Origin of the sequence: Streptomyces sp. NPDC096046, assembly GCF_040303285.1 — a bacterium.
Lineage (GTDB): Bacteria > Actinomycetota > Actinomycetes > Streptomycetales > Streptomycetaceae > Streptomyces.
The window spans coordinates 5,923-63,593 of record NZ_JBEOSZ010000041.1; the positions used below are offsets into that span (position 1 = coordinate 5,923).

Consider the following 57,671-nt stretch of genomic DNA (forward strand, 5'->3'; position numbering starts at 1 on the left):
CCGACCTCCAGGCGCGACAGCAGCCACATGCCGACGGCGGAGAGGGCGCCGCCGAGGATCGGGTAGGCCTTGTAGCGGCCGGTGTGGCCGATGGCCGGGAGACGCCCCACGGTTCGTGTGACGCCCTCAGTCCTCCGACGACTCGTCGTCGTCCGTACCCGGCTTCGGCGGCTTCGGCGGGCGGGTGCGGCCGCCCGGGTTGTCCCGCAGGTACGACGTGCTGTCGCTGCCGTCCGCCGTGGCGTGACCGCCGGTGGCGGGTGGTCCGCCGCCGTCGCGGCGCCGCAGGTAGCGCTCGAACTCCCGGGCGATCGCCTCGCCCGACGCCTCCGGCAGCTCGGCGGTGTCCCGGGCCTCCTCCAGCGACTGGACGTACTCGGCGACCTCGCTGTCCTCGGCGGCCAGCTGGTCCACGCCGACCTGCCAGGCGCGCGCGTCCTCGGGCAGCTCGCCCAGCGGGATGCGCACGTCGATCAGGTCCTCCAGGCGGTTCAGCAGCGCCAGCGTGGCTTTCGGGTTCGGCGGCTGCGACACGTAGTGCGGCACCGCCGCCCAGAGCGAGACGGCCGGGACGCCCGCGTGCGTGCAGGCCTCTTGGAGGACACCGACGATGCCCGTGGGGCCCTCGTACTTGGTCTCCTCCAGATCCATGCGGCGGGCCAGGTCCGGGTCGGACGTCGTCCCGCTGATCGGAACCGGGCGGGTGTGCGGGGTGTCACCGAGCAGGGCGCCCAGCACGACCACCAGCTCCACCCCCAGTTCGTGCGCGAAGCCGAGCAGTTCGTTGCAGAACGAACGCCACCGCATGGACGGTTCGATGCCCCGGACGAGGACGAGGTCGCGCGGCTTGTCACCGCCGACCCGGACCACCGACAGCCTCGTCGTGGGCCAGGTGATCTTGCGGACGCCCGCTTCCATGAACACCGTGGGGCGGTTCACCTGGAAGTCGTAGTAGTCCTCGGCGTCCAGCGCCGCGAACACCTCGCCCTTCCATTCCCTGTCCAGATGCGCGACCGCGGTGGAGGCGGCGTCGCCGGCATCGTTCCAGCCCTCGAACGCGGCCACCATGACCGGGTCGACCAGCTCGGGAACCCCCTCGAGCTCGATCACCCAGCGCCTCCTTCCGACGTGCCCTCGCTTGACCACCCAACCTTACGGCGTGCCGCGGGGGCGCCCGCAGCCCCCTTGCAGGGGGAGTGCCCCATCACTGCCCCGCGATCCGCCCCCGAACACCCCGCACGCTTCCGGGCGATGCGCGGGCGCCGGTCACAGCGTGGAGCGCAGCCACTGCTCCACGCTCGCGATATGCACGGTCGCCCACGAGCGCGCCGCCTCGCCGTCCCGGTCGCGCAGTGCGGCGAGGATCGCCCGGTGCTCGCGCAGGGTGCGGGCGACGGCGTCCTCCTGGGTGAGGCCGCGCCAGATCCGGGCCCGGGTGGTGGGGCCCGACAGTCCGTCGAGGAGCGAACAGAGCACGGAGTTGCCCGAGCCGTGCACGATGCCCCGGTGGAACTCCAGGTCGCAGGCGACGAGATCCTCCACGGACGGGGCCTCGCCGAGCTTGTCCAGCTGGACCGTCAGCGCGTCCAGTTGCTGCTCGCTGATCCGCACGGCCGCCAGGGCGGTCGCGGCCGGTTCCAGGATGCGGCGTACGGCCAGGAACTCCAGGACCGTGTCGTCGCGGTGGAAGTCGACGACGAAACTCAGCGCCTCGAGCAGGAGTTGCGGGTCGAGACTGGTGACATAGGTGCCGTCGCCCTGCCGTACGTCCAGGATCCGCATCAGCGACAGGGCGCGCACGGCCTCCCGCAGGGAGTTGCGGGACAACCCGAGGTCGGCGGCGAGTTCGCTCTCCTTGGGCAGCCGGTCGCCCGGGCGCAGCGCGCCGGAGACGATCATTCCCTTGATCTTCTCGATCGCCTCGTCGGTCACTGCCATGGTCGACCTCCCTGCCGCTCCAGACCTCCGACGTATCAGGTCATTATGGGGGTCGGGGAACACGGAAGGGGCGGCTCCGTCGGCGTGGAGCCGCCCCTTCCCGCACCGGGTGCCCCCCGGGCCGTGCCTACTTCTTGTCGAGCACGTCCTGCACCTTGGCGCGGACGTCGTCCGTGGCGAGACCCCGGATCGTCAGCGTCGTGCGGCGGCGCAGCACGTCGTCCTGCGTCTCGGCCCACTCGTGGTCCCGGGCCCAGACGACCTGCGCCCAGATCTCCGGGGCGTCGGGGTGGACGCGCTCGGCGAGCTCCGGGCTCTCGTTGGCCAGACGGGCGATGTCGAAGGCCAGCGAACCGTAGTGCGTGGCCAGGTGCCTGGCCGTGTCGGCCGCCATGCGCGGGCCCGGCGCCGGCCCGTCCGTGAGCAGCCGGTGGGCGACCGCGCGCGGGTTGGCGATGCCGGGCAGCGGCAGCTTCTTCGGCAGCGCGCTGATCGGCTCGAAGTCGTCGCCCAGCGGGTGACCCGGCAGCGCCTCCAGCTTCTTCATGATCGTCCGGCCGATGTGGCGGAAGGTGGTCCACTTGCCGCCCGCGACGGACAGCATGCCGCCCCGGCCTTCGGTCACCACCGTCTCGCGCTTGGCCTTGGCGGTGCTGCCGGGGCCGCCCGGCAGCACGCGCAGACCCGCGAAGGCGTAGGTGATGAGGTCGCGGTTCAGCTGCTGGTCGCGCACCGAGAAGGCGGCCTCGTCGAGGATCTGCGATATGTCCTGCTCGGTGACCGACACGTCCGCCGGGTCGCCCTCGAACACCTCGTCGGTGGTGCCGAGCAGCAGCATGTCCTCCCAGGGGAGGGCGAAGGTGATGCGGTACTTGTCGATCGGGGTGGCGAGCGCGGCCTTCCAGGGGGAGGTGCGCTTCAGGACCAGGTGCGCGCCTTTGGACAGGCGGATGGAGGGAGCCGCGTTCGGGTTCTCCATCCTGCGCAGGTGGTCCACCCACGGGCCGGTCGCGTTCAGCACCAGCCGGGCGTTGACGCCGAACTCGTCCCCGGACAGGCGGTCCCTGAGCTCGGCGCCGGTGACGCGGCCCTGGGTGAAGCGCAGGCCCGTCACCTCGGCGTGGTTGAGGACGACCGCGCCCGCCTCGACGGCCCCGCGCACCGTCATCAGCGCCATGCGGGCGTCGTTCATCTGGTCGTCGCCGTAGACGGCCACGGCCTTGAGGTTCTCGGTGCGCAGCTCGGGCACGTCCTGCGCGGCCTTGGCCGGCGAGAGCAGATGCCCGACGCCGTCCCCGAAGGCGGAGAGCGCGGAGTAGGCGAAGACGCCCGCGCCGAGCTTCGCCGCGCCGTGCGGCCCGCCCTTGTACACGGGCAGGTAGAACGTGAGCGGGTTCGCCAGGTGGGGAGCCACCTGGCGGGAGACCGCACGGCGCTCGAAGTGGTTCTCCGCCACCAGCTTCACCGCGCCGGTCTGCAGGTAGCGCAGACCGCCGTGGAGGAGCTTGGAGGAGGCGGAGGACGTGGCGCCGGCGAAGTCGCCGGCGTCCACCAGAGCCACCCTGAGGCCGGACTGCGCGGCGTGCCAGGCGGTGGAGATGCCCAGGATGCCGCCGCCGATCACGAGAAGGTCGTACGACGCCTTGGAGAGCTGCTCCCTGGTCTCGGCTCGGCTCGGGTTCGAGCCGGAGGCCGGGTGCGTCCCCAGGGCAGGCACGGACTGCAGGGTGGACTGACTGGTCATGCTGGTTCTTACTCCTCGTCCTCGAGCCAGCCCATGGTCCGCTCGACGGCCTTGAGCCAGTTCTTGTACTCACGGGCGCGGGTGTCCGCGTCCATGCGGGGGGTCCACTCGGCGGCCCGCCGCCAGTTGGCGCGCAGGTCGTCGGTGCTGTTCCAGAAGCCGACGGCGAGACCGGCGGCGTAGGCGGCGCCGAGGCAGGTGGTCTCGGCGACCATCGGGCGCACCACCGGGGCGTCCACGAAGTCGGCGAGGGTCTGCATCAGCAGGTTGTTGGAGGTCATGCCGCCGTCGACCTTCAGGGCGGCCAGTTCCACGCCGGAGTCCTTCGTCATGGCGTCGGCGATCTCCCGCGTCTGCCAGGCGGTGGCCTCCAGGACGGCACGCGCGAGGTGTGCCTTGGTGACGTACCGGGTCAGGCCGGCGATCACACCACGGGCGTCGGAGCGCCAGTACGGGGCGAACAGGCCGGAGAAGGCCGGCACGAAGTAGGCGCCGCCGTTGTCCTCGACCGACAGGGCGAGGGTCTCGATCTCGGCGGCGGTGGAGATCAGGCCCATCTGGTCGCGCATCCACTGCACCAGCGAACCGGTGACGGCGATCGAGCCCTCCAGGGCGTAGACCGTGTCCTGGTCGCCGATCTTGTAGCCGACGGTGGTCAGCAGGCCGCTGTAGGAGTTGATGATCTTGTCACCGGTGTTCATCACCATGAAGGTGCCGGTGCCGTAGGTCGACTTGGTCTCGCCCTCGGCGAAGCAGGTCTGGCCGAACAGGGCCGCCTGCTGGTCGCCGAGCGCCGAGGCGACGGGGATGCCGCCGAGCAGGTCGCCCAGCTTGCCGCCGGTGATCTCGCCGTAGACCTCCGCGGAGGAGCGGATCTCGGGCAGGATCTGCTGCGGGACGCCGATGGACTCGCAGATCTTGTCGTCCCACTGCATGGTGTGCAGGTTCATGAGCATGGTGCGCGAGGCGTTGGTGACGTCCGTGACGTGCTCGCCACCGTCGGTGCCGCCGGTCAGGTTCCAGATGACCCAGCTGTCCATGGTGCCGAAGAGGATGTCGCCGGCCTCGGCGCGCTCCTTCAGCCCGTCGACGTTGTCGAGCAGCCAGCGGGCCTTCGGGCCGGCGAAGTAGGAGGCCAGCGGCAGGCCCGTCTCGCGGCGGAAGCGGTCCTGGCCGACGTTGCGCCCGAGCTCACGGCACAGGGCGTCGGTGCGGGTGTCCTGCCAGACGATGGCGTTGTGGACGGGCTCACCGGTGTTCTTGTCCCACAGCACGGTCGTCTCGCGCTGGTTGGTGATGCCGATGGCCTTGATGTCGTCACGGGTGATGCCGGCCTTCTCGATGGCCCCGGCGACGACCTCCTGGACGTTGGTCCAGATCTCGGTGGCGTTGTGCTCGACCCAGCCCGGCTTCGGGAAGATCTGCTCGTGCTCCTTCTGGTCGACCGAGACGATCCGGCCGTCCCGGTCGAAGACGATGCAGCGGCTGGAGGTCGTGCCCTGGTCGATGGCGGCGATGAAGGGGCCGGCGGTGTGCGCGTCGGTCACTGTGTCTCCTGGAGAGTTCCGTGTTTATGGGGCTTTACGTACGGCGCGTGCCGAGAGTTTCGCGAAGCGGGGATGAATGCCGCTCCTAGGCGAACGCGACGTTGTAGATGCCTGCGGCGATGGCCCCGCCGATCAGCGGGCCGACCACCGGGACCCAGGCGTAGCCCCAGTCGGAGCCGCCCTTGTTGGGCAGCGGCAGCAGGGCGTGCACGATGCGCGGACCGAGGTCACGGGCCGGGTTGATGGCGTAACCCGTCGGGCCGCCGAGGGACAGGCCGATGGAGACCACCACGAGCGCGACGATCAGGGCGCCCAGGGTGCCCAGGCCGTTGCCGTTGTCGTTCAGGCCCTGGGTGAGCACGGCGAGGACCAGCACGATCGTGCCGATGATCTCCGTGGCGACGTTCTGCCAGGCGACCCGGACCTCGGGGCCGGTGGAGAAGACGCCCAGCACGGGGCCGGCGCCCTTCTCCTGGGCTTCGACGGCCTTGACCGCGGTGTCCTGCGCGCCCGGACCGCCGACGACCTCGCGGTCGGTGAGGTGCGCGTGGAACTGTCCGTAGTAGGCGATCCAGACCAGGGCGGCACCGATCATGGCGCCGAGGATCTGTCCGGCCAGATAGACCGGGACGTTCTTCCAGTCGCCGTCCTTGATCGCGATGCCCACGGTCACGGCCGGGTTCAGATGGGCGCCGGACAGCGGCGCCGCGGTGTAGACGGCCGTGAGCACCGCGAAGCCCCACCCGAAGGTGATGGCGAGCCAGCCGGCGTTGCGGGCCTTGGAAGCCTTGAGCGTCACGGCGGCGCAGACGCCGCCGCCGAGCAGGATGAGTATGGCGGTACCGATGGTCTCGCCGATGAAGATGTCGGAGCTGGACACCCGCGACTCCTTTGTCCTTCGTCCAGGGGTGAAGTGCGATACCGGCCTGGCCTTGTCACACTCTAGCGCGTATTGCCGGTAGCTGTTCGACAATGTCGACCGATGGACGGGAGTCTTGCTTCGGCGTTACGAGCACGTCAAGAGCTGTGTTGTCGAAAACACGATCGTTACTGATCGCGCCGGGCTCGAGGATCTTTGCCGCAGGTGAGCGCGGACATGCCGAGGACCGGAACGCCGTACGACGCCCCGGTCCACTCGTGTGCCGTCAGAACCGCCCGGCGCCCAGATCGCGCGAGACCGCGCGGGCGCAGTCCCGTACCGCCGCGATCAGCTCGGGCCGCAGCGCGCCCTCCTCCTCGGACCGGCACAGCCGCTCCACGGCGCCGGTGATGCCGACCGCGCCGACCGGCATGCGCCGCCGGTCGTGGATGGGGGCGGCGAGGGAGGCCACACCCTCCCAGGTCTCCTCCACGTCGGCCGCGTACCCCCGCGCGCGCGTGACGTCGAGGAGGTGCTCGAAGTCCTCCGGCTCGCACACCGTCCGGTCGGTGAAGGCCTTGCGATCGGCCTCCAGGGCCTCGCTGTGCGCCACCGGGTCGTAGGCCGACAGCACCTTGCCCAGGGCCGTGGAGTGCAGCGGCTGCATGGCCCCGATCTCCAGGACCTGCCGGCTGTCGTCGGGCCGGAACACGTGGTGCACGATCAGCACGCCCTGTTGGTGCAGGACGCCCAGGTAGACGCTCTCGCCACTGGAACGGGCCAGGTCGTCGGTCCACACCAGGGCGCGCGCCCGCAGCTCGTGCACATCGAGGTAGGTGGTGCCCAGGCGCAGCAGCTCCGCGCCCAGCTGATAGCGCCCGGAGGCGTCGTCCTGCTCCACGAAGCCCTCCTGCTGGAGGGTGCGCAGGATGCCGTGGGCGGTGCCTTTGGCCAGGCCCAGCGACGAGGCGATGTCCGACAGGCCGAGCCGACGCTCGCCGCCCGCGAGCAGCCGCAGCATCGCGGCCGCCCGTTCGAGCGACTGGATGTTCCGTGCCATCGCCGTACTGCCTCCGTCCCCTTCGACCGCCGACAAGCGGCACCACAGCCCTCGTTCGGCAATGTCGAACACTACCGGTCGATGCCGACCTCTCGCTAATGGCATGTCGCCATTTGTTGCACGCCGATCACCGCCGGGCCGCCCGGCGGCCGTCTCGGCCCTGCCGGGGCGACGCGTACCGGTCACCGTCGGGGAAACAGGGGCGCTGCCGCTCGTACGGCCGCGTCCGGCTCGTGGACGCGCTGCCCATCCAAGCCCACTCCCGGTTACGCTGGCGCGGTGCGCCCTTCCCCGGGAGCCCTCAGGCTGTCCGGGAAGCCGCGAAGCCGACAGCCGTCGCATTTGAGGGAGCCCTTTACATGGCCTCGTTGCCGCCGACCCCTTCCGCAGACAGCCGGACCCGTGTGTCCGCGCTCCGAGAAGCCCTGGCCACCCGCGTGGTCGTGGCCGACGGAGCCATGGGCACCATGCTCCAGGCGCAGGACCCCACGCTCGAGGACTTCGAGAATCTCGAGGGCTGCAACGAGATCCTCAACCTGACGCGGCCGGACATCGTCCGTTCGGTCCATGACGCCTACTTCGCGGTCGGCGTGGACTGCGTCGAGACCAACACCTTCGGCGCCAACCACACCGCCGCCGCCGAGTACGAGATCGCCGATCGGGTGCACGAGCTGTCCCAGGCGGGTGCCCGGATCGCCCGCGAGGCGGCCGACGAGTACGCCGCCCGGGACGGCCGCCCGCGCTGGGTGCTCGGCTCGGTCGGACCCGGCACCAAGCTGCCCACGCTCGGCCACGTCGGCTACGCCACGATCCGCGACGGCTACCAGGCCAACGCCGAGGGCCTGCTCGCCGGCGGCGCGGACGCGCTGCTCGTGGAGACCACCCAGGACCTGCTCCAGACCAAGGCGTCCGTCCTGGGCGCCCGCCGGGCCATGGAGGCCGTCGGCGTCGAGGTGCCCCTGCTGTGCTCCATGGCCTTCGAGACCACCGGCACCATGCTGCTCGGCTCCGAGATCGGAGCGGCACTGACCGCGCTGGAGCCCCTCGGCATCGACATGATCGGCCTGAACTGCTCCACCGGCCCGGCCGAGATGAGCGAGCACCTGCGCTACCTGACACGTCACTCGCGCATCCCGCTGCTCTGCATGCCGAACGCCGGCCTGCCCATCCTCACCAAGGACGGCGCCCACTTCCCGCTCGACCCCGAGGGCCTGGCCGACGCCCAGCAGAACTTCGTCCGGGACTACGGCCTCTCCCTCGTCGGAGGCTGCTGCGGCACCACCCCCGAGCACCTGCGCCGGCTGGTCGAGCGCGTCCGGGACGTCGCCCCGAGCGAGCGCAGCCCGCAGCCCGAGCCGGGCGCGGCCTCCCTCTACCAGACCGTGCCGTTCCGGCAGGACACCTCCTACCTGGCCATCGGCGAGCGCACCAACGCCAACGGCTCCAAGAAGTTCCGCGAGGCCATGCTGGAGGGTCGCTGGGACGACTGCGTGGAGATGGCCCGCGACCAGATCCGCGAGGGCGCGCACATGCTCGACCTGTGCGTGGACTACGTCGGACGCGACGGCGTCGCCGACATGGAGGAGTTGGCCGGCCGCTTCGCCACCGCCTCCACGCTGCCGATCGTGCTGGACTCCACCGAGGTCGACGTCATCCGGGCCGGCCTGGAGAAGCTCGGCGGCCGCGCGGTGATCAACTCGGTGAACTACGAGGACGGCGACGGCCCCGAGTCCCGCTTCGCCCAGGTCACGGCCCTCGCCAAGGAGCACGGCGCCGCCCTCATCGCGCTCACCATCGACGAGGAGGGCCAGGCCCGCACCGCCGAGAAGAAGGTCGAGATCGCCGAACGGCTCATCGACGACCTGACCGGCAACTGGGGCATCCACGAGGAGGACATCCTCGTCGACTGCCTGACCTTCACCATCTGCACCGGCCAGGAGGAGTCCCGCAAGGACGGCATCGCCACCATCGAGGGCATCCGCGAGCTCAAGCGGCGCCACCCCAGGGTGCAGACCACGCTCGGCCTGTCCAACATCTCCTTCGGCCTCAACCCGGCCGCCCGCATCCTGCTGAACTCCGTCTTCCTCGACGAGTGCGTCAAGGCCGGCCTGGACTCGGCGATCGTGCACGCCTCGAAGATCCTGCCGATCGCCCGCTTCAGCGAGGAGGAGGTCAAGACGGCCCTTGACCTCATCCACGACCGCCGCGCCGAGGGCTACGACCCGCTGCAAAGGCTCATGCAGCTGTTCGAGGGCGCCACCGCCAAGTCCCTCAAGGCCGGCAAGGCCGAGGAACTGGCCGCGCTGCCGCTGGACGAGCGGTTGAAGCGGCGCATCATCGACGGCGAGAAGAACGGCCTCGAAGCGGACCTCGACCAGGCCCTCCAAGAGCGGCCCGCGCTCGACATCGTCAACGAGACCCTCCTGGACGGCATGAAGGTCGTCGGCGAACTGTTCGGCTCCGGCCAGATGCAGCTCCCCTTCGTCCTGCAGTCCGCCGAGGTCATGAAGACGGCCGTGGCCCACCTCGAACCGCACATGGAGAAGACCGACGAGGACGGCAAGGGCACCATCGTGCTCGCCACCGTGCGCGGAGACGTGCACGACATCGGCAAGAACCTCGTCGACATCATCCTGTCCAACAACGGCTACAACGTCGTCAACCTCGGCATCAAGCAGCCGGTCTCCGCGATCCTGGAGGCCGCCGAGGAGCACAGGGCCGACGTCATCGGCATGTCCGGTCTCCTGGTCAAGTCGACGGTGATCATGAAGGAGAACCTGGAGGAGCTGAACCAGCGCGGTCTGGCGGCGAACTTCCCGGTGATCCTCGGCGGCGCCGCCCTCACCCGGGCCTACGTCGAACAGGACCTGCACGAGATCTACGAGGGAGAGGTCCGTTACGCCCGCGACGCCTTCGAGGGCCTGCGCCTGATGGACGCCCTCATCGGCGTCAAGCGGGGCGTGCCCGGCGCGAAGCTGCCCGAGCTCAAGCAGCGCCGGGTCAGGGCGGCGGCCCCGGCCGCCGTGGAGGAGCGCCCCGAGGAGGGGCACGTCCGCTCCGACGTCGCCACCGACAACCCCGTCCCCGAGCCGCCCTTCCGTGGTACCCGCGTGATCAAGGGCATCCAGCTCAAGGAGTACGCGAGCTGGCTCGACGAGGGAGCCCTGTTCAAGGGCCAGTGGGGCCTCAAGCAGGCCCGCACCGGCGAAGGACCCTCCTACGAGGAACTCGTCGAGAGCGAGGGCCGGCCCCGGCTGCGCGGCCTGCTGGACCGGCTCCAGACGGAGAACCTGCTGGAGGCGGCCGTGGTCTACGGCTACTTCCCGTGCGTCTCCAAGGACGACGACCTGATCATCCTGGACGAGCAGGGCAACGAGCGCACCCGCTTCACCTTCCCCCGCCAGCGCCGGGGCCGCCGCCTGTGTCTGGCCGACTTCTTCCGCCCGGAGGAGACCGGTGAGGTCGACGTCGTCGGCCTCCAGGTCGTCACCGTCGGCTCGCGCATCGGCGAGGAGACCGCACGGCTCTTCGAGGCCAACGCCTACCGCGACTACCTCGAACTGCACGGCCTGTCCGTGCAGCTGGCCGAGGCGCTCGCCGAGTACTGGCACGCCCGCGTGCGCTCCGAACTCGGCTTCGCGAGCGAGGACCCGGACGGCATGCAGGGCATGTTCGAGCTCAAGTACCGCGGCGCCCGCTTCTCCCTCGGCTACGGCGCCTGCCCCAACCTGGAGGACCGGGCCAAGATCGCCGACCTGCTCGAACCGGAGCGCATCGGTGTCCAGCTGTCCGAGGAGTTCCAGCTGCACCCGGAGCAGTCCACGGACGCCATCGTGATCCACCACCCGGAGGCGAAGTACTTCAACGCCCGCTGAGCCCCTTGCGGGCGCCCGGGGCAAAAGAAGCGTTTCGTCCGCGCACGACGTAGACTGGTCGGTCCACCGCAGGCCGGTTCCCTCCAGGGAACCGGCCTGAACGTCCCTCAAGGAGGTACGTGGATGACCAGTACGGTCCCCGCGCTCGGCACCCTGACGGCCGAAGGTTCAGCTCTGCAAGCCGTGCTGCTCGACATGGACGGCACCCTGGTGGACACCGAGGGCTTCTGGTGGGACGTCGAGGTCGAGGTCTTCGCCTCCCTCGGTCACACGCTCGACGAGTCCTGGCGCCATGTCGTGGTCGGCGGCCCCATGACCCGCAGCGCGGGCTTCCTCATCGAGGCCACCGGCGCCGACATCACCCTCGACGAACTCACGGTGCTCCTGAACGACGGCTTCGAGGCGCGTATCGGCGGCGCCCTGCCGCTGATGCCGGGCGCCGGACGGCTGCTGGCCGAGCTGTACGAGTACGAGATCCCCACCGCCCTGGTCTCCGCCTCGCACCGGCGCATCATCGACCGGGTGCTGACCACGCTGGGCGCCCACCACTTCAGCCTCACGGTGGCCGGCGACGAGGTGCCGCGCACCAAGCCCCACCCCGATCCCTACCTGGCCGCCGTATCCGGGCTCGGCGCCGACCCGGCCCGGTGCGCCGTCATCGAGGACACCGCCACCGGAGTCGCCTCCGCCGAGGCCGCGGGCTGCCAGGTCGTGGCCGTGCCCTCCGTGGCCCCCATCGCCCCCTCCCTGCGCCGCACGGTCGTCGCCTCCCTCGAAGAGGTGAACCTGACATTTCTGCACGGGCTGATGACGGAAATGCGCTAGGCGTTCACCCAGCGTGCAGCGGCGTTAGAACGGCAATTCCGAAGGTGAATTCGGACCCTGCCGGAGGCGCGAATTCCCGTACCCTCGAACCTGTTTACGCGTGTGACGTTCCCCACGCGGTCCGGGCTCGACAGCGGTTCCGCCATGTGCTGCGCACCCCCTCCGGGGGGCTGCGGGTACGCCCTTGTGTCCCGATTGATGAAACGCTGCACCAAAGCTTCCGCTGTCGGGTTTTCGGTGTGTCCGCACCCGGTTCCGCAGCGTGATGGGTGCTCAACTCCGGCCGTTGCGAACCCTCCTGCCGGCCCCGACTAATCTCGTCGCGAGAACATCGCCCCACCCCCGTGATCCGCTGCGCCACCCCTGCATGCCGGGTACACGGAGTCGACAGCTCTGGAGAAACTCGAGCATGAACCGCAAGACTTTGGTGCTGCCGGCCGTGATCGGCCTGCTCGCGCCGGTGCTCGCCGCCTGCGGCGGGTCCGGCAGCGGGAGCGGCGACAGCGGCGCGATCGTCGTCGGCACCACGGACCGGTTCACCGCTTCGAAGGACGCCCCGGCGCCCCTCGACCCGGCGTACGCCTACGACGTCGGCACCTGGAACATCCTGCGCCAGACCGTGCAGACCCTGATGATCCAGCCGCGCGGCGAGGGCGAGCCGGTACCGGAGGCCGCCGAGCGCTGCGGCTTCACCGACACCGGCAACGAGCGCTACGCCTGCACCCTGCGCGACGGCCTGAAGTTCGCCAACGGCGACTCCATCACCGCGGCCGACGTGAAGTACTCCATCGACCGCGCCCGCTCCCTCAAGGCCGACAGCGGCGTGTTCGCACTGCTGTCCACCGTCGACACCGTCGAGACGCAGGGCGACCGCGAGGTCATCTTCCACCTCAAGACCGCCGACGCGACCTTCCCGTACAAGCTGTCGACCCCGGTCGCGGGCATCGTCAACCCCGACGACTACCCGAAGAACAAGCTGCGCGACGGCTTCGAGCTGGACGGCTCCGGCCCGTACACCCTCAAGGCCGACGTCGAGAACGGCGAGCTAGTCAAGGCCGAGTTCACCAAGAACCCCGAGTACCGGGGGACCCTCGAGGTGAACAACGACAAGGTCGACATGGTCTCCTACAAGGACGCCGACGCCATGGGCAAGGCCCTGGACGAGGGCGACATCGACCTGATGACCCGCGCCATGTCGCCCGACCAGATCCGCGAGCTCTCGAGCGACGCGGACACCGACGTCGACCTCGTCGAGATGCCCGGCCTGGAGATCCGCTACCTGGGCTTCAACACCGACGCCCCGACGGTGAAGTCCAAGGCCGTACGCCAGGCGATGGCCCAGGTCGTCAACCGCAGCGCGCTGGTCTCCAAGGTCTACGGCTCCCAGGCCGAGCCGCTGTACTCGCTCGTCCCGGCCAGCGTCACGGGCCACTCCAACTCGTTCTTCAACAAGTACGGCGAGCCGAGCGTCACCAAGGCCCGCTCCCTGCTCAACCAGGCGAACATCACCACCCCGGTGAAGCTCACGCTGCACTACACGACCGACCACTACGGCCCCGCCACCAAGAAGGAGTTCGAGGTCCTGCGCGACCAGCTGAACTCCAGCGGGCTGTTCGAGGTCGGCATCAAGGGCACCCCGTGGGACACGTTCCGCCCGGCCGAGAAGAAGGGCGAGTACGACGTCTACGGCATGGGCTGGTTCCCCGACTTCCCGGACGCCGACAACTTCCTCGCACCGTTCCTCGACGCCGACAACACCCTCGGCTCGCCGTACGACAACCGGCAGATCCGCAACACCCTGATCCCGGAGTCCCGCCGCGAGGCCGACCGACTGTCCGCCTCCACCAGCCTGACGGACATTCAGGACATCGTCGCGAGTGACGTGCCGATGCTGCCCCTGTGGCAGGGCAAGCAGTACGTCGCCGCGCGCGACGACATCACGGGTACCGCGTACGCCCTCAACTCCGCCTCGACGCTCCAGCTGTGGGAACTCGGGCGGGGTGTGAGCGGCTGACGGACCCGCTGGATCCCCGGGGCCCCTGACCGAGACCCCGGGGAGCCGTGCCCCGGAGCCAGGAACACGCTCCGGGGGTTCTCGAGAACCGACGACAAGGCACACACGTGAAGATACGCAACCAGTGGCCGGCTCTGCCCATCGTGGCGGGCCTCGCCTCCGGACTGCTGACCGGCTGTGGCACGGAGAGCGGAGACTCCGCGGGGGACGGCTCCAACGTGGTGGTGGGGATGTCCGACGACATCCTGGCCACGGACCCGGCCTCCGGCTACGACCCCGGCTCCTGGCTGTTGTTCAACAACGTCTTCCAGTCCCTGCTGAGCTTCCCCAAGGGCGCCACGGAACCTCAGCCGGAGGCCGCCGAGACCTGCTCCTTCACCGACACGCGGACCACGGTCTACACGTGCACGCTGAAGGACGGCCTCAAGTTCAGCAACGGCAACGAACTCACCTCGAAGGACGTCAAGTTCTCCTTCGACCGCATGCTGAAGATCAACGACCCCGACGGGCCCGCGATCATGTTCCCCATGCTGGAGAAGGTCGAGACGCCGGACGAGAAGACGGTCGTCTTCCGGCTCAACACGGCCGACGCCACCTTCCCGAGCAAGATCGCCTCAGGCGCCGGCTCCATCGTCGACCACAGCCAGTACGACCCGGACGGCCTCCGCAAGGACGGCGAGGCGGTCGGCTCCGGCCCCTACAAGCTCGACTCGTTCGACGACGGGCAGGCGGTCTTCTCCGTCAACGAGAACTACAAGGGCACCGCCGAGGTGAACAACACCGGCGTGACGCTCACCTTCTTCGACGGTGACCAGACGGCCCTGAAACAGGCCATCCAGAAGGGCGACGTCGACATCGCCTACCGCGGTCTCACCGCCGGCGACATCGCGGACACCGAGAAGGCCGACGACGGCACCGGCGGCGTCGAGGTCGTCGAGGGCAGCAGCGCCGAGGTCCAGCACCTGGTGTTCAACATGGACGACCCGGTCGCCGGAAAGCTCGGCGTCCGCAAGGCCATCGCCCACCTGCTCGACCGCGAGGCCCTCATCAAGGACGTCTACCAGGGCACCGCCACCCCGCTGTACTCGATCATCCCGGCGGGCATCGCCGGCCACAACACGGCCTTCTTCGACACCTACGGCGCCCGCCCCTCCCGGTCCAAGGCCCAGGCCGCGCTGCGCGAGGACGGCATCACAGGCAAGGTGAAGCTGACCCTCTGGTCGACCCCGTCCCGCTACGGCCCCGCCACCGACCAGGAGCTGACCGCCATCGCCGGCCAGCTCAACGCCAGCGGCCTGTTCGACGCGAACGTCAAATCCGTCCCGTTCGGCCAGTACGAGAAGGACATCGCCGCCGGCAAGTACGGCGTGTACGTGAAGGGCTGGGTGCCGGACTACCCGGACGCCGACAACTTCACGGCCCCCTTCTTCGGCAAGGGCAACGTGCTGAGCAACAACTACGCCAACGACACGATCACCGGTTCGCTCATCCCGCGCACCGCCGCCCTGACCAACCGGGCCGCCACGGACAAGGAGTACGGCGAACTGCAGGACATCGTCGCCGCCGAACTCCCCGTCCTGCCGGTGTGGCAGGCCAAGCAGTACGCGGTCGTCCGCGACAGCGTCTACGGCCTGGAGTACTGCCTCGACGCGTCGACGGTATTCCGCTTCTGGGAGCTCAGCAAGGACGCCTGACGCGTCGGTAGCTGACGCAGCGGTGTGGAGAAGGGCGCCTCCCGCTCGGCGGGGGCGCCCTCTCGTGTGTCGGCCGACCGGGGCGCTACTGCGCGCCGGGGCGCACCAGCCCACTCTCGTACGCGTACACCGCGGCCTGCACACGGTCGCGCAGACCCAGCTTGGTCAGCACGTGTCCGACGTGCGTCTTGACCGTCGTCTCGCTGACGAACAGGTCCGCGGCGATCTCGGCGTTGGACAGCCCGCGCGCCACCAGCTTCAGCACCTCGACCTCGCGGTCGGTGAGCGTGTGCAGCGTGTCCGGCACCGGCTCGTCACCCGACGGCAGATGCGTGGCGTACTTGTCGAGCAGCCGGCGCGTGATGCTCGGCGCGAGCATCGCCTCACCCGCGGCCACGACCCGGATGGCCTGCACCAGCTCATCGGCGGGCGCGTCCTTGAGCAGAAACCCGCTGGCCCCGGCACGCAGCGCCTCCACCACGTACTCATCGAGGTCGAAAGTGGTCAGCACCAGAACCTTCGCCGGACCGTCCCGCCCGGGCCCGGTGATCTGCCGGGTCGCCTCCACACCGTCCATCCGCGGCATGCGGATGTCCATCAGGACCACGTCGGGCTGCAGGGCCCGCACCTGGTCGAGCGACTGGAGGCCGTCTCCGGCCTCGCCGACGACCGCGAGGTCCTGCTCGGCCTCCAGGATCATCCGGAAGCCGGTACGGAGCAGCGGCTGGTCGTCGACCAATAGGACGCGGATGGCCACGTAAGTCTCCTTCGCTAGTCCGGCCCCATTCTGCCCTGCGCGGGCCCGCCGGACTCAGCCGCCCTCACCGGCGACGACCGCGTCACCGGCGGGGCCGGCGCCGGGCCCGCCCTGACCGGCCCCCTGCACCGGCAGCTCCGCCGCGCGCGCCGGCAGCGGATAGGGCGGGGGAGTGCCGCCGAACTCCGGGCAGTGGGTCTGGTGGTCGCACCAGCCGCACAGCTTCGTGGGGCGCGGCCGCCACTCACCCGTCTCGGTGGCCAGCCGGATCGCCTCCCACAGCGCCAGCAGCTTGCGCTCCACCCGCTCCAGGTCGGCGGGGACCGGGTCGTAGGTCAGCACCTGGCCGCTGCCGAGGTACACCAGCTGGAGCCGCCGGGGGATCACGTTCTTCAGCCGCCACACCACCAGGGCGTAGAACTTCATCTGGAACAGCGCGCCCTCGGAGTACTCGGGCCGGGGCGCCTTGCCCGTCTTGTAGTCGACGATCCGGACCTCGCCCGTGGGAGCCACGTCCACCCGGTCGATGATGCCGCGCAGCCGCAGCCCCGACTCCAGCTCCGTCTCGACGAACAGCTCCCGCTCGGTCGGCTCCAGCCGACTGGGGTCCTCCAGGGTGAACCAGCGCTCGACGAGCTGCTCCGCCTCGCCCAGCCAGCGAGTCAGCCGCTCACCCTGCGGATCGTCGGCGAACAGCTCCACCACCTCCGGCCGCGTCTCGCGCAGCCGGTCCCACTGGCCGGGGATCAGGGACTTGGCCCGGGGCGCCGTGCGCTCGGCGGCCGGGGCGTCGAAGAGCCGCTCCAGGACCGCGTGCACCAGCGTGCCCCGCGTCGCCGCCTCACTCGGCTTCTCCGGCAACCGGTCGATGACCCGGAAGCGATAGAGCAGCGGACACTGCATGAAGTCACTGGCGCGCGAGGGGGACAGCGAGGCGGGCGCTATGGCGGCGGGGCCGGCCGGGGCGGTCGTCTCCACCGTCTCCCCTGCCGCCGTCGCGGGCCCGGTCGATCCCGGCGGATCCACCGCCGCGGCCGGGCTGCTGTCGGGCTGTGCCGCGCCCTCGGTGCTCGTCTCCATGCCCCAGACCATACGGCCCGCCACTGACAGTGACCCAGTCGCGGTCGCGCCGTGCGCGAGGTCAGAAGCCGTGAGGGGAGGGGAGGTCCGGGAAACACCGGGGGTGCCGGGGCGAAACGTACCTCGACGGACGCATACCATCGACTCGAGACCCTCCCGCCCGGCAGGCGCGGGAGACGCTTCGATCGAGGGGACACCGGTGGACGAGAGCGGCGGGCGCGGGCGGCCGCAGTCCGGCAACGACGAGTCGGCCGAGCGCCACACGGGGCTTCCGGCCCGGGCCGCCGACCTGACCCCCGCCGACGAACAGCCCACAGACGAGCGGCGTTTCACGCCTGAGCGGCCCACCCGGGCAGCACACACCCCAGGAACAGAGCCCGTCGTGCCCAACGGCCCCGCCGACGCCCCGGCGACGGACACACCGGCAACCCGGCCGGACGCCCGCGACGACGACCCCTCCCCGGACCGGGCCCCCGCCACCGGCGGCTCCCCCGACGAGCCCGCCGACACCACCGCCCCACCCCCGGCCCCTGTGGATCCCCCGGCCACTGCCGCTCCCGAACCCCCGGCCTCCACCGATGTCCCACCCACCGCCTACGCCGGGAACCCACACGCCGCTTCGGCGGACGGCCCGCACGGAGCGCCTGCCGACGGTCCGCACGCGGCTTCGGCGGACGGCCCGCACGGAGCGCCTGCCGGCGGTCCGCACGCGGCTTCGGCGGATGGTCCGCATGCGGCTTCGGCGAATGGTCCCCACGGAGCGCCCAGCGGCGGTCCGCACGCGGCGTCCGCTGACGGCCCGTACGAGGCGTCAGCGGACGGTCCGCATGGAGTGTCCAGCGGCGGTCCGCATTCGGCTTCCGCCGACGGTTCACACGGGGCCTTCGCCGACCATCCGCACGGAGCGCCCGCCGACAGCCCGCCCGGGGCCTCCGCCGACAGCCCGCCCGGGGCCTCCGCCGACGGCTCGCCCGCGGCCCCCACCCGGGGCGAGCACGACGGTCGCCCGCCGGAGGGCGACACGCACCCCGACCGTGCCTACGCCAGTGGCCCCCACTCGGCCCCCGCCACCGGCCGGCCCGAGACCGGCCGGTTGCACAAGGCCCCGGTGCCGGGCTCCGGCGATCACGAGCCTTCCGGCCGCGCCCCTGCCCCCGCCCCCGCCCACGGCGACCGTCCCCTCGCGCACTCCGCCGACGGCAAGGGCCCCGCCCCCCAGCGGCCCGAGCCGCGGGGCGGGCTGCTCATGGGGCGGCCCTTCGGCGTGCCCGTGTACGTCGCGCCGAGCTGGTTCCTCGTCGCCGCGCTGATCACCTGGGTCTTCGGCGGACAGCTGGAGCGCGTACTGCCCGAGCTCGGGGCCGCCCGCTACCTGGTCTCCCTGTTCTTCGCGGTCGCCTTCTACGCCTCCGTACTCATCCACGAACTCGCGCACACGGTCGCCGCCCTCCGCTTCAAGCTCCCGGTCCGCCGCATCCGGCTCCAGTTCTTCGGCGGCGTCTCCGAGATCGAGAAGGAGGCCGAGACCCCCGGCCGGGAATTCGTGCTCGCCTTCGTCGGGCCCCTGCTCTCCCTCGTCCTCGCCGGTGTCTTCTACGCCGCCATGCAAGCCGTGGAACCCGGCACCGTCCCGGGCTTCCTGCTCGCGGGCCTCATGTTCTCCAACCTCATCGTGGCGGCGTTCAACCTCCTGCCCGGCCTGCCCCTCGACGGCGGACGCATGCTCCGCGCCGTCGTGTGGAAGATCACCGGCAAGCCGATGAAGGGCACCATCGCCGCCGCCTGGGTCGGCCGCGCCCTCGCCGTCTGCGTGCTCATCGGACTGCCCCTGCTGACCCAGTCCGGTGCCCTCGGCACCGACGCCGTCGACAACGTCGGCATGGACACCGTCCTCGACGCCCTGCTCGCCGCCATCCTCGCCGCGATCATCTGGACCGGCGCCGGCAACAGCCTGCGCATGGCCCGCCTGCGCGAGCACCTCCCCGAACTGCGCGCCCGTGCGCTCACCCGCCGTGCCGTCCCGGTCGAGTCCCACACCCCCCTCTCGGAGGCCCTGCGCCGAGCCAACTCCGCCGGCGCCCGCGCCCTGGTCGTCGTCGACGCGAACGGCAGCCCCGTCTCCCTCGTCCGCGAGGCCGCCATCGCCGGCGTGCCCGAGCACCGCCGCCCCTGGGTCGCCGTCAGCGGCCTCGCCCAGGACCTCACCGACGGCATGCGCGTCTCGGCGGAACTGTCGGGCGAGGAACTCCTGGACGCCCTGCGCGCCACCCCCGCCACGGAGTACCTGGTGGTGGAGGAGACCGGCGAGATCTACGGTGTCCTGTCGGCGGCCGACGTGGAGCGCGCCTTCGTCAAGGCGATGGCGAGGCCGTCCTAGTGGTCGGTGGCCCTCTCCGGGGCCGGTAGGCTGGTCACATGTCCGAACCGACCGGTGCCGCCCGCAGGCGCGGGCCCTTCAAGGTCGGGGACCAGGTTCAGCTGACCGACCCCAAGGGCCGCCACTACACGTTCACGCTCGAGGCCGGGAAGAACTTCCACACCCACAAGGGTTCCTTCCCCCACGACGAACTGATCGGTGCTCCCGAGGGCAGCGTTGTCCGCACCACCGGAAACGTCGCCTACCTCGCGCTGCGCCCCCTGCTCCCCGACTACGTCCTGTCCATGCCCCGCGGCGCCGCCGTGGTCTACCCCAAGGACGCGGGGCAGATCCTGGCCTTCGCCGACATCTTCCCCGGCGCGCGCGTCGTGGAAGCCGGCGTCGGCTCCGGCTCGCTCAGCAGCTTCCTGCTGCGGGCCATCGGCGACCAGGGCATGCTGCACAGCTACGAGCGCCGGGCGGACTTCGCCGAGATCGCCCAGGCGAACGTGGAGCGCTACTTCGGCGGCCCGCACCCCGCCTGGCAGCTCACCGTCGGCGACCTCCAGGACAACCTGTCCGACGCCGACGTCGACCGCGTCATCCTCGACATGCTCGCCCCCTGGGAGTGCCTGGAGGCCGTCTCCAAGGCACTCGTGCCCGGCGGCATCCTGTGCTGCTACGTGGCGACCACCACCCAGCTCGCCCGGACCGTCGAGTCCATCCGCGAGATCGGCTGCTTCAACGAGCCGAGCGCCTGGGAGTCGATGATCCGCAACTGGCACATCGAGGGCCTGGCCGTCCGCCCGGACCACCGCATGATCGGCCACACCGGCTTCCTGCTCACCGCCCGGCGCCTCGCCGACGGCGTCGAGCCGCCCATGCGCCGCCGTCGCCCCGCCAAGGGCGCCTACGGCGAGGACTACGCCGGCCCCAACGCCGACGGCGGCGCCGCCCGCTGAGCCGACCCGCCACCGCGTCAACGCACAGGCGCTGTGGCGCAGTTCCCGGGCCCGTACCGGAACTGCGCCACGGCGCCTTTCTGTTGCCGTTCCGGGTGAACCCTCGCGCAACGCCGTTGACCTGCCACGAAGACCGTCACGGCCCGTGCCGCGCCGCCATAGGTGCCGTGACCGCACAAGCCCGCTGACACAGCGGCAGGAACCGTAACCCTTCCGACTTCCCCGGCAGCGGACATGCACACCCCGCCGTTCCCTCGCGGTGTGACGTGTGGCACCATGCTGGCCACCCCACCGGCACAGCCTCAGGAGACACTCCTAGTGCAGTCTTCCGCCGTCCCGGAGCTCGCCCACACCCACACCCGTCCCATCCACTGGCTCACCACCGCGACGGCCGTCGCCGGCGTCGTCGCCTTCTCCTCGGTCCTGCAGCCCGGCGCGGCGACGGCGGCCCAGCCGGCCGCCCCCGTGACCAAGAGCGCTCCGGCGCACACGACTCCACCCGACCCGAACGCGGTGACGTTCCCCCTCGACTGCGGCCCGGTGAAGGCCGTGGTGAAGAAGCGGGCCTTCGGAGACCTCGACGGCGACGGCAGACCCGAGACGGTCGCCGTGGTCCACTGCGACTCCCCGATGGGCACCCCGCCGGACGGCGTGTACGTCCTCACGCGCGACGCCGACGGCGGCGAGCCACGGATCGTGGCCACACTGCTCGACCCCAAGGACGGCACCACCGTCGCCGACTTCGCCGTCCGCTCCGGCGCCGTCACGGCCACACTGCTCGGCTACTCCTCTGCCGACGTGCCGCGTTGCTGTCCCGACGAGAAGAGCGACGCGAAATGGCGTTGGCAGAACGGCTCGTTCGTCCGCTCCACTCCGGCCGGGGCCCGCAGCGTGTGAGGCGCGTGAGCCGAAGCGTGTGAGATATCAGACAGTAATAACGGTACGTAGAGAAGTGGTCACTCTGCGTCCGGTCCGAATACCTCGGCCCTGTCCGAAACCCGACGTACGTGGATGCACTCGCCCGGACACTCCTTCGCGGAGTCGATCACGTCCGTGAGGAGCGGGAGCGGAACGGGCGTTGTCGCGCCCCTGCCCTGGAGCAACTCGTCGTCGGCGCTCTTCACATAGGCCAGACCGTCGATGTCCAGCTCGAACACCTCGGGCGCGTACTGGGCGCAGATGCCGTCACCGGTACACAGGTCCTGGTCGATCCAGACCTCCAGCTCCTCGCCGTCGGCCCCGGCCGCCTGCTGCACGCTCATCTCTCCTGCCGTTTCTCCGCCGAGCCGCGCCGGGAATCCGGCCAGCTCCGGCGGGTGTTGAACAGTTCGACCCTACCCTCGGCTGGGTTCCAATCATGTTCGCTGGGTATTCCCCTGGCGTGAGGGAGAGCGCAAGGGTGAAGATCGGACACACCCCGACCGTCTTTGTGATCTAGGGGTTTCAATCGACACCCGCCCAGGTAGGGTCTGGAAGCGTCCAGCTCCCCTTGGAGGAGGTGAGGACCGTGGCAGCCCACGACGACGACATGAACCGCGGCATCCGCCCGGGACGCGGGTCCGACGACCCGGCCGGGCAGATCGCCTACCTTGAGCAGGAGATCGCCGTCCTGCGACGCAAGCTCGCCGACTCTCCGCGACACACGAGGATTCTCGAAGAGCGGATCGTCGAGCTGCAGACCAATCTGGCCGGCGTGTCCGCGCAGAACGAGCGACTCGCCAACACGCTCCGTGAGGCCCGTGACCAGATTGTGGCTCTCAAGGAAGAAGTCGACCGGCTCGCACAGCCGCCGGCCGGCTTCGGTGTCTTCCTGACGGCCAACGAGGACGGCACCGCCGACATCTTCACCGGCGGTCGAAAGCTCAGGGTGAACGTCAGCCCCAGCGTCGAGCTCGAAGAGCTCCGGCGCGGCCAGGAAGTAATGCTCAACGAAGCGCTCAACGTGGTCGAGGCCATGGAGTACGAGCGCGTCGGTGACATCGTCACCCTCAAGGAGATCCTCGAGGACGGCGAGCGGGCCCTCGTGCTCGGGCACACCGACGAGGAGCGGGTGGTACGGCTCGCCGAGCCACTGCTGGACGTGAACATCCGCCCCGGTGACGCCCTGCTGCTCGAACCCCGCTCGGGCTACGTTTACGAGATCGTTCCGAAGAGCGAGGTCGAGGAACTCGTCCTCGAAGAGGTCCCCGACATCGGCTACGAGCAGATCGGCGGTCTCGGCGGCCAGATCGAGGCCATCCGCGACGCGGTCGAGCTGCCGTACCTCTACCCGGACCTGTTCAAGGAGCACGAACTGCGGCCACCGAAGGGTGTCCTGCTCTACGGGCCCCCCGGATGCGGCAAGACGCTCATCGCCAAGGCCGTGGCCAACTCACTGGCCAAAAAGGTCGCCGAAGTGACCGGCCAGGCCGCCGGCAAGAGCTTCTTCCTCAACATCAAGGGCCCCGAGCTCCTCAACAAGTACGTCGGTGAGACGGAGCGGCAGATCCGCCTCGTCTTCCAGCGGGCCCGTGAGAAGGCCAGCGAGGGCACCCCCGTCATCGTCTTCTTCGACGAGATGGAGTCCCTCTTCCGCACCCGTGGCTCCGGCGTCAGCTCGGACGTGGAGAACACCATCGTCCCGCAGCTGCTCGCCGAGATCGACGGCGTGGAGGGCCTGCAGAACGTGGTCGTGATCGGCGCCTCCAACCGCGAGGACATGATCGACCCGGCCATCCTCCGGCCCGGCCGACTCGACGTGAAGATCAAGATCGAGCGTCCGGACGCCGAGGCGGCCAAGGACATCTTCGGCAAGTACCTCACCGAGCGCCTCCCGCTGCACGGCGACGACCTCGCCGAGCACAGCGGCTCCAAGGCCTCCACGGTCCAGAGCATGATCCAGACGGCTGTGGAACACATGTACGCCGAATCCGAGGAGAACCGCTTCTTGGAGGTCACCTACGCCAACGGTGACAAGGAAGTCCTCTACTTCAAGGACTTCAATTCCGGCGCCATGATCGAGAACATCGTCGGCCGCGCCAAGAAGATGGCGATCAAGGACTTCCTCGAGAAGAACCAGAAGGGCCTCCGCGTCTCCCACCTCCTCCAAGCCTGCGTGGACGAGTTCAAGGAGAACGAGGACCTGCCCAACACCACCAACCCGGACGACTGGGCCCGGATCTCCGGAAAGAAGGGCGAACGGATCGTGTACATCCGTACGCTCATCACCGGAAAGCAGGGCGCGGACACCGGACGCTCCATCGACACGGTGGCGAACACCGGTCAGTACCTGTAAAAGGCAGGGCGGCTGCGGGTGCCCTCGACGGGTACCCGCAGCCGACTGTTTTTCAGGCCACGGCTGGAGCAACGCAATGACGCAAATGATCTCCCCACCAGCGCAAAGGCGTTCTAGGCTCTTGCATACCGCCACGTCGCGCAGTGCGGGGACGGGCACCGCACACGCAACCGAGCGCCAGCGGTATCTGAGCGGCGCCCACGACCGAGGGCGCCGCCGGGCAAGGAGGGCCGCATGACCGTACGGCGAGTAATGGGCATCGAGACGGAGTACGGGATCTCCGTCCCCGGCCACCCCAACGCCAATGCCATGCTCACCTCGTCCCAGATCGTGAACGCCTACGCGGCGGCGATGCACCGGGCCCGCCGGGCCCGCTGGGACTTCGAGGAGGAGAATCCGCTGCGGGACGCGCGAGGCTTCGATCTCGCCCGCGAGGCCGCCGACTCCAGCCAGCTCACCGACGAGGACATCGGCCTGGCCAACGTGATCCTCACCAACGGCGCACGGCTCTACGTCGACCACGCACACCCCGAGTACAGCTCCCCCGAGGTGACCAACCCCCGCGACGCCGTCCTCTGGGACAAGGCCGGCGAACGGATCATGGCCGAAGCCGCGGAACGGGCCGCCCAGCTGCCCGGTGCCCAACCGATCCACCTGTACAAAAACAACACCGACAACAAGGGCGCGTCCTACGGCACGCACGAGAACTACCTGATGAAGCGGGAGACCCCCTTCTCGGACATCGTGCGCCACCTCACCCCGTTCTTCGTCTCCCGCCAGGTGTTCGCCGGAGCGGGCCGCGTCGGCATCGGCCAGGACGGGCACGAGCACGGCTTCCAGCTCAGCCAGCGGGCCGACTACTTCGAGGTCGAGGTCGGCCTCGAGACGACGCTCAAGCGCCCCATCATCAACACCCGTGACGAGCCCCACGCGGACGCCGAGAGGTACCGCCGCCTGCACGTGATCATCGGCGACGCGAACCTGTCGGAGATCTCGACCTACCTCAAGCTGGGCACGACCGCGCTGGTGCTGTCGATGATCGAGGACGGTTTCATCGCCGTCGACCTGGCCGTCGACCAGCCCGTCCGCACCCTCCACCAGGTCTCGCACGACCCGTCCCTCAAACGCCTGATCACACTCCGCAGCGGCCGCACGCTCACGGCGGTCCAGCTGCAGATGGAGTACTACGAGCTGGCGCGCAAGTACGTGGAGGAGCGGTACGGCGCCGACGCCGACGACCAGACCAAGGACGTCCTGTCCCGCTGGGAGGACACCCTCACCCGTCTGGAGCACGACCCGATGAGTCTGGCCGGTGAGCTGGACTGGGTCGCCAAGCGGGAGCTCATGGAGGGCTACCGGCGCCGGGACACCCTCGACTGGGACGCCGCCCGACTGCACCTGGTCGACCTCCAGTACGCCGACGTGCGGCCCGAGAAGGGCCTCTACAACCGTCTGGTGGCCCGCGGGCGCATGAAGCGACTGCTGACCGACGCGGACGTCGAGCGGGCCCGCACGGTGCCGCCCGAGGACACCCGCGCCTATTTCCGCGGGCGCTGCCTGGAGCAGTACGCGGACGACGTGGCGGCGGCCTCCTGGGACTCGGTGATCTTCGACCTGCCGGGCCGGGACTCGCTGCAGCGCGTCCCAACCCTGGAACCGCTTCGCGGAACGCGTAATCACGTCAAGGAGCTCCTGGACCGCTGCCGCACCGCGGAAGACCTGGTCAGGGTGCTTTCGGGCGGGTGAACGCGTTGAGCGGGTACTCGTCGGGAACCGGCCGGGCAGGGTGGAAAAGCCCTGGTCCGGGAATCATCGAGATGGTCCCCGTACGTTGGAGCAACTGCGGGGCCATTGTCAGACCCGGCGAGTAGGGTCTGATCTTGACCGAGCAACTGTGTCGGGCGAACCGAGCGGGGTGAGGGATATGGCGACCAAGGACACCGGCGGCGGACAGCAGAAGGCCACCCGGTCCACCGAGGAGGTCGAGGAGCAGGCGCAGGACGCGCAGGGCTCCGAGGACCTCAAGGAGCGTCAGGAGAAACTGAACGACGACGTGGACTCGGTTCTGGACGAGATCGACGACGTACTCGAGGAGAACGCAGAGGACTTCGTTCGGAGTTTCGTTCAGAAAGGCGGCCAGTAGCCTTCGAATCTGAGGCTGCGGGGGATGTTCGGCTTGGATGGTGAAGAAGGCGTGAGGCGCTGCTCGCGGTGCAAGCAGCAGAAGCCGCGAGCAGCGTTCGCCAAGAACGAGTCCATGCGTGACGGCTTACAGGCTTACTGCCGAGAATGTGCGGCCGCTTACCACCAGCAGAGGCAGGTGGCCAAGGGGCGCAACATTCGGCCCAGGGTGGAAGTGCCCGAAGGGCATAAGTACTGCCGCACCTGTGGTGAGATCAAGCCGCACAGTGAGTGGACGCGGAACAGTAGCGCTTCGGACGGCCTGGCGACCCTCTGTAAAGCCTGCAAGGCGGTGAAGGGTCGGGCAGGTCACCTGAAGCGCCACTACGGCCTCACCGAAGCCGAGCGGGACGACATGGTCGCCTCCCAGATGGGGCTCTGCATCATCTGCCTAAAGGCCCCGGCCGCCCATGTGGATCACTGCCACAAGACGGGTAGGGTCCGTGGCGTACTGTGCTTCAACTGCAATTCGGCCATCGGCAAGTTGGGAGACGATCCCGACGCCGTCCGCCGGGCCGCCGCTTACTTGGAAGGAATCGCGTGGAAGCCAACACTCGTAGCACCGGGCGTCTACCAGCTGCCTTCCTGACGCCAGGGTCCTCCTCCTTCATGGACTTCCTGTCCGAGCACCAGCCGGAGATCCTGCCCGGCAACCGGCAACTGCCCCCCACCCAGGGCGTGATCGAGGCGCCGCACGGCACCACGATCGTCGCCGTGACGTTTCCCGGGGGTGTGGTCCTCGCCGGTGACCGGCGGGCCACCATGGGCAACGTCATCGCGCAGCGGGACATCGAGAAGGTCTTCCCGGCCGACGAGTACTCGGCGGTGGGGATCGCCGGCACGGCGGGCCTGGCCGTCGAGATGGTGAAGCTGTTCCAGTTGGAGCTGGAGCACTTCGAGAAGGTCGAGGGTGCGCAGCTGTCCCTGGAGGGCAAGGCGAACCGGCTGTCGACGATGATCCGTTCCAACCTCGGCATGGCCATGCAGGGCCTGGCGGTGGTGCCGCTGTTCGCCGGGTACGACGTGGACCGCGGCAAGGGCCGCATCTTCTCCTATGACGTCACCGGTGGCCGCTCCGAGGAGCTGAACTTCGCGGCCACGGGTTCCGGGTCGATCTTCGCGCGCGGTGCGATGAAGAAGCTGTTCCGGGACGACCTCAGTGAGGCCGAGGCCACGACGCTCGTGATCCAGGCGCTCTACGACGCGGCAGACGACGACTCGGCGACCGGCGGTCCCGATGTCGCCCGCCGGATCTATCCCATCGTCACCGTGATCACCGACGACGGCTTCCGCCGGCTCACCGAGACCGAGGCCTCCGAGATCGCGCGCTCGATCCTCGAACGGCGGCTGGAGCAGCCGGACGGGCCGCGGGCCGCGCTGCTGTAGCGGCGAACGTCTTCGTAAGGGTGGTCCAGTGAACCGACGGAATCTTCCAGAGAGGGACGGATAACCGGTGTCGACGCCGTTCTATGTCTCACCCCAGCAGGCCATGGCCGACCGGGCGGAGTACGCCCGGAAGGGCATCGCCCGTGGTCGCAGCCTGGTCGTGCTGCAGTTCGCCGACGGCATCGTGTTCGTCGGGGAGAACCCGTCCCGTGCGCTGCACAAGTTCAGCGAGATCTACGACCGGATCGGTTTCGCGGCCGCCGGCAAGTACAACGAGTACGAGAACCTGCGGATCGGCGGTGTGCGCTACGCCGACCTGCGCGGTTACACCTACGACCGCGACGACGTGACGGCCCGGGGCCTGGCGAACGTCTACGCCCAGACGCTGGGCACGATCTTCTCCAGTGCCGCCGAGAAGCCGTACGAGGTGGAGCTGGTCGTCGCCGAGGTCGGAGAGACGCCCGAGGGTGATCAGATCTACCGGTTGCCGCACGACGGTTCCATCGTGGACGAGCACGGCTCGGTGGCGGTGGGCGGCAACGCGGAGCAGATCAGCAGTTATCTGGACCAGCGTCACCGGGAGGGCATGACGCTCGCGGAGGCGTTGAAGCTGGCGGTGCAGGCGCTGTCCCGCGACACCAACGGCAGCGAGCGGGAGATTCCCGCGGAGCGGTTGGAGGTGGCGGTGCTGGACCGCACGCGTCCGCAGAAGCGCAAGTTCAGGCGGATCAGCGGTCCTCAGCTGTCGCGGTTGCTCGAGGCGGGTGCCGCCGGCGGTGACGCGGAGGGGGCGTCGGAGGACGGCGAGTAGTTCTGGTTCGTGTGGCGCGCTCCGGCCTGTGCGTTCCTGGCCGGGGCGCGTCGCCGTGTGCGGGTGACGCGTGTGTTTCGCCTTCTCGCCGGGTGGTGGGTCGGGGCCGCGCCGGGGGTGTCCGTCTTCGGAAGCGGTCCGCTCAGCATGCGGGCATGCGGGCCGCCTGGGGCGGCACGGGTGGGCGCTGGGGGTCCCCCTGCTCGAAGAGCTTGGGGGAGGCACCTCGCACCGCCGGGCCGCGGACCCACCCACCCCGGCGCCGACGCAGCGGCGCAGTCAACGAGGCGGTGCCGTGGAGCTTCGTACCACCAACTGGACCGGGATGTCCCCGCTCTCGGGCTCGCGGCTCTCCAGGACCGCCAGGAGGGCTTCCATGCCCCGTTCGCCGAACAGCTCCGCGTCCAGGCGGACCGTCGTCAGTTCCGGGTCGATGGCTGTGGCGAGGGCTAGATCGTCCAGGCCCGTGACCGACAGGTCGTCGGGGATGCGCAGTCCCAGGCGGCGGGCCGCCTTGTACGCTCCGGCGGCCAGTTTGTCGTCGTCGCAGATGACGGCGGTGGGGCGGTCGGTCGACTCCGACAGGGCTGCCTGCGTCGCGGCCTGTGCGCCCTCGATGGAGATCGGGGCCCGGGCCGTGCTGACCGATGTGCCCGGTACCTCCGACAGCCTCGCCGCCAGCTCCCGGGCGCGTACCTCGAAGGTCCAGGAGGGGACGTCCGCCGCCAGGTGGAGGAATCGGCGGTGGCCCAGGGCCAGCAGATGTGCCGCGGCCTGGCGGACGCCGTCGGCGATGTCCAGGTTGACGGTCGCCGCGCCCAGGCTGCCTTCCGGGTCGCTGTCCAGCATCACCAGCGGCAGTGCCTCGCCGCGGATCGCGGTGAGGGCGTCCGCGGCCATGGAGGAGGCGATCACGCCGTCCAGCGCGGATTGTGCGGAGGCGAAGGGGTCGCGGGCGGGACCGATGCCCTCGGGGGAGGGGTAGAGGACCACTCCGAAGCCGTGTGCGGCGGCGACGCGGGCGGCGCCGGTGTAGACGCCGGCGAAGAACTCGGTGGTGAGGGCCGGGACGACCAGGAGGACCGTGCGGGTGCGGCCCAGGCGTAGATTGCGGGCGGCCAGGTTCGGGCGGTAGCCGAGGTCGCGGGCGGCCTCGCGGACGCGCTCCGCCGTGGCCTCCGAGACGCGGCCGCGCCATTTGTCGCCGAGGACGAGGGAGACGGCCGCCTGGGAGACGCCGGCGGCCTGGGCGACGTCCCGGCTCGTGGGTCGGGTGCTGCCTCGTGCCACCGTTGGCCTGCTCTTTCGTCTGGACTCGTGGACAGCGGACATGGTACGTATGGAAGTCGACGTTATACGTAAAACCTAGGGCGGGGGACATGGCCACGGGATACCTGGAGATCCTTCGGGCGCGACACGCCGCCCGACTGCTCGTCGGCACACTGGTCGGCCGGCTGCCCAACGCCACGGCCGCCATCGCGATCGTGCTGTTCGTCCGGGCGGAGGGCGGCAGCTACAGCCTGGCGGGGGCGCTGGCGGCCGTCTACGGGGTCGCCAACGCGGTCGGGCAGCCCGTACTGGGCCGGATCGTGGATCTGCGCGGACAGCCGCGTGTGCAGCTTCCGGCGGCCGTCCTCTCCGCGCTGGCGATGGCGGTCTTCGCCTTCTCGGGCATCGGGTCGCTGCCGCTCGCGTACGCCGCCGTGGCCGGGGCCGGGCTCCTCACGCCGCCCCTGGAGGGCGGGCTGCGGGCGCTGTGGCCCTCCGTGCTGCGGCGGGAGGACCAGGTGCACACCGCGTACGCCATGGACGCCGTGGCGCAGGAGGTGATGTTCACCGTCGGGCCGCTGCTGGTGACGTTGTGCATGTCCCTGTGGTCGGCCCAGGCCGCGCTGCTCGTGCTGAACGTGGTCGGGGCGCTGGGGGCGCTGTCCGTGGTGGTCTCGAAGCCCTCGCGTGCCTGGCGGTCGGCGCCGCGCGAGGCGCACTGGCTGGGCGCGCTGCGCTCACCGGGTCTGCTCGCGCTGCTGGCGGCGTTCCTGTTCATCGGGATGGCGCTCGGGTCCATCACGGTCGCCTCGGTGCCCTACGCGGACGAGCACGGCGGGGACGCGGTGTACGGCTGGCTGATGGCCGCCCTGGGTTTCGGCGCACTGGTCGGTGGCACCGTCTACGGGGCGCGCCAGTGGGCTGGTGAGCCCGCGCGGCGACTGCGGGTGCTGGTGGCCCTTCTGGTGGTGTGTTATCTGCCGCTGATGCTGATGCCGGACGCGGTGCCCATGGTGGCGCTCACCGCGCTGGCCGGCGTCTTCCTGGCGCCCGCCATCGCCTGCGCGTTCGTGCTGGTCGACCGGCACGCCCCGCGGGGCACGGTCACCGAGGCGTTCTCCTGGCTGGTGACGACGTTCACCGTGGGCCACTCGGTCGGGACGGGCGTCGCGGGGCCGGTGGTCGAGACGGGCGGGGCCCTGTGGGGATTCGCCGTGCCGGCGGTCGCCGGTGGCGTGTCTCTGCTGGTTTTGACCGCCACAGGACGGGTAGTCGCAGCTCCCGGCCAGGGAGCGGTTGTTGCGGCCGGTTCGGAAAATGATCCAAACCGTGCTGTCGAACCCCGTTTCAGTTCAGGGGATCGGGCGTAATGTTCCCTCATGGACCGCCGCATTTTCGGGCTGGAGAACGAGTACGGCGTCACGTGCACGTTCAGGGGACAGCGCCGCCTGTCTCCTGACGAGGTGGCGCGGTACCTCTTCCGCCGTGTCGTGTCATGGGGCCGCAGCAGCAATGTCTTTCTGCGAAACGGCGCCCGCCTCTATCTCGACGTGGGATCGCATCCGGAATACGCGACACCGGAATGCGACAACGTGACCGAACTGGTCACCCACGACAAAGCAGGCGAGCGCATTCTCGAAGGACTCCTGGTGGACGCCGAACGACGCCTGCACGAGGAGGGAATCGCGGGCGACGTCTACCTCTTCAAGAACAACACCGACTCGGCGGGCAACTCCTACGGCTGCCACGAGAACTATCTGGTCGCCCGGCACGGGGAGTTCTCCCGGCTCGCGGACATTCTCATTCCGTTCCTGGTCACACGGCAGCTGCTGTGCGGTGCCGGCAAGGTGCTGCAGACGCCGCGCGGTGCCGTGTACTGCGTCAGTCAGCGGGCCGAGCACATCTGGGAGGGCGTCTCCTCGGCGACGACCCGCTCCCGGCCCATCATCAACACACGAGACGAGCCGCACGCGGACGCCGAGCGCTACCGCCGCCTGCACGTCATCGTGGGCGACTCCAACATGTCCGAGACGACCATGCTGCTCAAGGTCGGGGCCACCGACCTGGTGCTGCGCATGATCGAGGCGGGCACGGTGATGCGGGACCTCACCCTGGAGAACCCGATCCGGGCGATCCGCGAGGTCAGCCACGACATCACCGGCCGCCGCAAGGTCCGCCTGGCCAGCGGACGGGAGGCCTCCGCCCTGGAGGTGCAGCGCGAGTACTACGAGAAGGCCCTGGACTTCTGCGAGCGCCGGGGCATCCGCACCGGCACCGTCGAGCAGGTCCTGGAGCTGTGGGGCCGCACTCTGGACGCGATCGAGGCCGAGGACCTCGACCGTATCGGCACCGAGATCGACTGGGTCATGAAGTACAAGCTCATCGAGCGGTACCGCGCCAAGCACAACATGACCATGTCGCACCCGCGGGTCGCGCAGATAGACCTCGCCTACCACGACATCCACCGCCGTCGCGGCCTGTACTACCTGCTCGAGAAGAAGGGCCAGGCGGCCCGTATCTGCAACGACTTGAAGATCTTCGAGGGCAAGTCCGTTCCGCCGCAGACCACTCGGGCCCGGCTGCGCGGTGACTTCATCCGGCGGGCCCAGGAACAGCGCCGTGACTTCACGGTGGACTGGGTGCACCTCAAGCTCAACGACCAGGCCCAGCGGACCGTGCTGTGCAAGGACCCGTTCCGTTCCGTGGACGACCGGGTGGAGAAGCTGATCGCCGGAATGTGAGCCGGTTCCGGCCATTCCTGAAAGCCGATGCCCGGGGGTTTCGCACCTCCGGGCATCGGCCCTTTCCGTTCCGGAGCCGCCCCGTGGGGGAGCGGCCCGGGTGGCGTCGTGTCGCGCGGTGAGGCGAGTGTGAGGCGAGTGCGGAGCGTGTACGCCGTAGAGTGGCGGGCATTGCCCCCACACCACCGATCCCAGTTGGACTGATGAACTACAACACGAAACGACGCGTGGCCGCGCTGCTGGCCGTTCCCGCCCTGTTGTTCACCGCCGCGTGCGGATCGGACGACGGGAACAACGGCGACACGGCGGGAGGCGTCGCCGAGGTCAAGGGGAAGGTCGGGGCGAAGCCCGAGATCTCCGTGCCCAAGGACGGCAAGCCGTCCGACAAGACCGTGGTCGAGACGGTCTCGGCGGGCAGCGGGACCCCGATCAAGGGCTCGGACTTCGTCCGCCTGGACTGGACCGTCGAGAAGTGGGGCGGCGACCAGGAGCTCGGCGGTACCTGGGCCGCGGGATCGGCGGGTGACAAGGCGCCCCGGCGGCAGTCCATCGAGCAGATCGGCAAGCCGAGCCAGCAGCTCCCCGAGAAGGTGCTGGACGCGATGAAGGGCAAGAAGCCCGGCAGCCGGATCCTGGTGCAGGGCACCGCGGGCGACCTGATCGGCCAGAGCCTGAACACCTCCTCCGGGATCGCCGCGAAGGACGTGCTGATCTGGGTGGTCGACCCGGTCGGTGCCGCGAGCGTCGACGCCAAGGCCGAGGTCGAGGGCGAGCAGGTGCCCTCCGAGGCGGGCATGCCCGAGGTGAAGTCCCCGTCGCAGAAGGCCGCGGTCATCACCGTCCCCAAGGGCGAGAAGGCTCCCAAGGACCTCAAGGAGCAGGTGCTGATCAAGGGCGACGGCAAGAAGGTCGAGGCCGGGCAGGGCCTCATCGCCCAGTACACCGGGGTCAAGTGGGAGGACGGCAAGAAGTTCGACTCCTCCTGGGACCACGGCGGGGCCACCGCCTTCCCGATCGGCAACGGCTCCGTGGTGGCGGGCTGGGACAAGGGCCTCGTCGGCAAGCACGTGGGCGACCGCGTGCTGCTGGTGATCCCGCCGTCGCTCGGCTACGGCGCGAGCCCGAGCAGTGAGCTGGCCAAGAACACCCTGGTCTTCACGGTGGACATCCTCGGCACGGTCTGACCCGGCCGGTCTGTGAGACTGTTCCCGACGCAGGTCACGTAACAAGGAGAGATGAAGTGAGCATCGACAAGCCCGAGATCGACTTCCCGGGCGGCGAGCCCCCGGCGGACCTCGAGATCAAGGACATCTGGGAGGGCGACGGCCCGGTCGCCGAGGCCGGCCAGACCGTCACCGTGCACTACGTCGGTGTCGCCTTCAGCACGGGTGAGGAGTTCGACGCCAGCTGGAACCGCGGCACCCCGTTCCGCTTCCCGCTGGGCGGCGGCCGGGTCATCAAGGGCTGGGACCAGGGCGTGCAGGGCATGAAGGTCGGCGGCCGCCGCCAGCTGACCATCCCCGCCCACCTCGCCTACGGCAACCAGAGCCCGACCCCGGCGATCAAGCCCGGCGAGACGCTGATCTTCGTGGTCGACCTGCTCGGAGTCTGAGCAGGATCCGAACAGACTCGATCATGTGGGGCCCATGCCTGTTCGGGCATGGGCCCTCGGCTTTTGCCGTGCCACCGTGTGGCGGTACGGTCATCGCTCGTAAGCACCATAGGGAGGCGAAGCGGGTCGATGGCCATTGCCAAGGCCGAGCGGCTGATGAATCTGGCGCTGTGTCTGCTCGGGACACGTCGTCCGCTCAGCAAGCGTGAACTGCGCGACTCCATCGAGGCCTACGTCGAGGCCTTCGGGCCGGGCAACGGCGCAACCGGCTCCGATGATTCCTTCAACCGCATGTTCGAGCGTGACAAGGACGATCTGAGGGAACTCGGGCTGGTCATCGAGACCGTCGAGAGCCTCGACGGTGAGGTCGGCTACATGGCCCGCCGCGACAGCAACCGCCTCCCGCCCATCACGCTCGACGCCGAGGAGGCCGCCGCCCTCGGTCTCGCCGCCAAGGTGTGGCAGCAGGCCCGGCTCGCCGGAGCGGCCAGCGGCGCGCTGCAGAAGCTGCGCGCGGCCGGACTCCCCGAGGACGTCGACCCGTACGGGTCGCACGGCGCGCTGGAACCGCGCATCCCCGTGCACGAGGCGGCGTTCGAGCCGCTGATGCTGGCCTGCCGGGACCGCAGGCCCGTCGCCTTCGACTACCGCAAGGCCACCGCCGCCCACCCCGAGCAGCGGCACGTGGAGCCGTGGGCGCTGGAGTGCTGGCGGGGCCACTGGTACCTGGCGGGCTGGGACCGCGACCGGGGCGCCGAGCGGGTCTTCCGGCTCTCCCGGATCACCGGCAGGGTCCGCTCGCGCGGCGGCCGCTACACAGCTGACGTCCCGGACGTCGTCACCGTCCGGGAGACCGTCGCGAGCTGGGCCGGGGAGATAGCCGACCGCTCGGCGCAAATCCGGCTGCGCGCGGGCTCGGGGTACCCCCTGCGGGCGAAGGCCACCTCGGTCCGGGAACTCGGGGACGGCTGGGACGAGTTGGAGATTCCGTACGGCCACGGGCTGGACGCGTGGCTGGTGGAGTTCGGGCCGGACGTGGTCGTCCTGGAGCCTGCCGAGCTGCGGGCCGACGTGGTGGACCGGCTGCGCGCCGTGGCCAAGGGCTGAGGGGGAGCGGAAAGACAGTGGCAGGCAAACCGGTCAGCCCCGTGAACGCCATCGACCAGACCCGGCGGATGCTCTCGCTGGTGACGTATCTGAGGGAGCGTCCCGGAGCCCGGGTCGAGGACGTCGCGCGTGCCTTCGGCATCAGCGAGGACGAGCTCGTCTCCGACCTCGACGTCCTGCCCATGTGCGGCACCAGCTTCCGCGGCGGTGACCTGCTCGACATCGACACCGACGGCGAGCGCATCTGGTGGCACAACCCTGCCGCCCTCGCGGCGGAAGCGGCCGAGCCGCTGCGGCTCGCCGCCGACGAGGCCACCGCCCTGCTCGTGGCCGCGCGGGCGGTCTCCACCTTGCCGGGACTGCGCGAGAGTGACCGGCAGGCACTGCTGAGGGCGACGGCCAAGGTGGAGACCGCGGCCGGTGAGGCGGCGGGCGCAAGCTCGCGGCTGTCGGTGACGTTCGAGTCCGAGGGCGGCGTCTTCGCGGACGTCGACCGGGCCATCGCCGAGCGCCGCCGGCTGTGGATCCGCTACTACTCGCCCGCGCGCGACGAGGTCACCGAGCGGGAGATCGACCCCATCCGCCTGGTCAGCGTCGGGCACACGTACGTCGAGGCCTGGTGCCGCCGCTCCGAGGCGCGCCGCACCTTCCGGCTCGACCGGGTCGCCGAGATCAAGATCCTGGACGAGCCGTCGGCGCCGCCCGAGATCGAGCTGCGCGACCTCTCGGAGGCGCTGGTGCAGCCCGCGGCCGGGGACCCGGAGGTCGTGGTCGAGGTCGGGCCCGGTGGCCGCTGGGTCGCGGAGTACTACCCGCACGACAGTGCGGATGAGCTCCCGGATGGCGGGCTGCGTATCACTCTGCGGACCCCCGAACCGGCGTCGCTCAGGCGCCTGGCGCTGCGGCTCGGGCGGGACGGCCGGATCGTCTCGCCGCCGGAGCTCGCGGCCAGCGCCCGCCTGGCGGCCCGCGAGGCGCTGGCGGCGTACGACGGGATCGAGGCGGTGGAGACGGCTCACGCCGCTGAGACCGCCGAGGCGGGCGGTCCGCAGCCGGTCCCTGACGGGCCGGGCGGCGGGCGCGAGTGAGCCGCACGTGCCCGCCGGAACCCGCGGCCGGGCAGGGTCGGGCCGGGGCGTCTGCCATGGCACCGGTCGTGCCGTCGGCCGGGGTGCTCCGGAGGCGAACGACCCCAGGAAGAGGAGCGAGGGTCTTGAGCGAGTCGGCGACGTCCGGTGGTGTCGGGGGCATGACGGTGGAGTCCGCGTTCGCCGGGATGAGAAGCGTGGCCCCGGTGGTCTTCAGGGCGGGCTGCCCGGACTGCCGGGGATGCTTCGAGCTCGCCGCGGGCGCCCTGCGCCTGGCCATCGGCGCCACGAGCCGCACCACCTTCTACTCCTTCACCTGCCCCGAGTGCGGCGCGTCCGTCCGCAAGCCGGCGGGGGAGCGGATCGTGGAGCTGCTCACCGGCGGGGGAGTGCGGACCCTCAGGCTGCACTCCACCGTCTAGTGCCGCAGCAGGCAACGTTCGCCCCGTCGCGACGCCCGGCACGCACTCTCGCCGCACCGGGCGCAAGCCCAAGTACACCCAGTACGAGGGCTTGCACCCGGCACGCCGAGAGCACGCACCGGACGCCGCTCCTTGACGGGCAAACGTTGCCTGCCGCGGCACTAGAGGGTCGGGGCGCTCGCCCGGCCGGGAAGGTCTAGGCTCGGCGTCATGTTCTGGCCGATGTTCGCCGTTGCCGTGGGTTGTGTGGGTCTGGTCGTGCTCGGGGTGTTCGCCGTGCGGGTCTTCGTGGAGGCGCAGCGCCTGGGCAGGCAGGTCACGGACTCGGCGCGCCGTATCAACCGGGCTGCGGAGGATCTGGAGCGGGCGGCGGAGAGCGCGGCCCGTTCCGTTGACGCCTTGTGAGACGTCCGGCGGGCGCGGCCGGGAGTTGCGTTTCGGGACACTTCGCCCTGTCACGTCGGCGGTTCGGACAGGTACGCTGCTGGTCGCGGCCCGGTTAACGAGGCACTGGCCGCGGACGGGAGTACGCACAGGGGATGCAGAGGGATTGCCTCACGTTTACCCCCGAGCGTTACGATCGCTGCCAGCACGATCGTTCGGACACATGTCCGACCGGTCGGACAGCATCCCACCACAGCCGCCTCGGTGAGAAGGTAAAGACTTATGTTCGGAAGGCTCGGAGCTCCCGAGATCATTCTCATCCTCGTCGTCATCATCCTGCTGTTCGGCGCGAAGAAGCTTCCGGACATGGCTCGGTCGCTCGGCAAGTCGGCCCGCATCCTCAAGAGCGAGGCCAAGGCGATGAAGGACGAGAACAAGTCCTCCACGACCCCGGCCGGCCCGCCCAACGACGACGAGCCCTCGCAGCGCACCATCCAGGCAGCCCCCGGTGACGTGACCAGCTCGCGCCCGGTCAACGAGCCCACGGACACGACCAAGCGCTGACGCAGGGCCGGTGACCTCCGGCCCGCCGCACGAGATGGGAACGTGGGTTGCTGAAGTCTGCCCGCAAGCAGGAGAAGGATCCCGAGGGGCGGATGCCCCTCGCGGAGCACCTTCGCGAGCTCCGCACCCGGCTTGTGAAGAGCTTGCTGGCGATCGTTGTCATGACGGTCGTCGCCGCCTTCTTCTACAAGGACATCATCCAGTTCTTCACGGATCCCATCCTTGATGCGGTGGGATGCCAGCACAGCTTCGCCGAACTGGCGAAGGGCACTGAGGAGACGCAGTGCGCGCGGATCGTGCAAAACGGTCTGCTGAGCCCCTTCACCCTCGCTCTCACGGTCTCGTTGTCCTCCGGCGTGGCCCTCGCGGCTCCGGTGTGGCTGTACCAGTTGTGGGCCTTCGTGGCGCCAGGTCTGCACCGGCACGAAAAGAAGTACTCACTGGGCTTCGTGGCTGCGGGATTCCCGCTGTTCCTCACGGGGGCGTTCTTCGCCTACTGGTCGCTGCCGAAGATGGCGTCCGTAATGCTCGAGTTCGCGATCATCGGGAGCGACAACCAGCTTCCCCTCGATGACCTCCTGCAACTGGTCATGCGGATGATCATTGTCTTCGGGCTCTCCTTCGAGCTGCCGTTGCTGCTGGTCATGCTGAACTTCGGCGGTGTTCTCTCCGGCAAGAAGATGTCCGGCTGGTGGCGGGGCATGATCTTGGGCATCACGCTCTTCGCGGCGATCGCCACACCCAGCACCGACCCCATCTCCATGCTGGCGCTGGCGGGTCCCATCTGGATCCTGTACTTCGGTGCGACGGGGATCGCGCTGGCCAACGACAGGCGCCGCGCTCGCCGCGACGCGATGGGCCCGGATGACGACGAGGCCTCCGAGCTGGACCTCACCCCCGACGACATCGGCGAGATCGAGCCCGTGACCACCAGTCGGGCCGCCCTGCCCGAGCAGGCGGGCGCGGACCGCTCGGAGCGGGTCAACGGTTATGACGACGTGACCTGAAGATCGGCAGGCGGATCGTAGGGTCGGTCGCGTGACCGGCGAGATCACCCTCTTCGTCAACCCCACCGCGGGCCGCGGCCGGGGCGCCCGCGCGGCGCAGCCGGCCGCTTCCGCGTTGCGGGCGGCCGGCTTCTCGGTCCGCACGGTGCTCGGGGAGGACGCCGCGGACGCCCTCGCCCGCGCCCGTGCGGCCGTGGACGGCGGCACCGGCGCGCTGATCGCCGTCGGCGGCGACGGCATGGCGAGCCTCGCTCTGCGGGCCGTCGCCGGTACCCGCACCCCGCTCGGCCTGGTCGCGGTCGGCACCGGCAACGACTTCGCCCGTGCCCTCGGCCTGCCCGTGCGGGAGCCGGCCGCCGCGGGCCGCATGATCGCCGACGCCCTCAAGGGCGCCCGGATCCGCGACATCGACCTCGGGCGGGTCGGCGACCGCTGGTTCGGCACGGTCCTCGCCTCCGGCTTCGACTCCCGTGTCAACGACCGGGCCAACCGCATGCGATGGCCCGCCGGCCGCCTCACGTACGACCTGGCGATGATCTCCGAACTCGCCGCGCTCCGGCCCGTTCCCTACCGCATACGGCTCGACGACGGCGAGGTCCGCGAGGTCGAGGCGACCCTGGTGGCCGTCGGCAACGGCTCCTCCTACGGAGGCGGCATGCGGATCTGCCCGGACGCCGACCTGACCGACGGGCTGTTCGACGTCACCGTCGTCGCGGACTGCGGCCGCACGACGCTGCTGCGGGTGTTCCCGAGCGTCTACCGCGGGACGCACGTGGAGCATCCGAAGGTGACGGTGGTGCGGGCGGCCCGAGTGGAGATCGCCGCCGAGGGCATCACGGGCTACGCCGACGGGGAGCCGCTGGGGCCGCTGCCGCTGAGCGCGCGCTGCGTACGCGGGGGCGTGCGGGTCGTCGGCCCCTGAGCTGCGCTGATCCGAGGTTTCACGGGAGCGGATCCGGATAATGATCGTCCTGTTGTCAGTGCGGCCCGGTACGCTCGAAAGCACGATGACAGAGGACCTCTCACCGGCCGAGCGGTACGCGGCAGCCCGCAAGCGTGCTGTCGAGCAGGCCACCGCGCTCGCCACCTTCCGCGAGATGTACGACTTCGGCCTCGACCCCTTCCAGATCGAGGCCTGCCAGGCGCTCGAAGCGGGGAAGGGCGTGCTCGTCGCGGCGCCCACCGGCTCCGGCAAGACGATCGTCGGCGAGTTCGCCGTCCACCTCGCCCTCCAGCAGGGCAAGAAGTGCTTCTACACGACGCCCATCAAGGCGCTGTCGAACCAGAAGTACGCCGATCTGTGCCGCCGCTACGGCACGGACAAGGTGGGCCTGCTCACCGGCGACAACAGCGTCAACTCCGAGGCCCCCGTGGTCGTGATGACCACCGAGGTGCTGCGGAACATGCTGTACGCCGGTTCCCAGACCCTCCTGGGCCTCGGCTACGTGGTCATGGACGAGGTGCACTACCTCTCCGACCGGTTCCGGGGCGCCGTATGGGAAGAGGTGATCATCCACCTCCCCGAGTCGGTCACGCTGGTCTCGCTCTCGGCGACCGTGTCCAACGCCGAGGAGTTCGGCGACTGGCTCGACACGGTCCGCGGTGACACCGAGGTGATCGTCTCCGAGCACCGGCCCGTGCCGCTGTTCCAGCACGTGCTGGCCGGCCGGCGGATGTACGACCTGTTCGAGGAGGGCGAGGGCCACAAGAAGGCCGTCAACCCCGACCTCACGCGGATGGCGCGGATGGAGGCGAGCCGGCCGTCGTACCAGGACCGCCGGCGCGGCCGGTCCATGCGCGAGGCCGACCGCGAGCGCGATCGCCGGCAGCGCTCCCGCATCTGGACGCCGAGCCGCCCCGAGGTCATCGAGCGGCTCGACGCCGAAGGGCTGCTGCCCGCCATCACGTTCATCTTCAGCCGCGCCGCCTGCGAGGCCGCCGTCCAGCAGTGCCTGTACGCGGGACTCCGGCTCAACGACGAGGAGGCACGCGAACGGGTCCGCGCCCTGGTCGAGGAGCGCACGGCGTCCATCCCGACGGAGGACCTGCACGTCCTCGGCTACTACGAGTGGCTGGAGGGCCTGGAGCGCGGCATCGCCGCCCACCACGCGGGCATGCTGCCGACCTTCAAGGAGGTCGTCGAGGAGCTGTTCGTACGCGGCCTGGTCAAGGCCGTGTTCGCCACCGAGACCCTCGCCCTCGGCATCAACATGCCCGCCCGCTCGGTGGTGCTGGAGAAGCTCGTCAAGTGGAACGGCGAGCAGCACGCGGACATCACCCCGGGCGAGTTCACCCAGCTGACGGGCCGGGCCGGACGGCGCGGCATCGACGTCGAGGGCCACGCCGTGGTGCTGTGGCAGCGCGGCATGAGCCCCGAGCACCTCGCGGGTCTGGCCGGTACGCGCACGTATCCGCTGCGCTCCAGCTTCAAGCCGTCGTACAACATGGCGGTCAACCTGGTCGAGCAGTTCGGGCGGCACCGCTCGCGCGAGCTGCTGGAGACGTCGTTCGCGCAGTTCCAGGCGGACAAGTCGGTCGTCGGCATCTCCCGGCAGGTGCAGCGCAACGAGGAGGGTTTGGAGGGCTACAAGGCCTCCATGACGTGCCACCTCGGCGACTTCGAGGAGTACGCGCGGCTGCGCCGGGAGCTGAAGGACCGGGAGAACGAGATCGCCCGGCAGGGTGCGGCTGAGCGGCGCGCGGAGGCCGCGGTGGCGCTGGAGAGGCTGAAGCCCGGTGACGTCATCCACGTGCCCACCGGCAAGTACGCGGGCCTGGCGCTGGTGCTGGACCCGGGCCTGCCCGCGGGCCGTTCGAACGGCCACCGCGGCTTCGAGCACCACGACGGGCCGCGCCCGCTGGTGCTGACCGCGGAGCGGCAGGTGAAGCGGCTGGCGTCGATGGACTTCCCGGTGCCGGTGGAGCCGCTGGAGCGGATGCGCATTCCGAAGTCCTTCAACCCCCGCTCCCCGCAGTCCCGTCGGGATCTCGCGTCGGCGCTGCGCACCAAGGCCGGGCACATCCCGGCCGAGCGGCACCGCAAGCGGCGCTCCCAGGCGGCGGACGACCGCGAGATCGCCCGACTGCGCACCGCGCTGCGCGCGCATCCCTGCCACGGCTGCAACGACCGTGAGGACCACGCCCGTTGGGCCGAGCGGTACCACCGGCTGCTGCGCGACACCTCGCAACTGGAGCGGCGGATCGAGGGCCGTACGAACACCATCGCGCGCACCTTCGACCGCATCGTGGCGCTGCTCACCGAGCTGGACTACCTGCGCGGCGACGAGGTCACCGAGCACGGCAAGCGGCTCGCCCGGCTGTACGGCGAGCTGGACCTGCTCGCCAGCGAGTGTCTGCGCGCCGGTGTCTGGGAGGACCTCGGACCGGCCGAACTGGCGGGGTGTGTCTCGGCGCTGGTGTTCGAGGCGCGGGCCGCGGACGACGCCATGGCGCCGAAGGTGCCGTCCGGGAAGGCCAAGGCCGCGCTGGGTGAGATGGTGCGGATCTGGGGGCGGCTGGACGCGCTGGAGGAGGAGTTCCGGATCACCCAGACCGAAGGGGTCGGGCAGCGCGAGCCCGATCTGGGCTTTGCCTGGGCCGCGTACATGTGGGCTTCCGGGAAGGGCCTCGACGAGGTGCTGCGCGAGGCGGAGATGCCGGCGGGGGACTTCGTGCGGTGGTGCAAGCAGGTCATCGACGTGCTGGGGCAGATCGCCGCGGCTGCTCCGCAGGGGTCTTCCGTGGTGAAGAACGCCCGTAAGGCCGTTGACCTGTTGCTGCGGGGAGTGGTCGCCTACTCGTCGGTGGGGTGAGCGTTCGATGCGCGGGTGACCGTGGTGCGTGGTGGCTCGCGCGGTTTCCCGTGCTCCTGAAGGCAGCGTTGTACTGAAGCCCGTTCACCCGCAATGGTGACGGGCTTTCGTATACCCGTTCTCCATGACGGAACGTATTCGAACGATGTCGTAGCGTGTAAACGGCTGAGCGTACTATCCCTTCGCGTCCGGTTTCCGGCAGTTGCTGAATATGACACGGCGATGATCCGGTCGGACTAAGCTCGCCCGCAGCGCACCGGCTTGAGCGGAATTCGTGCGCTTGTTCCCCAATGCGCGGAAGATCCCGACAGCTTCATGACATACCCCCTGTAAGTCCCCCCGAACCTCAGTCGACTCCTGTCAGAAGGCCCACATGGTGAGTGTTCAATCCCCTCCCGGTCGCCGTGAACTCCCCTACGCGCGCGTGCTGTTGCTGCCCGCCATAGTCATGGCCGCGGCGACCGGAGCCGCCGTCGCCCTGGTGGCGGAGCCCGCCCGGGGCGCCGTCGGCTGGTGCGGCGGCATCGCCACCGCGCTGGTGCTCGCCACGGCGGCCGAGGCGGTGCGCCGCGGCCGTGCGCTGCGCAACCAGCGTGCGGAGCACGCCCGGCACGCCGCGCACCTGGAGCAGCGGATCGCCGCCCACGAGAACGAACTGGTCCACTTCTCGCGGGAACTCGTCCCCGCCGCGCTCAACCTGCTGCGCACCGGAGAATCCCCCAGGGAGGTGATTCGCAAGCTCGGTCTCGCCAACCCCGCGTTCCGCGACCTCCCCGCCCCGCAGGCCGAGACGCTGCTGACGGTGCTCAAGATCGTCGACCGCGAAGTGACCATGCGTGACGCCGCCGCGCGCTCCTTCGTCAGTGTCGCCCGCCGTGTCCAGGCGATCATCCACCAGCAGGCCGAGGAACTCCGGGAGATGGAGGAGGACCACGGCCGCAACCCGGAGGTCTTCGACGACCTGCTGCGCATCGACCACGGCAACGCCCTGATCGGCCGCCTGGCCGACTCCGTCTCCGTCCTCGGCGGTGGCCGCCCCGGACGGCAGTGGCCCGAGCCGGTGTCCCTGTACAGCACCCTGCGCGGCGCCATGTCCCGCATCCTGGAGTACCGGCGCATCCAGCTGTCCTCCATCGCCAAGGTCAGCGTCAAGGGCATCTACGTCGAGCCGGTCATCCACGCCGCCGCCGAACTCCTCGACAACGCCACGCGCTACTCGCCGCCCCAGACCAAGGTGCACGTCACCGCCACCGAGGTGCAGACCGGCGTCTGCATCGAGATCGAGGACGGCGGTGTCAACCTCAACGAGGAGGCCCGCGCCCGGATCGAGGGCATGCTGGAGGCCGCCAAGGCGGGCGTCGACCTCCAGGACATCGGCGAGCACCCGCGTCTGGGGCTGGCCGTCGTGGGCCGGCTCTGCACGGCGTACAACATGGAGGTCTCGCTGCGCGCCTCCGCGTACGGCGGCGTGCGGGCCATCCTCATCGTGCCGAGCGAGATGATCACCCACGAGCCCGGTGTCGGACTCGCCCACGGCATCGGCGCCACCGGCATCCCCATGACGGTCGGCATTCCCGAGGGCCCGAAGCGCGCGCCCAAGAGGCGCCGTCCCACCATGCCGAAGATCCCCGCCACGGTCTCCCTGGAGGACGACGACGTCCCGGAGGTCACCGAGTGGACCACGAACGGCCTGCCGCAGCGCCGCAGCAGGGTGAAGATGCCGCTCGCCGAGCGGCTCGCCCAGCAGGCCGCCAACGAGAAGGCCGACCGTGAGGCCGCCGAACGGGGCGAGTACAACCCCTGGGCGACCGCGGAGCCCGAGCCCCAGCCCCTGCGCGACATGAACGCCCCCGACGCCCCGGGCAAGGGCCTCGAGGCCTTCTGGGAGGGGCTCAAGCAGGGCATCGAGCCCGGCACGCACCCCACCGACTTCATTCGGAACCCGACCAAGTACCTGCATCTGCTCAACGACCCGGCCCCCATCGAGGCCGACGACGAGGGGGACCTCAAGTGATCCAGCAACGGGGCAATTTCGACTGGATGCTCAAGCAGCTCGCCGACGGCGTGCCCGGTATCGAGATGATCGTGGTGCTCTCGGCCGACGGCCTGCGCATCGCACGCCACGGCGGGGAGCCCGACGCGGCGGACCGGGTCGCCGCGGCCTGCGCCGGCCTGCAGTCCCTCGCGGGCAGCGTCTGCCAGGAACTCACCGTCGGCGACGGCGAGATGAAACTCGTCATGATCGAGATCGACCGCGGCTACTTCTACCTGATGAGCGCCGGAGCCAACGCCTTCCTCGCGGTCCTCTCCGACGTGCGGTGCGAACCCGGCCGGATGAGCGCGATGATGCGCGACCTGGTCGTCCGGATCGGCGGGCACCTCACCAGTCCGCCCCGGCGGAACGGGCAGATCGTATGACTCCTCCCCGACGCCAGAGGCGCGACCTCGCCGCGGAACCGCCCACACCCAAGGAGGGTGAGGACAAACCCGGCAACCCGGAGCGGATGTACGTGGTGGCCGGCCCGGACGGTGAACGCGCCGAGCTCGACCTGGTGACATTGATCGTGGCGCGTGCGACGGACCCGCCGCCCTCCGCCTCTCCCGAGCAGGCGGCGCTGCTCCGACTCTGCGCCGCCCCCCTGTCCGTGGCCGAGCTGTCGGCCTACCTCAACCTGCCGTTCAGCGCCATGGGTGTACTGCTCACCGAGCTGCTGACGGCGCAACTGGTGCAGGCGCGTGCCCCGATCGTCCGCAAGGCGCGCACCGACCGTTCCCTCCTCGAAGCGGTGATGAATGGACTTCAACGGCTCTGACACCATCCCGGGCCCCCGGACCGAGGACCAGCTGCCCCACACGGCACAGGCCGCGGCCAAGATCGTGATCGTGGGTGGCTTCGGCGTCGGCAAGACGACCATGGTCGGTTCCGTCAGTGAGATCACACCGCTGACGACCGAGGAGACCATGACGCAGGCCGGCATCGGTGTCGACGACAACTTCGGCTCCGCGTCCAAGACGGCCACCACCGTCGCCATGGACTTCGGCCGGATCAGCATCACCGACCAGCTCGTGCTGTACCTCTTCGGCACACCCGGCCAGCAGCGCTTCTGGTTCCTGTGGAACGGGCTGTTCGAGGGTGCGCTCGGTGCGGTGGTGCTGGTCGACACCCGGCGGCTGGAGGTCAGCTTCGACGTCATGGGACGCCTGGAGGAACGCGGCGTGCCGTTCGTGGTCGCCATCAACTCCTTCCCGGACGCCCCCCGTTATGACATCGAGGAGCTGCGCACGGCCCTCGACCTCACGCCGGACATCCCGATCATCGAGTGCGATGCGCGGCGGCGGGCCTCGAGCCGCGACGTCCTGATGACCCTCATGCGCTTCCTGCATTCGCTCGCCATGACGGGCTCGCTCACCTGACCGGTAGCACCCACCCCCACACCTCCCCCAGACACCTGGATTCACTTCAGTTTCGGAGCGATCACTGTGACGCCTGAATCCCACGCCCCGACCAGTACGGACGACCTCCGGCCCGGCCCGCCCCCCGGCTGCCCCGCGCACGGCCTCGGGCCCGGGGGACTGCACCGGCTGCACGAGGCGGAGGACCTGGGAGCGCTGTACGAGCAACTGCGGGACCAGCATGGTCCCGTGGCGCCCGTACTGCTCCACGACGACGTGCCGATGTGGATCGTCCTCGGCCACGCCGAGAACCTGCACATGGTGCGCTCGCCCTCGCAGTTCTGCCGGGACAGCCGTATCTGGACCCCGCTCAGGGAGGGCCTGGTCAAGCCCGACCACCCGCTGATGCCGCACATCGCCTGGCAGCCCATCGCCTCGCACGCCGAGGGCGACGAGCACAAGCGGCTGCGCGGCGCGGTCATGGGTGCCGTCTCCACCATCGACTTCCGCAGCCTGCGCCGCTACATCAACCGCAGCACGCAGGTGATCGTCAACCGGTTCTGCGAGGCGGGCGAGGCGGACCTCGTCCGCCAGTTCACCGAGCACCTGCCGATGGCGGTGATGTGCGAGATCCTCGGCATGCCCGACGAGTACAACGAGCGGCTCGTCGATTCCGCCCGTGACGCGCTCAAGGGCACCGAGACCGCGATCGCCAGCCACTCCTACGTCATGGACGCCCTCAGCCGGCTCACCGCGACCCGCCGCGCCCAGCCGGAGGAGGACCTCGCCAGCTATCTGATCACCCACCCGGCCCGGCTGAGCGACGACGAGGTCAGGGAGCACCTGCGCCTGGTGCTCTTCGCCGCCTACGAGGCCACCACCAACCTGCTGTCCAACGTGCTGCTCACGGTCCTGATCGACCCGCGCTTCCGGGCCCAGCTCAACGGTGGTCAGATGACGGTGCCGGAGGCGGTGGAGCAGTCCCTGTGGAACGAGCCGCCGTTCAGCACGGTCTTCGCCTACTTCGCCAAGCAGGAGACCGAGCTGGGCGGACAGCGCATCCGCCGGGGCGACGGGCTGCTCTTCGCGCCGCTTCCCGCCAACGTCGACCCCCGGGTGCGGCCGGACCTCAAGGCCAGCATGCAGGGCAACCGCTCGCATCTCGCCTTCGGCGGCGGCCCCCACGAGTGCCCCGGGCAGGACATCGGCCGCTCCATCGCCGACGTGGGCGTGGACGCGCTGCTGATGCGGCTGCCGGACGTCGAACTCGACTGCGACGAGGAGGAACTGCGCTGGACGGCGTCCATCGCCTCCCGGCACCTGGTGGAACTGCCGGTGCAGTTCTCGCCCAAGCCGCCGCAGGACGTGCAGGAGGTGCCGAACCACAAGCCGGTCGCCGCGCAGCGCTCGGACTGGCAGATCGGCACCGCGCAGCCGCAGGCCGCACCGGCCGGGGCGCAGCCTCAGCCGGCCGCCGCGCAGCCCCGGCCCCCGGTCGCCGGGCCGCAGCCCGTACCGGTGCAGCCCCAGCCGGTCCCGGTGCCGCCGCAGCCGGCCGTCGCGGAACCGTGCGGCCGCAAGGGGGTCTGGCAGCGCTTCCTGAGCTGGTGGCGCGGCTACTGACCGTCCGGCGGGCCGTCGTACGTCCCGGCGGCCCACCGGTCGTACGACGCCCAGGCCGCGAGCGCCCGGCCGCTGCGGAGTGGCGCGGCTACTGACCGTCCGGTGGGCCGTCGTACGTCCCGGCGGCCCACCGGTCGTACGACGCCCAGGCCGCGAGCGCCCGGCCGCTGCGGAACCGGTGCTCCACGCCCGTGACCGGGTCGGTGAACTCCAGGCTCCGCGCCAGCAGTTGGAGCGGTCGCCGGAAGTCACCGGCCGGCACGGGGGCGGTCACCTCGGGGTAGAGGGGGTCGCCGAGGATGGGCACCCCCAGGGCGCACATGTGGACGCGCAACTGATGGGTCTGCCCGGTGGCGGGCGTGAGCCGGTACCGGGCGAGTCCGCCCGGGCGGTCGCGGTGTTCGACCAGCTCGACGCGGCTCACGGCGTTGGGCTCGCCCGGCACCTCCCGGGCGGTGAGCGTCCCGCGCTCCTTCACGATCCGGCTGCGCACGGTCCGGGGCAGGGGGAGGCCGGGGTCGTACGGGGCGACGGCCTCGTACTCCTTGCGGATCCGGCGGTCCCGGAACAGCGTCTGGTAGGCGCCGCGCTCCTGGGGGCGCACGGTGAACAGCACGAGTCCCGCGGTGAGCCGGTCCAGGCGGTGCGCGGCGGTGAGCGCGGGGAGGTCCAGCTCGCGGCGGAGCCGGGCCAGCGCGGTCTCGGCGACATGGCCGCCGCGCGGGGTGGTGGCGAGGAAGTGCGGCTTGTCGGCGACGACGATGTGCTCGTCCCGGTGCACGACCTCCAGCGGGAAGGGCACCGGCACCTCGTCGGGCAGGTCCCGGTGGAACCACAAGAACATCCCGGGCGCGTAGGGCGCGTCCGCCGCGACGGGTCGTCCGTCCGCCCCGACGATCCGGCCCGCGTCGAACATGCCGTCGACGACCCCGGCGCCCGCCCCGGAGAGCCGCTCCACCAGGTGCTCGCGCACCGTGCTCCACGGCCCCGCGACGGGCAGCCGCACCCGCACCGGGTCCACGCCGTGGCGCTGCGGCAGGGGAGAGGGCGGGGTGAGGGTCTTGCGTCTCATCGCGGCCCAGCGTACGAGGCCGGAGCGCGGGAAAAAGCACTGGGAGCGGCGGTGGGTTCTTGTCAGGATGCGGGCATGCCGTTCCTCATCGGCCCGGTGCTGACCGCCGGGACACTCGCGGGCCGCCCGCAACCCACCCTTCGCGCCGACGGCGGACTCGTCCTGAGGCCCTGGCGGGCCGGAGACGCGCCCGATGTGTACGAGGTCTTCCAGGATCCGGTGATGCACCAGTGGCACGCCCGTGCCGCGGACTCCGTGGCGGAGGTCGCCGGCTGGATCCGCGCCTGGCACCAGGCGTGGGAGGGGGAGCGAGAGGCGCACTGGGCCGTGGCCGGCGCGGACTCCGGCGCGCTGCTGGGCCGGGTGGCGCTGCGCGAGCTGCGGCTCGACGACGGGACGGCGGAAGTGGCCTACTGGACCGCTCCGGCGGCCCGGGGCCGGGGCGTGGCGGTCCGCGCCACGGTCGCGCTCACCCACTGGGCCTTCGACGAGGCCGGCTTCCATCGGCTGGAACTCCTGCACGCCGTGCGCAACGAGGCATCGTGCCGTGTCGCGACCAGGACCGGCTTCGCCCTGGAGGGCACCAAGCGCAGTGCGGTCCTGCAGCCGGACGGGTGGCACGACCTGCATCTGCATGCGCGGGTACGCGGGGACTGAGCCGGGCCCGCACCCCGCACCGCCCGTGTGTGACCGCCCTCAGGCCGCGGGCACGCTGCTCTCCTGCTCCGCCTCGATCCGGGCGTTCCACTCGCGCTTGGAGGCCTGCCAGCCGTCCTCGTTGTGGCCGTGGCGCCAGTAGCCGGAGATCGAGAGGTCCTCGCGCGCGACATGGCGCTCCACGCGGAGCAGATGGCGCAGCTGCTTGACGAAGTGCGCCTCGCCATGGACGAAGGCGTGCACCCGGCCCTCGGGGAACGTCAGACCCCGCACGGCCTCCACCAGTGCCTCGCCGCGCGGGCGGGCGCCGCGGTGCAGCCAGACGACGTCCACGTCCGAGTCGATCTTCTGTTCCTCCTCGGGGCCGGAGACCTCCACGAAGGCGAAGGCCCTGGCCCCGCGCGGCAGCGCCTCCAGGGCGCAGGCGATCGCGGGCAGCGCGCTCTCGTCCCCCACGAGCAGATGCCAGTCGGCGTCCGGGTCGGGCGCGTACGCTCCGCCGGGTCCCATGAACCGCACCGTCTCACCCGGCCGGACGCGCAGCGCCCACGGTCCCGCCAGGCCCTCGTCACCGTGGATGACGAAGTCCAGGGTCAGTTCGCGGTGCTCGGCGTCCCACTGGCGGACCGTGTACGTCCGGGTGACCGGCCATTGTTCGCGCGGCAGCTCGTCCCGGACGCGCTGCAGGTCGAAGGGTTCCGGGTAGGTCACGCCCACGGGCGGGAACAGCAGCTTCACATAATGGTCGGTGCACGTGTCCGCCGAGAAGTCGGCGAGGCCCTCGCCACCGAGCACCACACGCTGCATGTGCGGGGTCAGCCGCTCGGTGCGGACGACCTGCGCGGAGTGGATCCGGCGCGGCTGGCGTCCCGGTCGCTCTGCCATGAGGACCTCCCTGTCCCGGTAGTTAGGCTAACCTAAGTTAGCACCTCGCCCCCACTTCACACCTCTTGTGGCGAAGGTCACCGCGCGAGCGTCGTCAACAGGCGCTCCAGGGACCCGCCCAGTCCCCATCGGGCGGCCAGCGCCTCCAGCGCCTCCGGGTCGCGCGGAGCCCGCGGCAGCGCCGTGGAGACGTCCGGCAGGGGCACGTCGTCGGCGACCCGGACCACCTTCGGAGCGACCGCGAGATACGGACGCGCCTCGTCCAGCCGCCTGCGCTGGGTCGGAGTCAGCTTCGACCGCCGGTCCTCCACCGCCGCCAGGATCCCGGCCAGGTCCCCGAACTCCGCCAGCAGCTTGGCGGCCGTCTTCTCACCGATGCCCGGCACGCCCGGCAGGCCGTCGCTGGGGTCGCCGCGCAGCAGGGCCAGATCCGCGTACCCGCTGCCGCCGACCCCATACTTCTCACGCAGCACCGCCTCATCGGTGTGCTGCAGAGTGCCCACGCCCTTCAGCGGGTAGAGCACGCGCACCCCGCGCCCGTCGTCCACCAGCTGGTACAGGTCGCGGTCGCCCGTGACGATGTCGACCGGGCCCTTCGCCCGTGCGGTGAACGTGCCGATCACGTCGTCCGCCTCATAGCCGGCGACCCCCACGCGCGCGATGCCGACCGCGTCCAGCACCTCCTCGATGACCGGCACCTGCGGTGACAGCGTGTCGGGCACCTCCTCCTCGTCCGGCCCCGTGGCGTGCTCCTCGGCGACGCGGTGGGCCTTGTACGAGGGGATCAGCTCCACCCGCCACTGCGGCCGCCAGTCGGCGTCCATGCAGGCGACCAGCAGGTCCGGCCGGTGGTCCTTGACCAGGCGGTCGATGAAGTCGAGCAGTCCGCGCACCGCGTTCACCGGCGTGCCGTCCGGGGCCCGGACCGAGTCCGGGACGCCGAAGTAGGCGCGGAAGTACAGGGAGGCGGTGTCGAGAAGCATCAGTCGTCCGGTCACGCCACGCATCATGCCGTACCGCACCGACAGCCTTCCCCGCGGCGCAACGGGTTGCGTGGTGCGCGGGGGAGGCGCTCCCCCGGAGCGAGGCTGTTGCGCATTCCAGCCCTTGACTGAAGGACTCGAGCCCAGCGAGAAGCAGCTCGCTTCGCCAACCCTGTTCGGCGTCCTCGCCGCCGTCGGCTGCGCGGCCTGCCGGGGCCGGCCGACGGCGATCCCCCTGCTCTCGGTCACGGGCGGCTGCCTCGGCGCCGTGCTGATCGGCATGGCGGTCGGCGTCTGTCCCTCGGTTCGCGCGGCACGCCTTCCCCCCACGGAGGCACTGGCGTCGACGTGAGCGGTCGGCCGGGGGCGCGATGTTCAGGCGATGTCCTATCGGATGAGGCGGATCAGTCGCCTGTGGCGGCACGGGGCTGTGGTGAGGCCGAGTCCGGGAAGTGCGGGGAGATTCACATGGACCCGTTGGCCCCGGGGTGGGCCCCGCCACGCGTCCCGGCAGTGTGGCGGGCCACCTCTCGGGTCGTGTGCGAGGGCAACGGTAAGGATTCGGCCAACCACGGAGCGCTATGCCACCGCCCGGGCTTCGCCGTGTCCCGGGGCTGCCTGGGGGCGTCCGTCCGCGTTCCCCCGTCGGGGGGTGATCAGGGCCTCGACTCGGCCGGTCCGGCGCTCGGTAGGCTGGCGTGAACTGTGGGGTCCGACCGCACACCGTGTGACACCGATGTGACGGGCGCATGCAACGGTTTGCCGAACATGCGTAGGGTGCAGACAACTCAACGGAAGCAGTGCGCCGGGACACCGCCGCACGGGGAGCGGATCGACGGGCGAAGAAGGGAGCCGGAGCGATGGGCGACCACAAGGAGCAGCCTCTTCGGGTGGGTGCGGCCGTGCGCCGGCGGCGCCGCGCGCTGGAGCTCACCCTCGCCGTCGTCGCCGCGCGCAGCGGCCTGTCGGTCCCGTTCCTGAGCCAGATCGAGAACGACCGGGCACGCCCCAGCACCAGCTCCCTGGAGAAGGTCGCGGACGCCCTGCGCACCACGGCGGTGGAACTGCTCGCCGCGGCCGACCCGGCGTGCAGCGTGGACGTGGTCCGCGCCGACGGCACCGAGCCGCTGCCCAGGACCCGTTCCCTCGTGCGCGGACATCACCAGATGCACGCCTCCGAGTTCACCGGTGACCATGACGCCGCCCGTGAACTCCAGTGCCGCAACGACCAGTTGATGTACGTGGCCGACGGCGCCGTGGAGATCGAGGCGGAGGGCCGCGCCTACCGCCTGGGCCGCGGTGACACCCTGTACCTGACCGGTGGCGTGCGGCATCGCTGGCGGGCGACCGAGTCGGACACCCGGGTGGTCGTCGTCGCCGTGGCGGAGCACATCGAGGCGGTCCGGGACCGGCCGCGCCGGTGAGGGTCGTCTCGCTCGTCCCCTCGCTGACCGAGGCCGTGGCCCGGTCCGTGCGGCCGGGAACCCTGGCCGGCGCCACCGACTGGTGCACGCACCCCCCGGGCCTGGACGTCGTACGCGTCGGCGGCACCAAGAACCCGAAGACCGATCGGGTCCTCTCCCTCGCGCCCGACCTGGTGATCGCCAACGAGGAGGAGAACCGCGCACCCGACCTCGAGGCCCTGCGCGCGGCGGGCGCCGAGGTCCTGGTGACGGAGATCCGTGACGTGCCGCAGGCCTTCCGGGAGCTGGCCCGGGTGCTGGACGCCTGCGGGGTGACGGCCCGCCCGCGCTGGCTGGACGAGGCGGAGGCCGTCTGGTCGTCCCTGCCGGAGCCCGGGACGCGGCGCAGGGCGGTCGTGCCGATCTGGCGCCGCCCGTGGATGGTCCTGGGCCGCGACACCTTCGCGGGGGACGTCCTCGCCCGCCTCGGCTTCGACCTCGTGCACGCCACCCACCCCGACCGCTACCCCCGCGTCCCGCTGCCGGAACTCCGCGCCGCGGCACCGGACCTGGTGGTCCTCCCCGACGAGCCGTACCGCTTCACCGCGGACGACGGCCCCGAGGCCTTCCCCGGCCTGCCCTGCGCGCTCGTCAGCGGACGGCACCTGACGTGGTACGGACCGTCACTGGCCGAGGCGCCGCGGGTCCTGGGCCGGGCGCTGCGAGCAGCTCACCCCTGAGCAGCCCGCGCACGGTGCCCGCGACGGCGGTGCCCCACGCCGCGACCAGCACCGCGTACAGCACGAGCGCCGGACCCGCGTAGGCGAGGAGCCCGGTGTGGCGGCCCAAGGCCTCGGCGCCGGTGACACAGGTGCCGACCGGGAAGGTGAACGACCACCAGGTCATCGAGAACCGCATCCCGTGCCGCCGGGCACGCAGCACGAGGGCGGCGGCCAGGAGGAACCACAGCAACGCGAACCCCATCACGGGCACGCCGTAGAGCACGGCCAGAATGCCGAAGCCCTCGCTGTACGGCTCCGGCACGACGCCCGGCGCGACGTCCGCGAAGGCCCCGACGGCCGTGGCGGACTGCCCGAGCGGGCCCAGCACCAGGAACAGAGTCGGGGTGAGGGCGAGGGGCAGCGGCCCGCCGGTCACCAGGCGCGCGAAGACCAGCGGCAGCATGACCAGGGTCGCGAGCAGGCTGAGCCCGAACAGCGCGAAGCAGAACACAAGCAGCGTCTCCCGGGCCTGACCGGGCGGCAGATGCGGCACCAGGAGCGGCCCGACGGCGGCCGACACCATGGGTGCGACGAGCGGCAGCAGCCAGACCGGCGTGACCTGCCCGGGCTCCACCCGGTGCCGTACGGCCATGAGATACGGCACCGCGACGGCCGCGGCGAGCCCGAGGACCGTACCGGCGGTGAACAGCACCGCGTCGAGCGCGACGGCCGCCCGCAGGCCGACCCAGTCCCGGCCGACGGTGAGGCCACCACCGCCCACGGCCAGCAGGGCCATGGCGAGGCAGCCGTAGAAGGGTGCCGTCGCCGGGTCGAGGAGGTGGGCGCGGGCCTGGTCCCGGTGCCGGGTCCAGTGCGCGGCCCGCCCGAGGGCCAGGAGCAGGAGGAGCGACAGGGCCCACACGCCCGTGAGTGCGCCCCGCAGCCCTGGGACGTTTGATGGCAGGGCCGCGCCGGCGGTGGCGACGACGGCGGTGCCCATCACGGTGGCGTACCAGTTGGGTCCGAGGGGGCGGACGGAGAGCGGGTACGTGAGGGGCCGGGCTGCGGTGACCATGCCCCCACGGTGGGGCCCGGGGGAGGCGCACCACCAGGGAGTCCCCCTATGGCGACATAAGCTGGGTTTATGAGCAACGCGGATGAACAGCCCGGGCCCTCGGCCGCCGGTGCCCTGGCGCACCGGGTGCCCGATCTGGGCGCCCTGGAGCTGCTGCTCGCGGTGGCGCGGCTCGGCAGCCTCGGTGGGGCGGCGCGGGAACTGGGCATCACCCAGCCCGCGGCCAGCAGCCGGATCCGGTCCATGGAACGGCAGCTCGGCGTGGCGCTGGTGGACCGGTCACCCCGCGGGTCCCGGCTCACCGACGCCGGGGCCCTGGTGACGGACTGGGCGCGGCGGATCGTGGAGGCGGCCGAGGCGTTCGACGTGGGGGCGCAGGCGCTGCGCGTGCGCCGCGACTCCCGGCTGCGGGTGGCCGCGAGCATGACCATCGCCGAGTACCTGCTGCCCGGCTGGCTGCTCGCGCTGCGCGCACAGCGGCCCGACACGGCGGTGTCGCTGCACGCGGGGAACTCGACCGTGGTCGCGGAGCGGCTGCTGTCCGACGAGGCGGACCTGGGTTTCGTGGAGGGGCTGTCGGTGCCGTCCGGTCTCGACTCGGCGGTCATCGCGCACGACCGGCTGATAGTCGTGGCCTCGCCCACCCATGCGTGGGCCCGGCGGCGGCGTCCGCTGGCCGCGGGCGAACTGGCGACGACCCCGTTGATCCTGCGCGAGAAGGGCTCGGGCACGCGACAGGTGCTGGACGCGGCGCTCGGTGGGCTGGCCCGGCCGCTGATCGAGCTCTCCTCCACGACGGCGGTGAAGGCGGCGGCGGTGAGCGGGGCGGGGCCGGCGGTGCTGAGCGAACTCGCGGTAGGGGAGGAGCTGGCGATGCGGCGGCTGGTGCGGGTGCCGGTGGACGGGGTGGCCCTGGCGCGGGACCTGAGAGCGGTCTGGCCCACCGGGCATCGCCCCACGGGCCCGGCGCGGGACCTGCTGTCGCTGACGCGGGGATGACCCCTCGCCCGTCCTTCGCGTCAGGCGCCCGAAGCCGCTTCCACGAGCGCCCGCATCACCCGCAGGTCCTCGCCCATCTCCGGATGCCACTGCACGCCCAGGACCCATTCGGCGGAGGGTAGTTCCACCGCCTCCACCGTCCCGTCCGCCGCGTACGCCGACGGGACGAGGCCCGCGCCCAGACGATCCACCGCCTGATGGTGGTACGTCGGCACGAACGTCTCCTCCGGCACGACACCGGCGTACAGGCTCCCCGGCACCGGCTTCACGGCATGCCCCCCGAAGACGCCCACGACCTCGGCGTGACCGTCGATGTGCTGCACGAGCGTCCCCCCGAGAGCGACGTTCAGCAACTGCATCCCCCGGCAGATGCCCAGCAACGGCACCCCGGCCCGCAGCGCCGCCTCGATCAGCGCCAGCTCCCACGCGTCCCGCTCCGGCGCGGGCGGTCCCGTCCGCGGTTCGCGCTGCGCCCCGTAGCGCACCGGCTCCACATCCGGCCCGCCCGCGATGACGAGGCCGTCCAGGCGGGCGACGGCAGCCGCCGCGTGACCCGGGTCGTCCGGCGGCAGCATCGCGGCCAGGCCGCCCGCCCGCTGCACCAGCCGGGGGTAGCCGACCGGGAGCAGGGCGGCCTCCAGCTCCCACACGCCCCAGCGCGCACCCGATTCCAGATAGGTGCTGACCCCGATCAACGGCCTGCCCACGACGACTCCCTCACCGCTCGACGCCTCAGTCCCGTGCCAACTCTGCCTCGGCCGCCGCCAGCGCCGCGAACTCCTCCTCCGGCGCGCTCGCCACCAGCCGCTTGCGGCTGTACAGGCCGAAGTACCCGACGGCCACGGCGTACACCGCCAGCGCGATCAGTGCCGCCGTCACGTCCACCAGGAACGTCGCGATCAGCGCCGCGCACGCCAGCACCAGGGCGACCGAGGACGTCAGCACCCCGCCCGGCGTGCGGTACGGCCGTTCCAGCCCCGGTTCCCTGCGGCGCAGCACGATGTGCGACAGGGACATCAGCGCGTAGGAGATGGTCGCGCCGAAGACGGCGATGTTCAGCATCCGCGCGCCGTTGCCCGACACCGCCGCCAGCAGGAAGCCGATCGTGCCGGGTACCAGCAGGCCCAGATACGGGGCCTTGCGGCGGCTGGTCAGCGACAGGAAGCGGGGCAGGTAGCCCGCGCGGGACAGGGCGAACAGCTGGCGTGAGCCCGCGTAGATCAGGGAGAAGAACGACGCCACCAGACCGGCCAGGCCCGCGTAGTTCACGATCCGGCTGAGGGTCGTCGCCTCGCCGTTCGGCTGGAGCGCCTCGACCAGCGGGTTGCCGGCCTCCTGAACGGCCGCGGAGCCGCGCGCGCCGGCCGCCGCGAAGAACGTGACCACCGCGAGCACCACCAGGATCCCCATCGACCAGCGGATCGCCTTCGGCAGCGTACGGGCCGGCTCCTTCGTCTCCTCGGCGGCCAGCGGCACGCCCTCCACGCCGAGGAAGAACCACATGCCGAAGGGGAACGCCGCCCAGATCCCGAGCAGGCCGAACGGCAGCCAGGAGTTCGACCCCGCGGCGGAGGAGTCGACCGGGATGTCGTCCAGCGACGCGAAGGAGAAGTCGGGCAGCGCCGCCAGCGCGAACACGATCAGCGCCACCACGGCGATGCCGGTGACGACGAAGCTGAAGCGCAGCGCCTCGCCGACGCCCCACAGGTGGATGCCGAGGAAGATCCCGAAACAGACCAGGTACAGCGGCCAGCCGGACTCCAGGCCGAACAGGCCGAGCGACTCGACGTAGTCGCCGATGAAGATGACGATGGCGGCGGGCGCGAGGACGTACTCGATCAGGATGGCCGTGCCGGTCAGGAAGCCGCCCCACGGGCCGAGCGCCCGCCGGGCGAAGCCGTAGCCGCCGCCCGCCGTGGGCAGGATCGAGGACAGCTCGGCGAGCGCGAAGACCATGCACGTGTACATCGCGCCCATGAGCACCATGGCGATCGCCAGGCCCCCGAAGCCGCCTTCGGCGAGGCCGAAGTTCCAGCCCGAGTAGTCGCCGGAGACGACGTAGGCGACGCCGAGGCCGGTCAGCAGCACCCAGCCGGCGCTGCCGCGGCGCAGTGCTCTGCGTTCCAGATAGTCGTCGCCCTCCGGGGCGGCGGGTGTGACGGTGGGTTCCTGGGGCATGGGCAGACTCCCGACGGGGCGGCGGCGGTCACGGGGGCGAGCGTGCTACTGCTCAATGGAATGGAGCCATACCTTTGCGGTGCCGACCGAGGGAAGGCAAGACCCGTGCGTTAATCGCCCGTAAATCCTCACCGCGCCGCGACACCGCCCGGCTCAGCCGAGGAAGCCCCGCAGCAGCGCCGCCGTACCCCCGCAGTGCTCGCGCGCGATCTCCCGCGCCTGATCGGCTTCGCCTTCGATCACGGCCTCCACCAGGGCGGTGTGCTGGCGCTGGGAGTGCTCCAGGTTGCGCACCAGCAGCGGGATGCAGTC

General features: G+C 70.7%; 52 protein-coding genes (1 of these 52 running past the window's edge). 35 read left to right on the forward strand and 17 right to left on the reverse strand.

Going from position 1 to position 57,671, the window contains the following annotated elements:
* Nucleotides 1–126 precede the first annotated feature (126 nt).
* The 6 genes from ABTX62_RS28405 to ABTX62_RS28430 form a co-directional block, all read right to left on the reverse strand.
* Nucleotides 127–1,110, reverse strand: a complete 984-nt coding sequence (locus tag ABTX62_RS28405; RefSeq protein WP_283971725.1) for a PAC2 family protein — start codon at nt 1,108–1,110, stop codon at nt 127–129.
* A gap of 156 nt (nt 1,111–1,266) precedes the next feature.
* A complete protein-coding gene (locus ABTX62_RS28410; protein WP_352118854.1) occupies nt 1,267–1,938 on the reverse strand; it encodes a FadR/GntR family transcriptional regulator in 672 nt (223 codons plus the stop codon).
* Between the two features lie 127 nt (nt 1,939–2,065).
* On the reverse strand, nt 2,066–3,682 hold the full coding sequence (locus tag ABTX62_RS28415) for a glycerol-3-phosphate dehydrogenase/oxidase (protein ID WP_352118855.1): 1,617 nt from the start codon (nt 3,680–3,682) through the stop codon (nt 2,066–2,068).
* An 8-nt stretch (nt 3,683–3,690) separates the two neighbouring features.
* The gene (glpK, locus tag ABTX62_RS28420) at nt 3,691–5,229 is read right to left on the reverse strand and encodes a glycerol kinase GlpK (protein WP_352118856.1); all 1,539 of its coding nucleotides are present in this window, start codon (nt 5,227–5,229) and stop codon (nt 3,691–3,693) included.
* An 85-nt stretch (nt 5,230–5,314) separates the two neighbouring features.
* Nucleotides 5,315–6,109 carry an MIP/aquaporin family protein gene (locus tag ABTX62_RS28425; protein WP_283971729.1) on the reverse strand — a complete coding sequence of 265 codons (795 nt, stop codon included), beginning with the start codon at nt 6,107–6,109 and terminating at the stop codon, nt 5,315–5,317.
* Nucleotides 6,110–6,374: 265 nt separating this feature from the next.
* On the reverse strand, nt 6,375–7,148 hold the full coding sequence (locus ABTX62_RS28430; RefSeq protein WP_283971730.1) for an IclR family transcriptional regulator: 774 nt from the start codon (nt 7,146–7,148) through the stop codon (nt 6,375–6,377).
* Nucleotides 7,149–7,507: 359 nt separating this feature from the next.
* On the opposite strand from ABTX62_RS28430, the gene metH reads away from it, so the two are divergent.
* The 4 genes from metH (at nt 7,508) to ABTX62_RS28450 (ending at nt 15,556) form a co-directional block, all read left to right on the forward strand.
* Entirely contained in the window at nt 7,508–11,023 is a 3,516-nt protein-coding gene (gene metH, locus ABTX62_RS28435) for a methionine synthase (protein WP_352118857.1), read from the forward strand.
* 123 nt (nt 11,024–11,146) lie between these two features.
* A complete protein-coding gene (locus ABTX62_RS28440; protein WP_352118858.1) occupies nt 11,147–11,848 on the forward strand; it encodes an HAD family hydrolase in 702 nt (233 codons plus the stop codon).
* Between the two features lie 409 nt (nt 11,849–12,257).
* Nucleotides 12,258–13,862, forward strand: coding sequence for an ABC transporter substrate-binding protein (locus ABTX62_RS28445; protein ID WP_352118859.1), 1,605 nt, complete (start codon nt 12,258–12,260; stop codon nt 13,860–13,862).
* A 107-nt stretch (nt 13,863–13,969) separates the two neighbouring features.
* Complete coding sequence (locus ABTX62_RS28450; RefSeq protein ID WP_352118860.1) at nt 13,970–15,556, forward strand: ABC transporter substrate-binding protein; 1,587 nt, start codon at nt 13,970–13,972, stop codon at nt 15,554–15,556.
* Nucleotides 15,557–15,641: 85 nt separating this feature from the next.
* Here the strand turns inward: ABTX62_RS28450 and ABTX62_RS28455 are convergent, their stop codons facing one another.
* Together ABTX62_RS28455 and ABTX62_RS28460 are read right to left on the reverse strand one after the other, a co-directional pair.
* Complete coding sequence (locus tag ABTX62_RS28455) at nt 15,642–16,313, reverse strand: response regulator (protein WP_352118861.1); 672 nt, start codon at nt 16,311–16,313, stop codon at nt 15,642–15,644.
* Nucleotides 16,314–16,367: 54 nt separating this feature from the next.
* Nucleotides 16,368–17,393 carry a RecB family exonuclease gene (locus ABTX62_RS28460; protein ID WP_352118862.1) on the reverse strand — a complete coding sequence of 342 codons (1,026 nt, stop codon included), beginning with the start codon at nt 17,391–17,393 and terminating at the stop codon, nt 16,368–16,370.
* 832 nt (nt 17,394–18,225) lie between these two features.
* Here ABTX62_RS28460 and ABTX62_RS28465 point away from each other — a divergent pair.
* The 3 genes from ABTX62_RS28465 (at nt 18,226) to ABTX62_RS28475 (ending at nt 21,608) form a co-directional block, all read left to right on the forward strand.
* Entirely contained in the window at nt 18,226–19,770 is a 1,545-nt protein-coding gene (locus ABTX62_RS28465; protein ID WP_352118863.1) for a site-2 protease family protein, read from the forward strand.
* 38 nt (nt 19,771–19,808) lie between these two features.
* A complete protein-coding gene (locus tag ABTX62_RS28470; protein WP_142164913.1) occupies nt 19,809–20,711 on the forward strand; it encodes a tRNA (adenine-N1)-methyltransferase in 903 nt (300 codons plus the stop codon).
* A 318-nt stretch (nt 20,712–21,029) separates the two neighbouring features.
* Nucleotides 21,030–21,608, forward strand: coding sequence for a hypothetical protein (locus ABTX62_RS28475; protein ID WP_352118864.1), 579 nt, complete (start codon nt 21,030–21,032; stop codon nt 21,606–21,608).
* A 59-nt stretch (nt 21,609–21,667) separates the two neighbouring features.
* Here ABTX62_RS28475 and ABTX62_RS28480 read toward each other — a convergent pair whose 3' ends face one another.
* A complete protein-coding gene (locus tag ABTX62_RS28480; RefSeq protein WP_352118865.1) occupies nt 21,668–21,973 on the reverse strand; it encodes a ferredoxin in 306 nt (101 codons plus the stop codon).
* Between the two features lie 245 nt (nt 21,974–22,218).
* Here ABTX62_RS28480 and arc point away from each other — a divergent pair, with 245 nt between their 5' ends.
* From arc to prcA, 6 genes are all read left to right on the forward strand, one after another.
* Entirely contained in the window at nt 22,219–23,985 is a 1,767-nt protein-coding gene (arc, locus tag ABTX62_RS28485; protein WP_352118866.1) for a proteasome ATPase, read from the forward strand.
* 234 nt (nt 23,986–24,219) lie between these two features.
* The gene (gene dop / locus ABTX62_RS28490; RefSeq protein WP_352118867.1) at nt 24,220–25,731 is read left to right on the forward strand and encodes a depupylase/deamidase Dop; all 1,512 of its coding nucleotides are present in this window, start codon (nt 24,220–24,222) and stop codon (nt 25,729–25,731) included.
* A 178-nt stretch (nt 25,732–25,909) separates the two neighbouring features.
* Complete coding sequence (locus ABTX62_RS28495) at nt 25,910–26,128, forward strand: ubiquitin-like protein Pup (RefSeq protein WP_283971741.1); 219 nt, start codon at nt 25,910–25,912, stop codon at nt 26,126–26,128.
* Nucleotides 26,129–26,152: 24 nt separating this feature from the next.
* The gene (locus ABTX62_RS28500; RefSeq protein WP_352118868.1) at nt 26,153–26,755 is read left to right on the forward strand and encodes an endonuclease VII domain-containing protein; all 603 of its coding nucleotides are present in this window, start codon (nt 26,153–26,155) and stop codon (nt 26,753–26,755) included.
* Nucleotides 26,707–27,552: a proteasome subunit beta gene (prcB, locus tag ABTX62_RS28505; RefSeq protein WP_283971743.1), complete on the forward strand. Its 846-nt coding sequence runs from the start codon at nt 26,707–26,709 to the stop codon at nt 27,550–27,552. Before ABTX62_RS28500 ends, prcB begins: the two co-directional genes overlap by 49 nt.
* 67 nt (nt 27,553–27,619) lie before the next feature.
* The gene (gene prcA / locus ABTX62_RS28510; RefSeq protein WP_352118869.1) at nt 27,620–28,363 is read left to right on the forward strand and encodes a proteasome subunit alpha; all 744 of its coding nucleotides are present in this window, start codon (nt 27,620–27,622) and stop codon (nt 28,361–28,363) included.
* Nucleotides 28,364–28,642: 279 nt separating this feature from the next.
* Here prcA and ABTX62_RS28515 read toward each other — a convergent pair whose 3' ends face one another.
* Nucleotides 28,643–29,695 carry a LacI family DNA-binding transcriptional regulator gene (locus ABTX62_RS28515; protein WP_352118870.1) on the reverse strand — a complete coding sequence of 351 codons (1,053 nt, stop codon included), beginning with the start codon at nt 29,693–29,695 and terminating at the stop codon, nt 28,643–28,645.
* Between the two features lie 47 nt (nt 29,696–29,742).
* On the opposite strand from ABTX62_RS28515, the gene ABTX62_RS28520 reads away from it, so the two are divergent.
* The 17 genes from ABTX62_RS28520 to ABTX62_RS28600 all read left to right on the forward strand — a co-directional run bounded on the left by ABTX62_RS28520 (nt 29,743) and on the right by ABTX62_RS28600 (nt 47,385).
* Nucleotides 29,743–31,002: an MFS transporter gene (locus ABTX62_RS28520; RefSeq protein ID WP_352118871.1), complete on the forward strand. Its 1,260-nt coding sequence runs from the start codon at nt 29,743–29,745 to the stop codon at nt 31,000–31,002.
* A gap of 9 nt (nt 31,003–31,011) precedes the next feature.
* Nucleotides 31,012–32,373, forward strand: coding sequence for a Pup--protein ligase (gene pafA, locus ABTX62_RS28525; RefSeq protein WP_031106199.1), 1,362 nt, complete (start codon nt 31,012–31,014; stop codon nt 32,371–32,373).
* Between the two features lie 203 nt (nt 32,374–32,576).
* Nucleotides 32,577–33,557, forward strand: a complete 981-nt coding sequence (locus tag ABTX62_RS28530) for an FKBP-type peptidyl-prolyl cis-trans isomerase (protein WP_352118872.1) — start codon at nt 32,577–32,579, stop codon at nt 33,555–33,557.
* A gap of 56 nt (nt 33,558–33,613) precedes the next feature.
* On the forward strand, nt 33,614–33,985 hold the full coding sequence (locus ABTX62_RS28535; RefSeq protein WP_094055282.1) for an FKBP-type peptidyl-prolyl cis-trans isomerase: 372 nt from the start codon (nt 33,614–33,616) through the stop codon (nt 33,983–33,985).
* Between the two features lie 129 nt (nt 33,986–34,114).
* On the forward strand, nt 34,115–35,092 hold the full coding sequence (locus ABTX62_RS28540) for a helix-turn-helix transcriptional regulator (protein ID WP_352118873.1): 978 nt from the start codon (nt 34,115–34,117) through the stop codon (nt 35,090–35,092).
* A 17-nt stretch (nt 35,093–35,109) separates the two neighbouring features.
* Complete coding sequence (locus tag ABTX62_RS28545) at nt 35,110–36,180, forward strand: helix-turn-helix transcriptional regulator (RefSeq protein ID WP_352118874.1); 1,071 nt, start codon at nt 35,110–35,112, stop codon at nt 36,178–36,180.
* 125 nt (nt 36,181–36,305) lie between these two features.
* Entirely contained in the window at nt 36,306–36,602 is a 297-nt protein-coding gene (locus tag ABTX62_RS28550) for a hypothetical protein (protein WP_352118875.1), read from the forward strand.
* A 210-nt stretch (nt 36,603–36,812) separates the two neighbouring features.
* The gene (locus ABTX62_RS28555; protein ID WP_283971751.1) at nt 36,813–37,007 is read left to right on the forward strand and encodes a hypothetical protein; all 195 of its coding nucleotides are present in this window, start codon (nt 36,813–36,815) and stop codon (nt 37,005–37,007) included.
* 261 nt (nt 37,008–37,268) lie between these two features.
* Nucleotides 37,269–37,550: a Sec-independent protein translocase subunit TatA gene (gene tatA / locus ABTX62_RS28560; RefSeq protein ID WP_352118876.1), complete on the forward strand. Its 282-nt coding sequence runs from the start codon at nt 37,269–37,271 to the stop codon at nt 37,548–37,550.
* 47 nt (nt 37,551–37,597) lie between these two features.
* The gene (gene tatC / locus ABTX62_RS28565; protein ID WP_352118877.1) at nt 37,598–38,557 is read left to right on the forward strand and encodes a twin-arginine translocase subunit TatC; all 960 of its coding nucleotides are present in this window, start codon (nt 37,598–37,600) and stop codon (nt 38,555–38,557) included.
* 31 nt (nt 38,558–38,588) lie between these two features.
* Nucleotides 38,589–39,479, forward strand: coding sequence for a diacylglycerol kinase (locus ABTX62_RS28570; protein ID WP_352118878.1), 891 nt, complete (start codon nt 38,589–38,591; stop codon nt 39,477–39,479).
* A gap of 40 nt (nt 39,480–39,519) precedes the next feature.
* Nucleotides 39,520–42,369, forward strand: coding sequence for a DEAD/DEAH box helicase (locus ABTX62_RS28575; protein WP_283971755.1), 2,850 nt, complete (start codon nt 39,520–39,522; stop codon nt 42,367–42,369).
* Nucleotides 42,370–42,742: 373 nt separating this feature from the next.
* Entirely contained in the window at nt 42,743–44,383 is a 1,641-nt protein-coding gene (locus tag ABTX62_RS28580; protein WP_352118879.1) for a sensor histidine kinase, read from the forward strand.
* The gene (locus ABTX62_RS28585) at nt 44,380–44,787 is read left to right on the forward strand and encodes a roadblock/LC7 domain-containing protein (RefSeq protein ID WP_274815147.1); all 408 of its coding nucleotides are present in this window, start codon (nt 44,380–44,382) and stop codon (nt 44,785–44,787) included. The genes ABTX62_RS28580 and ABTX62_RS28585 overlap by 4 nt, the downstream gene beginning before the upstream one ends.
* Complete coding sequence (locus ABTX62_RS28590) at nt 44,784–45,182, forward strand: DUF742 domain-containing protein (RefSeq protein ID WP_352118880.1); 399 nt, start codon at nt 44,784–44,786, stop codon at nt 45,180–45,182. Before ABTX62_RS28585 ends, ABTX62_RS28590 begins: the two co-directional genes overlap by 4 nt.
* Complete coding sequence (locus ABTX62_RS28595) at nt 45,163–45,783, forward strand: GTP-binding protein (RefSeq protein ID WP_033311917.1); 621 nt, start codon at nt 45,163–45,165, stop codon at nt 45,781–45,783. Before ABTX62_RS28590 ends, ABTX62_RS28595 begins: the two co-directional genes overlap by 20 nt.
* A 66-nt stretch (nt 45,784–45,849) precedes the next feature.
* Nucleotides 45,850–47,385 (forward strand): cytochrome P450, encoded by a 1,536-nt coding sequence (locus ABTX62_RS28600; protein ID WP_352118881.1) that lies wholly within the window; start codon nt 45,850–45,852, stop codon nt 47,383–47,385.
* Nucleotides 47,386–47,473: 88 nt separating this feature from the next.
* Here the strand turns inward: ABTX62_RS28600 and ABTX62_RS28605 are convergent, their stop codons facing one another.
* Nucleotides 47,474–48,457 carry an RluA family pseudouridine synthase gene (locus ABTX62_RS28605; RefSeq protein WP_352118882.1) on the reverse strand — a complete coding sequence of 328 codons (984 nt, stop codon included), beginning with the start codon at nt 48,455–48,457 and terminating at the stop codon, nt 47,474–47,476.
* Nucleotides 48,458–48,532: 75 nt separating this feature from the next.
* On the opposite strand from ABTX62_RS28605, the gene ABTX62_RS28610 reads away from it, so the two are divergent.
* Nucleotides 48,533–49,114 (forward strand): GNAT family N-acetyltransferase, encoded by a 582-nt coding sequence (locus ABTX62_RS28610; RefSeq protein ID WP_352118883.1) that lies wholly within the window; start codon nt 48,533–48,535, stop codon nt 49,112–49,114.
* A 39-nt stretch (nt 49,115–49,153) separates the two neighbouring features.
* Here the strand turns inward: ABTX62_RS28610 and ABTX62_RS28615 are convergent, their stop codons facing one another.
* Both ABTX62_RS28615 and ABTX62_RS28620 read right to left on the reverse strand, forming a co-directional pair.
* Nucleotides 49,154–49,999, reverse strand: coding sequence for a siderophore-interacting protein (locus ABTX62_RS28615; RefSeq protein WP_352118884.1), 846 nt, complete (start codon nt 49,997–49,999; stop codon nt 49,154–49,156).
* Between the two features lie 77 nt (nt 50,000–50,076).
* The gene (locus tag ABTX62_RS28620; RefSeq protein ID WP_352118896.1) at nt 50,077–51,006 is read right to left on the reverse strand and encodes a 5'-3' exonuclease; all 930 of its coding nucleotides are present in this window, start codon (nt 51,004–51,006) and stop codon (nt 50,077–50,079) included.
* A gap of 100 nt (nt 51,007–51,106) precedes the next feature.
* On the opposite strand from ABTX62_RS28620, the gene ABTX62_RS28625 reads away from it, so the two are divergent.
* The 3 genes from ABTX62_RS28625 to ABTX62_RS28635 all read left to right on the forward strand — a co-directional run bounded on the left by ABTX62_RS28625 (nt 51,107) and on the right by ABTX62_RS28635 (nt 53,125).
* Nucleotides 51,107–51,334, forward strand: coding sequence for a hypothetical protein (locus tag ABTX62_RS28625; RefSeq protein WP_502998026.1), 228 nt, complete (start codon nt 51,107–51,109; stop codon nt 51,332–51,334).
* Nucleotides 51,335–51,842: 508 nt separating this feature from the next.
* Complete coding sequence (locus ABTX62_RS28630; RefSeq protein ID WP_283971763.1) at nt 51,843–52,406, forward strand: helix-turn-helix domain-containing protein; 564 nt, start codon at nt 51,843–51,845, stop codon at nt 52,404–52,406.
* Nucleotides 52,403–53,125, forward strand: coding sequence for a helical backbone metal receptor (locus ABTX62_RS28635; RefSeq protein ID WP_352118885.1), 723 nt, complete (start codon nt 52,403–52,405; stop codon nt 53,123–53,125). The genes ABTX62_RS28630 and ABTX62_RS28635 overlap by 4 nt, the downstream gene beginning before the upstream one ends.
* Here the strand turns inward: ABTX62_RS28635 and ABTX62_RS28640 are convergent.
* A complete protein-coding gene (locus tag ABTX62_RS28640) occupies nt 53,037–54,182 on the reverse strand; it encodes a TDT family transporter (RefSeq protein ID WP_352118886.1) in 1,146 nt (381 codons plus the stop codon). The genes ABTX62_RS28635 and ABTX62_RS28640 overlap by 89 nt on opposite strands.
* A gap of 69 nt (nt 54,183–54,251) precedes the next feature.
* On the opposite strand from ABTX62_RS28640, the gene ABTX62_RS28645 reads away from it, so the two are divergent.
* The gene (locus ABTX62_RS28645) at nt 54,252–55,181 is read left to right on the forward strand and encodes a LysR family transcriptional regulator (RefSeq protein WP_352118887.1); all 930 of its coding nucleotides are present in this window, start codon (nt 54,252–54,254) and stop codon (nt 55,179–55,181) included.
* Nucleotides 55,182–55,201: 20 nt separating this feature from the next.
* Here the strand turns inward: ABTX62_RS28645 and ABTX62_RS28650 are convergent, their stop codons facing one another.
* From ABTX62_RS28650 to ABTX62_RS28660, 3 genes are all read right to left on the reverse strand, one after another.
* Nucleotides 55,202–55,876, reverse strand: a complete 675-nt coding sequence (locus ABTX62_RS28650; protein ID WP_352118897.1) for a gamma-glutamyl-gamma-aminobutyrate hydrolase family protein — start codon at nt 55,874–55,876, stop codon at nt 55,202–55,204.
* Between the two features lie 37 nt (nt 55,877–55,913).
* Entirely contained in the window at nt 55,914–57,359 is a 1,446-nt protein-coding gene (eat, locus tag ABTX62_RS28655; protein ID WP_352118888.1) for an ethanolamine permease, read from the reverse strand.
* A gap of 153 nt (nt 57,360–57,512) precedes the next feature.
* Nucleotides 57,513–57,671: the 3' portion of a FadR/GntR family transcriptional regulator gene (locus ABTX62_RS28660; RefSeq protein ID WP_352118889.1), read on the reverse strand. 582 nt of this gene lie beyond the right edge of the window; the window shows 159 of its 741 coding nt (coding positions 583–741); its start codon lies off the right edge, out of view — the gene reads right to left on this strand; its stop codon occupies nt 57,513–57,515.

Coding starts and splice junctions, on each gene's coding strand:
- ABTX62_RS28410 (WP_352118854.1), bottom strand. CDS start 1,938: ATGGCAGTGACCGACGAGGCGATCGAGAAGATCAAGGGAATGATCGTC.
- ABTX62_RS28415 (WP_352118855.1), bottom strand. CDS start 3,682: ATGACCAGTCAGTCCACCCTGCAGTCCGTGCCTGCCCTGGGGACGCAC.
- ABTX62_RS28430 (WP_283971730.1), bottom strand. CDS start 7,148: ATGGCACGGAACATCCAGTCGCTCGAACGGGCGGCCGCGATGCTGCGG.
- metH (WP_352118857.1), top strand. CDS start 7,508: ATGGCCTCGTTGCCGCCGACCCCTTCCGCAGACAGCCGGACCCGTGTG.
- ABTX62_RS28440 (WP_352118858.1), top strand. CDS start 11,147: ATGACCAGTACGGTCCCCGCGCTCGGCACCCTGACGGCCGAAGGTTCA.
- ABTX62_RS28445 (WP_352118859.1), top strand. CDS start 12,258: ATGAACCGCAAGACTTTGGTGCTGCCGGCCGTGATCGGCCTGCTCGCG.
- ABTX62_RS28460 (WP_352118862.1), bottom strand. CDS start 17,393: ATGGAGACGAGCACCGAGGGCGCGGCACAGCCCGACAGCAGCCCGGCC.
- ABTX62_RS28470 (WP_142164913.1), top strand. CDS start 19,809: ATGTCCGAACCGACCGGTGCCGCCCGCAGGCGCGGGCCCTTCAAGGTC.
- ABTX62_RS28480 (WP_352118865.1), bottom strand. CDS start 21,973: ATGAGCGTGCAGCAGGCGGCCGGGGCCGACGGCGAGGAGCTGGAGGTC.
- dop (WP_352118867.1), top strand. CDS start 24,220: ATGACCGTACGGCGAGTAATGGGCATCGAGACGGAGTACGGGATCTCC.
- ABTX62_RS28495 (WP_283971741.1), top strand. CDS start 25,910: ATGGCGACCAAGGACACCGGCGGCGGACAGCAGAAGGCCACCCGGTCC.
- ABTX62_RS28500 (WP_352118868.1), top strand. CDS start 26,153: ATGTTCGGCTTGGATGGTGAAGAAGGCGTGAGGCGCTGCTCGCGGTGC.
- ABTX62_RS28515 (WP_352118870.1), bottom strand. CDS start 29,695: ATGTCCGCTGTCCACGAGTCCAGACGAAAGAGCAGGCCAACGGTGGCA.
- ABTX62_RS28520 (WP_352118871.1), top strand. CDS start 29,743: ATGGCCACGGGATACCTGGAGATCCTTCGGGCGCGACACGCCGCCCGA.
- pafA (WP_031106199.1), top strand. CDS start 31,012: ATGGACCGCCGCATTTTCGGGCTGGAGAACGAGTACGGCGTCACGTGC.
- ABTX62_RS28530 (WP_352118872.1), top strand. CDS start 32,577: ATGAACTACAACACGAAACGACGCGTGGCCGCGCTGCTGGCCGTTCCC.
- ABTX62_RS28540 (WP_352118873.1), top strand. CDS start 34,115: ATGGCCATTGCCAAGGCCGAGCGGCTGATGAATCTGGCGCTGTGTCTG.
- ABTX62_RS28555 (WP_283971751.1), top strand. CDS start 36,813: ATGTTCTGGCCGATGTTCGCCGTTGCCGTGGGTTGTGTGGGTCTGGTC.
- tatA (WP_352118876.1), top strand. CDS start 37,269: ATGTTCGGAAGGCTCGGAGCTCCCGAGATCATTCTCATCCTCGTCGTC.
- ABTX62_RS28575 (WP_283971755.1), top strand. CDS start 39,520: ATGATCGTCCTGTTGTCAGTGCGGCCCGGTACGCTCGAAAGCACGATG.
- ABTX62_RS28580 (WP_352118879.1), top strand. CDS start 42,743: ATGGTGAGTGTTCAATCCCCTCCCGGTCGCCGTGAACTCCCCTACGCG.
- ABTX62_RS28590 (WP_352118880.1), top strand. CDS start 44,784: ATGACTCCTCCCCGACGCCAGAGGCGCGACCTCGCCGCGGAACCGCCC.
- ABTX62_RS28595 (WP_033311917.1), top strand. CDS start 45,163: ATGGACTTCAACGGCTCTGACACCATCCCGGGCCCCCGGACCGAGGAC.
- ABTX62_RS28605 (WP_352118882.1), bottom strand. CDS start 48,457: ATGAGACGCAAGACCCTCACCCCGCCCTCTCCCCTGCCGCAGCGCCAC.
- ABTX62_RS28610 (WP_352118883.1), top strand. CDS start 48,533: ATGCCGTTCCTCATCGGCCCGGTGCTGACCGCCGGGACACTCGCGGGC.
- ABTX62_RS28615 (WP_352118884.1), bottom strand. CDS start 49,999: ATGGCAGAGCGACCGGGACGCCAGCCGCGCCGGATCCACTCCGCGCAG.
- ABTX62_RS28620 (WP_352118896.1), bottom strand. CDS start 51,006: ATGCGTGGCGTGACCGGACGACTGATGCTTCTCGACACCGCCTCCCTG.
- ABTX62_RS28630 (WP_283971763.1), top strand. CDS start 51,843: ATGGGCGACCACAAGGAGCAGCCTCTTCGGGTGGGTGCGGCCGTGCGC.
- ABTX62_RS28640 (WP_352118886.1), bottom strand. CDS start 54,182: ATGGTCACCGCAGCCCGGCCCCTCACGTACCCGCTCTCCGTCCGCCCC.
- ABTX62_RS28645 (WP_352118887.1), top strand. CDS start 54,252: ATGAGCAACGCGGATGAACAGCCCGGGCCCTCGGCCGCCGGTGCCCTG.
- eat (WP_352118888.1), bottom strand. CDS start 57,359: ATGCCCCAGGAACCCACCGTCACACCCGCCGCCCCGGAGGGCGACGAC.